This is a genomic window from Siminovitchia sediminis (genome assembly GCF_042680885.1).
GTDB lineage: Bacteria > Bacillota > Bacilli > Bacillales > Bacillaceae_C > Siminovitchia > Siminovitchia sediminis.
The window spans coordinates 1-57,298 of sequence record NZ_JBHUEO010000003.1 but is presented as its reverse complement, the minus strand read 5'-3'; the positions used below and the strand labels follow the sequence as shown (position 1 = coordinate 57,298).

Here is a 57,298-nt window from a genome sequence, read left to right as displayed (position 1 = left end):
ACAGCGGGGAGCCGCTTATAAACCACATACAATGTAAACAATGGCAGAATCAACAGCAGCGGGTTGATGAGGAATTGCTCTTCAAGTCCTTGCATGATTTCCTCAATGTCCCGGCCTGTTGCCCCTCCACTGGTATAATTTAGACCGATCAGCCAATACAGTACAAGAGAAATGGCAAATGCAGGAACCGTATCCCATAACATATGGCGAATATGACTGAACAAATCCGTATCAGCCATCACCGGTGCAATATTGGTTGTATCTGATAACGGGGAAAGCTTATCCCCTAAAAATGCACCCGAAATCACCGCTCCCGCAACAATGGGGGCTGGAAATCCCAAGCCTGCTCCTATAGCCATCAAAGCCAGTCCGACTGTTGCTATGGAGGTGAACGAGCTTCCAAGCGTCAGGGAAACAATTCCGGTAATGACGGCAACAGCCGGTATAAAAATATCCGGGCTCAAAATAGCAAGTCCATAATAAATAATGGTCGGAATGACACCGCTTAAAATCCAGGTGCCGATAATCATTCCGATCAGAAAAAGAATAAATATGGCAGGTAATGCCCGGGCTATCCCATTGGCAATAAATTTTTCAAGCTCTGCCCACTTGTATCCGAACATCATTCCGGCAATGGCTGCTGCTATGATTCCCCCTAATAAGGGAATGAACATCCCTGAATCCCATTTAAAAATGGAGAGAGCTGCCAAAACGGTAAGGATAACAATTGGAGCCAAGGCAAAGTATAGATTTAACTGCTTTTCAGAATTCATGGGGACCTCCGTCATTCATCAAAAATTACAATGAGTCTATTATATCCTTTTTTGATCTTTTCTGTTTGAATGGCAGTCTCCATATTCTGTATTATGACTTCTCAATAATCATGACGGAAGAAACAGCATTTCCCACTTTTTTATCCTTTTGTATTAACTCCGCTGTCAGATAGGCAATTTGCCGGCCCATCCTTTCTACAGTTGCAGCCACTTCCACCGTTCCGGGGAAAACAGGTCTGTGAAACGTTGTATGCAAATCTATGGAGGCAAAGGTCTGGTTGTCCTGCAGTTTTGATGAAATAGCGTAAGCCATTATAATATCAGCGGCCGAAGCAAGGTAACCGCCCATGGTCACACCATTTCCATTCAGAAATTTTTCATCCACTTCCCAGACCCCTCTGGCCCTTCCGTCTCTTGCAAAGACAGGTCTGACTTGTAAAGTCAGATCACAATTAGGTGGAGTGGCGTTATGATTCGCCACCTCCATTAAATCTGTTGTTCTGTATGGATTCATGTGAAACCTCCTATTCCTTAATCATCCATTTTGGTCTGCGCCCCCTAGTGAAAAAACCGTTGCGGTTTCGCTGCTCTTCTATTCTCTGTTGGCATTTTCTGTTTGCAGCCTCAACAGTTGTCATGCAATCCAGTTCCGCCTGTTTAAAAATCTCCAGGAGCGACCGGTAAATTCCTTTTGTCTTCAGTAACACCCTGTCTTTATTGGGACCGTACAATTCATCTGCCACCTGTATCAAACCGCCTGCATTAACAATGTAATCAGGCGCATAAAGGATCCCTTTCTCACTCAATGCACGGGCGTGGTGAAGTTCTTTCAGCTGATTATTTGCTGAACCGGCAATAGCCTTCACCTTTAATTGCGGGATCGTTTCGTCGTTGATCACACCGCCCATCGCACATGGAACGAAAACATCGGCTTCCACCTGATAAATATCATCGCTTTTTACAATGGTCAGTGAGCCGCCCTGCTGAGCTGATTTATCCTTCATGGAATCCAGGATATCTTCATGAATGTCTGTCGCATATACCTCGGCTCCGGCTGCCAGAAGCTGTTCCGCAACTTTATAACCTACTTTACCCAGCCCTTGAATGGCATATGTTCTTCCCGAAATGGAGTCACTGCCGAACAAGTATTGATTGGTGGCCTGCAATGCATAAATTACTCCCTGGGCTGTAGGAATGGACGAGTCGCCGCTGCCTCCGTACTGCTCGGGAACGCCGTTGATAAAATGAGTCTCTTTAAGAGCGTGGACAAAGTCATCCATTGTAGTTCCCATATCGGTTCCGGTGTAAAACCGGCCGTTGAGCGACTGGACGTACTGGCCAAACGCCCGGAACAAGGCGGGAGACTTATCTTTCTTCGGATCCCCGATGATCACCGCCTTTCCGCCGCCAAAATCGATATCGGCAGCAGCACACTTATACGTCATGCCTTCAGAAAGACGAAGAACATCTTCCAATGCTTCATCCAGACTTTCATACGGGTACATGCGCGTCCCTCCCAATGCCGGACCCAGGGTTGTATCGTGAATTGCGATAATTGCCTTCAGTCCTGAAGCGGGATCGTTGCAGAAAATAACCTGTTCATGATGTGCTATTTTTTGAAAAAGATCATCGCTGCCAACGGATGATTTTTCAAGCTGTTTTGCCATTTTGCATCTCCTCCCATTCATTGCTATGCAAGCTCTAGAATCAGCCTTTTTGGATTTTCTATGAGTGATTTGAACCGGTTGGTAAAACGGATCGCTTCTCCCCCGTCAGCCACACGATGGTCGAACGTCATGGTTACATTCATGATCGAACGGATGACAATTTCATCATGCTCATTCACGACAGGCATCTTTTTTGTTTTATGGAATGCCATGAGACCGGTTTCAGGATAATTGATGATGGGGGTGGCCCCAATACTTCCCATCGGGCCTACATTGCTGATCGTAAACGTACTGCCTGTGATTTCGCGAATCGTCAGCTTATTCTCTTTGGCTTTTTGGGTCAACTCTTTCATTTCTTGGTGAATGGCACGCAGAGACTTTTTATCCACATCACGTACGACTGGGACAATCAGCCCTTCTTCTGTATCGGCAGCAATCCCCATATGCACCGCCTTTTCCAAACGGATGACTTCATTCTCCTCATCCAATTCGGCATTAAAAACCGGATACTCTTTCAGTGCAATGGCCAGTGCTTTCACAAAGAAAGCAGCGACTGATATATGTTCATCCATTTCATGCAGCTCTTTGCGGAATTGGATGAGGTCGGTCATATCAATTTCTTCATAGTGGCACACATGCGGGATGGTAAAGAATGACTGAGTCATTTTCTTGGAGATTTGCTTCCTGCGGCCTTTGAATGGAATGACATCCAATGGTTCCTGAGACTCCTGTACAGGGTTTGGTTCCAAAACAGCTATTTCCGCAGATTCTGTTTTTACCCGGCCTCGATCCCTTTCTTCAACATGCCTGAGAACATCTTCAACCGTTATCCGGCCGGCGCGGCCTGTTCCCTCCACAAGCGTAATATCCACATTGTGTTCCCTTGCCACTTTTCTCGTATACGGGGCCGCTTTCACCCTCTTGGAGAGCGGGCCGGTCTTCGGCCTTTCCATGTTCATCGGCTTTTGGGCCTGCGGTGCTTCTACAGTCGTGGCAACTTCTTCTTTTGTTTGTGAAGAGGAAACTCCTCCTTTGCTTTGCTCGGATGCAATGGTTAAGATGGTGGTGCCGACAGTAATGGTCCGGCCGGTATCAATCAGGATTTCTTTAATTGTTCCATTAGCAGGCGAAGTGAGTTCCGCAACCATTTTTTCAGTCTGTACTTCAACAAGCGGCTGGTCGACGGTGACTGGATCGCCTTCTTTTACCAAATAGGAAATGATTTCCCCTTCCGTCATTCCTTCGCCAATATCATGCAATCTCACTTCGATCATTCAATTTCCCTCCTTAAAAATGGATGGCTTTGTCAATTGCTTCCCTAATGCGTGCAGGAGTCGGCAAATAGTGTTCTTCCAACGCCCAAAATGGAACGTGGACATCTGCTCCGGTGACTCTTTCAATTGGAGCTTTCATGTATAAAAATGATGTATCATTGATGATCGAAACAATGTCGTTGCCCAGGCCTCCGGTGCCGTGAGCTTCATGAACAATGACACACCGCCCTGTTTTTTGGACCGATTCTGCGATGAGCTCTTTATCCAACGGATATAACGTCCTCAAATCAATCACGTCGCATGCCACTCCCGCTTCTTCCGCCTGTTCAGCGGCTTTCATCACTACAGGCATCATCGCCCCCCAAGCAATGACGGTCACATCCTCCCCTTCCTTTACCCGGGTTCCCTTCCCGATTTCCACGGTATACTTTCCTTCGGGAACCTCACCTCTTACGGAACGGTACAATCGAAGAGATTCCAGAAAAAGGACAGGGTCCGGATCTTCAATGGCTGATATGAGCAGTCCCTTGGCATCATACGGTGTCGACGGACAGACGACCTTGATTCCGGGCATATGGGTAAACAGCGACTCCGCACTGTCCGAATGAATTTCCGGAGCGCGGACTCCCGCACCATAAGGAGCGCGAATCACCATCGGTACTGTATACCTCCCCATTGACCGATAGCGCATCCGTGTCGCTTGGGACATGATCTGGTCATAGGCCGGATAAATAAAACCAAAAAATTGTATTTCGGCTACAGGTTTCATCCCGTACAGCGCCATTCCGACAGACGTGCCGATAATTCCTGATTCACTCAGCGGCGTATCCATCACCCGGTCTTCACCGAATTCCTCCTGAAGCCCCTCCGTGGCCCTGAACACGCCGCCGTTTTTTCCGACGTCTTCCCCCAGGACTACCATTTCATCGTATTCCCTCAGCATGGTCCGCAATCCATCTGTTACTGCCTGGATCAGCGTCATCTGTTTTGTATTAACAGCAACCATCTTATTGACCACCCCTCAAGTACTGCAAATATTGTTGTTTATGTTCCGCAATAGGCCAAGGCATTTCTTCAAACATATGGTCATAGAGGTCATTTACATCTGGTGGAGGCTTGCTTTCAAACTTTTGAACAGCTTCCTCAATTTCCTGGACCGCCTCTTCATCCAACCTTAGTGCCCAATCATCGTCCCAATAGCCGCTTTTCTTCATGAACAGCTCAAGGCGGATGAGCGGATCAAACTTTCTCCGTTCTTCGCTTTCATCCGGATTGCGGTATTTTTTTGGATCGTCTGCAGTTGAATGGGCTCCGTACCTCCATGTCACCGCTTCAATCAAGGTCGGACCTTTTCCAAGCCTCGCCCGTTCAAGTGCCTTTTTCGTTTCAAAGTAAACAATGAAAATATCATTACCGTCAATGCGGATTCCCGGAATATCATAAGCAACTGATTTTTGGGCAATGGTTTTGGAATTCATCTGCTTTTCGATGGGAACCGAGATGGCATATCCGTTATTTTGGTTAAAAAAGACTACAGGCGCTTTGAAGACGCTCGCAAAGTTCAGCCCTTCATGAAAGTCTCCTTCCGATGTGGCGCCATCGCCAAAATATACTAGAGAAGCTGTCGGGTCTCCCTTAAACTTTGATGCCATGGCAGCGCCTGCAGCTATCGGAAGCTGAGTGGCAATCGGGACGGAAGGCGGCAGGATATTTTTCCCGTGGGGCGGTACATTCCCTTCGATTCTTCCTTTCCAGTTTGCCAAAATATAATAAGACTGGGCGAAGGTAATAATCGCCGCATGGTCACGGTATGTCGGGAACATCCAGTCTCCCTCGTTTAACGCGAAAGCGCTTCCAACCTGTGCAGCCTCCTGCCCTTCAAAAGGCGGGTATGTGCCAATCCGTCCCTGCCGTTGAAGATTAATGGCTTTCCGGTCAAATAAACGCATCTTTTTCAACTGGCTATAGAACAATTGAGCGATTTCTTTCGTAATTTCACCCCTATGCGTGTCATCCGTTAGATTACCTTCCTGATCAATAATTTGCATCATGGGAAATTCTCGTTCTTGACCGAATGTTTCAGCCTCTATCATTCTCATTTTATTTCGCTCCTTTGCTTTTTTTAGAGCCTATAGGAAACATCAGATGGTGTTAATGTCAGATTAATATATATAAAAAACCCTTGCAAACACATGCTTCAACGCGTTTTGCCTTTAGAACACCAATCATTTAATACGTTAAAGCGGAATTTTCTAAATGTATCTTTTTTACTTAATATTTTTAAAAAAAGCGAAAGGTTTCTTCCTCCATTTATAGAATACTCATTTTTAGACTATGGAAGGGGTGGAAGCGATGTTGAGTAAAGTCGGACAAATTATGCTGTATGTTCATCATCAGAAGGAGGCAGTGGACTTTTGGACACAAAAAGTAGGCTTTTCCATTATTTCTGAAGAAAGTGATGGCCAAGGAATGAGATGGATTGAAGTGGCTCCAAGAAAGGATGCAGAAACAAGCATTGTTCTTCACGATAAGGAATTTGTTGCGAAAATGTCTCCCGGTATAAACCTTGACACACCTTCAATAATGTTTTTTACGGAAAACCTTGAGCAATTACACAGAGAGTTTTCCAGCAAACAAATTACAGTCGGTCAAATTGTCGACACGCCGTCCGGCAAAGTGTTTAACTTTGCCGACCCGGAGGAAAATTATTTTGCTGTTATGGAAAGAAAATCCTGAAGACGGCTGGCGGAGGATCCCTATCAAAAAAGGGGAAGAGGGAACCAAATGCATTTGGTTCCCTCTTAAAGTGATTCCTAATTAAAACCTGTCAAACGCAAAACCCGAAATATCCAATTCAGTCCTTCCATCCAAAGCCAGCTGGCTTAAAATCTCTCCGACCGCGCTTGCAAATTTAAATCCATGGCCGGAAAAACCGCAGGCAAAAAGTACGTTTGGCCATTCCGGGTATTGATCAATAATAAAATCACTGTCCGGTGAATTCGTATAAACGCAAGTTTTGCCATATTTTAATGGCATTTCTTCGGACATGAAACGCTCCGCAAAATGTTTCACATCTTGTTCGTCTTCGGGAAAGGCGCCAAAATCCGCCAGCGGTTCATTCGGCTCGACCGGCTGCCCCCCGTCATGCCGTCCAATTTTGACCCCGGCACCATGGATGCTCGGAAATCCGTAGTACATTTCATCGGAGTGAGCATATTGAATGCCGAAAGCGGGAAATTCACCTTCTCGATAGATTTCTTCATTGGAATCAAACCAGGAAAATGTTTTTCGGACAGGCTGAATGGGAACTTGCAGTCCCAGTTTGGAAAGCAGTGGGCCTGTCCCTCTGCCCGCAGTCACAATCAGTGTATTACCAGTAAATTCTCCATGGTTCGTTTGAACGGACACCTGGCCATGGTTTGCATTCATGCCGGTTACAGTTGTATGCGTTTTGACGACTGCCCCTATTTTCTCCGCCAGTTCGCGATATGCACGAACACACTCTTCCACCATCAGGACGCCGGAATTTTTTTCAAAGCAGCCCATATATTCGTTGGAAAAATGAAACCCTGGCCATTTCGCGTTCATTTGTTCTGCTGTCAGTACCTCAACCGGTAATGAATACATTTCTGAACTTTTCATCACATTTTTAATAAAAGGCGAGTCAGGCGTTCCCGCATTGACGACTCCTGTCTGCAAAAACAACTTCTTTCCTGACACTTTTTCCAGTTCCAGCCACAGTTCTTGTGCACGGAGTGCCATGGGGACATAGTTTTCCCCTTCTCCATAGGCATGGCGGATAATTCTAGTTTCTCCATGATGGGAACCTTCCGTATGCGGCGGATCATGCGCGTCAATGAGAAGTACCTTGTTCCCGCGCTTGGCTGCATAATACCCTGCAGCCATTCCCATGGATCCTGCACCAATGATGATGGTTTCAAATCTCATGTACCTTACAGCTCCTCTCCTCTATTATTATAGAGGATATCCCCCCTCTTTTATTTATAATAATAAGGCTATATTGAAAAAAGAGCCTGCAGAAAGGTTCTGCAAGCTCCAGTGATAGCTACCCGATAAAACGGTCTTGGAAGGCTTTATAAAATTTCATAATCCCTACAGCTTTTGCATGCTGACTGTGAAAAGGAATCGGCCTTAAATTTTCTTTTTTCAACGGATTGACGACATCTTCCGGGCGGGTGATGGTCTCTGCCAGTATTTTCCCTGCCATCACAGCCATGGATGCCCCGCGTCCGGCATAGCCAAAGGCAAAGTGAGATCCGTCCGCAAGCTGGCCGATATACGGATGCATATCTTGGGTAAACCCTACTTTTCCTCCCCAGCGGTACTCAATCTTTGCATCTTTCAACTGAGGAAAGACGTCTACCATTCCGTCTCGCAATGTATCAAACAAGCGAAGCGCATCCCGCTTGCTGAAAGAGCGGCCTGATCCCCCGAAAGCCATCCGATGATCGGCTGTTCTGCGGAAATAATATAATAGATTTTTAGAATCAGATGCCGCACGATTGGTCGGCATCAATTCTACCATCAGGTCCTCTGTCAAAGGTTCCGTCGCGATCATGATGCTCTCCACCGGAACAATCGACCCTTTGATTGTTCTGTTGAGATTTCCTGCATAAGCATTTGTTACAATAACCACTTCATCCGCAATCACTCTTCCCTGATCAGTGGTGACTGTAGCTTTGCCGCTTTTTTCAATCTTTAGTGCTTCGGAATGTTCATAGATCTCTGCGCCCATTTCTTCTACCAGGTCAGCCAAACCTCTTACGAATTTCACAGGATGAAAATGGGCGCCTCTTTCATTTGTCCGTCCTCCATGGTAAAAGTCGGTGTTCAGTTCTGACTTGATTTCATCCTTATCCAGCACATTCAGTTCATAGAATCCGAAGGTCTCAGCCATGTATTCCTGTTCCCTTTTAAAATAATCCAAATGGGAAAGTTTGTAAGCAGGGCGGATATCACCTTTTCTCACAAAATCACATGAGATGTTATGATCTTTAATCATATTTTCCACCAAATCAATGGCATCGAGTGACATCTCCCACATTTGCCTGGCTGTTTCCAACCCTTTCTTGGCAACCCAGCTCTCCATTGTTCCTTGAAAGCCCGTCAGCAATTCTCCGCCGTTTCTTCCACTAGCACCATAACCTACATGATATTTTTCAAGTACAATAGTTTTATGTCCTTTTTCCTGTAAATGATAAGCCGTAGAAAGCCCTGTATAGCCTGCCCCGATAACAACAACATCACAATATTGATCTCCTTGAAGGGCAGGGCGTTGTTTGCGTTCACCTGCTGTTGCTTCCCACATGGATAAAGAGTCCACTTTTCATTCCTCCATCCAGTACATTCTAATTTTTCCACTGTGTTCTTTTTCTAATTTGCAGGAGGTACATAGTCCGGATTTTTCCATACCATTAAAGCCGCGTATCCAAGGGATTCCTTATCCTTCGGAATGTAGTCTTTCATGACTCCCTCACATACAAAACCGTTTCTGGTCTGAAAAACGATGACAGGATCATAAATGTCCCCTTCCAAAACTTTGCTGACATATTCTTCCGCACTCATTTGATCCGCATATTTTTCATAATTAGGAATTCTTCCTCCAAAGATAATGCTTTCCAGGTTCAGGTCCTTTGCCAGTTTTCTTCGGGCTTCGTATAAACGTTTGCCGATTTGCATCCCGCGATAATCGGGATCCACTACTACATCAATCCCATACAAATTTTTTCCATTCGGATTGTGGTTTCGGATATATCCCCCTCCTGCCACCTCATCGAAAGTATGATTTTCACCATAATCTTCGATATTAATCAATACGCTGGAGCAAGACGCAATCAGTTTCCCATCATATTCGACGCAAAATTGCCCTTCCGGAAAGTGATCAATATGGCTTTCGTACTTTTCTTTTGTAGGTGCCATGTCCTCGTAGCCATATCCCTTGACCGCCATGGGGACCAGTTCGTCAATATCCTCTTTAGTTGTGTTTCTAACGATTATTTTTGATTCTGTTGCTGTCATACTGTTTCCTCCTTTACATGATGGAACCTTTGCGGAGAAAGGTGATCCAGCTCGAATACTGTTGTTCCGTCCAGAACAAGATCAGCAGCCACTTTTCCTATACCGGTTGCCATCTTAAACCCGTGGCCAGAAAACCCGCCGAGCAAAATCATCCGCTCCTGCCCATGAATCGTTCCCAGCAAAGCATGTTCATCTGGCGTAAAGCCATCCATATAAATACTTATTCTGACCGGGTCAGTATATAGATCCGGCAGATATTTCTCTACTGCTTTCCGCAAAAGCTGAAGTTCATCAGGCAACAACGTTCTCTTTAACTCATCAGGATGTTCCAAGATGCCATAATTGATATAAAAGGCGGTTTTGACCATACTTCCTTCAAAGGTCGGAGTTCCGTAAAATTTATCTTCTCCTGATTCCCTTATATACACAGGAAATCGATCTGCCTTAAATTTCTCGATGTCTTTGGCTGCAAACCATCCCATTGCCAGGCGTTTTACGGTAATATGCGGTTTGTACTCCGGCAGAAAAGTTCCGGTCCATGGTCCTGTCGCTATAACCACTTTACCGAAGTTGTATGTTCTTCCATTAGCGGTCACTTCTACTCCATTTGTGTTCGGCTCAATACTCTCCACACGGGAATGGCTATGTACTGCGGCCCCAAGCTTTTCCGCCTGCTTGACCGCAGATACAATTGCCAGTTCGGGACGCAGCCCGCCAGCTAATTTATCCAATACCATAATTTCGTTTGGAAGAAGGCGGTGCTGCGGAAATCTCTTTTCTGCTTGTTTCCGGTCTAAAATTTCGTGGTCCAGCCCAAATTTTTCAACGCTTCTCAGCACATTATTCATAAATGCCGTGCCGGTTTCCCCGATCATTAAGCCGCCAGTTAAATCAAGCAGCTGATTGCCGGATTCCCTCTCCAGTTCTCTCCACAACTTGTATGATTCCAGCATCAGCGGAACGTACTCGTATCCTTCTCCGTAGGCAGTACGAAAAATCCTGGACTCTCCTCCGGCAGCAGAATAATCATGGCCAATTCCAAATTGTTCAAACCCAACGGCTGATACGCCTCTTTTTGCAAGCTGCCACAGAGTCATGCTTCCCACCGTCCCTAAACCTATGACTCCTACATCTCCATCCATGTTAAGTCCCCCTATATGAAAAGGAGTGCCTGATCTGCCCCTTTGGTAAAGTCAGGCACATTTGCCAAAGCCACATATTATAATAGCTGCCTTTCTATTGCTTTAAATGCCATTCCTGCAATCTTTGGCTAATCTCTTCATAGTTTTCAGCCCAATACATCGGATCCATGATGACTTGAGATTCAGCCAATTCAGGAGACTGTCCAAGTCTTGCCTGTACTTCTTCCGGCAGTAATTCAATTGCTTTTTCATTTACAGGTGAATAATCAATTGTTTCAGAGAATGCTGCCTGAACTTCTGCACTTGTTGCAAAATTGATGAATTCCATCGCTAACTCTTTATTTTTGCTTCCTTTTGGAACCGCCCATGATTCACTGGATAATGTAGCTTGGTTATAATGAAGCTCAACTGGTGCACCCTCTTTCTTGGCCTCGGTAATCCTTCCATTCCAGGCAGTAGATACCGTTACAGTTCCTGAGGATAAAAGTTCAACAGGCTGCGCTCCTGCATCCCACCAGACGATTTCTGTTTTGGCTGCAAGTTTGTCAAGGCTTTCAAATGCACGGTCTACATCAAGCGGATATAACTCTTCAGGTTTTACTCCATCAGCAAGTAAAGCAATTTCCAGCGTTTCGAGCGGGTCGTTGTACAGTCCACGGGCTCCAGGGAATTTTTCGGTATCCCAAAATTCTTCCCATGTTTGCGGGTGTTCACCTTCGGCAAATTTATCTGTGTTGTATGCAATAACAGATGAATACATCTCTGCTCCCACAGAGTATTCATTTAACATCTCCGGAACAATATTTTCCTTGCTTACAATTTCATAATCAATTGGTTCCAAGAGACCCTGCTCCCCTGCCTGCTCTCCCCAAAATGTATCAATGTTCACCACATCCCAAGTGACATTTCCGCCTTCAACCATGGCTTTTAATTTTCCATAGTCTGTCGGGGATTCCACCTGAATTTTCACATCAAACTTTTCTTCAAATGGCTTAAAAATTGTATCCTGTCTCGCTTCAGTTACAGCGCCGCCCCAGTCAACGACAACGAGCGTATCACTTTTTCCTCCGCCAGAGCTCGTTTCTTCAGAGCCCCCGCCTCCACAAGCTGCGGCAAATAGTGTTGCAGCGGAGATTATCCCTGCTAAAAGTACTTTCTTAAACATAAGTTTTCCCCCTGAATATTTTAATTTTATTGACTGCCTTTGGCTTTAGCCGCCCTCTCGGACAGCCAACCCTGGAGCAGGTATACAAACACAATGCCGATAATTAAGATGGATGAAATCGACGCAATTGTCGGATCCACCTGCGTACGAAGATCTTCCCACATTTTTACAGGCAGCGTTTTTGTTGTCGGTCCTGCAAGGAAAATCGTGATAACCAATTCATCAAACGATGTCAGGAAGGCAAATAATGCCCCTGAAAAAACGGCTGGCCTGATGAATGGAAAGGTTACTTTAAAGAAAGCCTCGATTGGAGTGGAACCGAGCCCCATTGCAGCCAATTCCAGATTCCGATCCATCCCTTTAAGACTGGCCAGTACAGTAACAAACACCATCGGGATGGACAATATGGAGTGCGACAGCACCATTCCTGTCATTGTTCCGGTCAGCTGCAGCGGAGCGAAAAAGCGGTAAAGTGCAATACCCACAATAATGACCGGAATAATCATTGGTGCCACCATCAGTCCCATAAAGAGCTGCTTTCCCGGGAAATCCAAGCGTACAACTGCATTTGCTGCAATTGTACCGATTACAACCGCCAAGATCGTTGTGAAAAAGGAGATTTGGAGGCTTCTAAACAAACTTTCCATCCATGAAGCATCCTCAAGAAATGCCTGATACCATCTCGTCGAATAGCCGGGAGGCGGAAATTGAAAATAGGATACAGATGTAAATGACATGATAAAAATGATGATAATCGGTGCGGTCAAAGCTGTGAGTATAAGAGCAACCGTTCCTTTTAACCACATTTTTATGTCACATCCTTCAGTACTGCATTGTTACGCAACGCCAGGAATGCCAGGCCAAGGATCACAATCGTTACGACAAACAATACGAGAGATAAGGCCGAAGCCAAGTGCCAGTTCAGTGTCTTGTTAATATAGTTTTCTATCACCATTGAAATCATCATTTCACCGGAACCGCCCAACAGCGCGGGCGTTACAAAAAATCCTAGGCTCATAACGAAAACCAGCAGGGATCCTGCTAAAACCCCCGGAAGGGAAAGAGGAAAATTAATTTGGAAAAATGCTGCCAACGGACGTGCTCCCAATCCTTCTGCTGCCTGGTACAAGCGCTGATCGATCCCTTTCATCACCGAGTAAAGGCTGAAGAACATAAATGGATACAGCACATGCACCATCCCGATAACAACACCTGTAGTCGTATATAAGAGCTTGATCGGTTCATCAATGATACCTAATGCCATCAATAATTGATTAATGACCCCTTGATCCTGCAGCATAACAATCCATGAAAAGGTACGAACAAGCAGGCTGATCCAAAATGGGATCATGGCCATTGCCAAAATGATGTTTTTCCACGTATTAGATTCAATCCGAATGAGCAAATAAGCGATCGGATAAGAAATCAGCAGGGAAATGAATGTGACAAGGAATGAGATCTTTAAGGTAATCCAGATCACATCCAAATAAATTTTATTTGTAAAAATATGCTTGAGATGTTCAAGAGTAAAGCCGCTGTCGTCGGCAACCCCGAGTTTAAACAATTCAATCATGGGGTAAATCAGCAGCACAACGACATAAGCCAACGGTATGATGACCAGCAGCCACTTTAGCCCGGGGAGTTTTGCAAACAGACCCGGTGCCGGGACACTGTAACCGGTGACCGGCTGCCTTTCTTGTTTTGCATTGATCACTGACTATCACTTCCTTCTTCAAAAATTTCCGCGGTCAGGAAGATACCGCTTCCATCGAAGCGTTTACATGTGTATTCTCATCCTCTAAAATTGTAGCGTCTTGCGGATTCCAGCCAAACTCTATTTCCTCTCCCACGGTAATGGCGTGAGCCAATAAAGAAGGGATTTTGATCTTGAGTTCTTCTTCCTCTTTTGTCTTGACAAGAACAATCAGAGCCTCTCCCACATAAATAACAGACGTCACTCTCGCTTTCAGCCTGTTCCTTAATACCTTCCCCTCTTCTGCCAATTGGATGTTTTCCGGGCGAAGGGCAATCAGGACAGATTTTGTATTCAGCGACTGGCCTCTTGTCTTGTTTGCTACAACTTGTCCATTCGTTAATTGGATGCTGGCGGTGCCATCTTCCTTACCCAGTAATGTCCCTTTCAACAAGTTGATCTCACCTATAAACTCTGCAACAAATCTGTTTTTCGGATATTTATATAAGTTTTCCGGCGTATCAATCTGCTCAATTCCCCCGTTATTCATTACGCATATCCTGTCTGACATCGTCAGAGCTTCTTCCTGGTCATGAGTCACAGAAATGGTTGTGATGCCGAGATTTTCCTGAATGGTTTTAATTTCAATCTGCATACGCTGACGTAAGTTTTTATCCAACGCACTCAATGGCTCATCCAGCAAAAGAAGCGGCGGACTGAAAACAATTGCTCTCGCCAAGGCAACACGCTGCTGCTGTCCCCCACTCATTTGGGAAGGATAGTGGCCGGCATATTGTTCCAGATGAACAATCTTCAAGACATCCTCGACTTTTTGCTTGATTTCTTGTTTTTTCACCTTTCGCTTTTTTAGCGGATAAGCAATATTTTCAGCAACAGTCATATGAGGAAAAAGGGCATAGTTTTGAAAGACCATCCCTATATTTCGTTCGTAAGGTTTTTTTGAAGAAATATCCTCATTTCTCAGCAGAATGGAACCTGAACTGACTTCTTCAAAACCGGCAATCAGTTTAAGAAGAGTCGTCTTTCCTGAACCACTTGGACCAAGAATCGTAAAAAACTCTCCCTGCTCAACGGTTAAGTTTGCATTGTGTACTGCCCTAAACTTCTTGTAATATTTAGTGACATTTTGAACTTCTAAGTTGCTGACCATTGGGCTCCCCTCCTTTAAATGTAAAAAAACAGTTACTGTACAAGTTGATCGAATGACAGCTGTCAAAACGCTTACATTTTTTCTTTTATTCTGCAAAACCCGACAGAATTTCTAGTTCTTATTATAATATATTGAATTTATATAAATGTAAAATATATAATAAGGTTAAGAAATATATATAAAATATATAAAGGTGAGGGAATTGGAGCTGCAAAAATTAAAATATTTTATTGCTGTTGTTGATCACGGCACCGTGTCCGAGGCTGCAAAAGCCTTAAATATGACACAGCCGCCTTTAAGTATGCTACTAAAGAAGTTTGAGGAAGAAATTGGAATTAAGTTGTTTAGAAGAAAGGGCAAGCGGCTATTCCTGACAAACGCTGGCCAATTTGTATATCAACAAGGGAAGGAACTGCTGGCGAGCTCCGAAGCCATCCTTAAGGAAGCCCGTGAGGTTGAACGGGAATACCATGGGAGTGTTATGATAGGGTCTGCCACCGTTGCTAACTTTACATTAATTCCAGAAGTCATTCAGCGGTTAAACGACCAATCAATCAATATTTCAACTTATGTCCGGGAGGGCTCAACCCCCAATATTTTGGAACACCTTCGTTATCATAAATTGGATATAGGCATTGTTAGAAATGTTTACGATCGGGAAGATTTAATTACTACAAAATTATTAACAGAACCTCTGATGGTGGCCCTCCCACCAAATCATCCACTTGCAGGCCGTAAATATGTCAGCTTAAAAGAGTTAAAGGATGAAAGCTTTCTTTTACATCATTCCTCCTTTGAATATAATGTTTCTGAAAGCATCATTATGGAATGCAAAAAGAGAGGATTTTCACCAAAGGTCATGTACTGGGGAATTGAAACATTGCCCATGCTAGGAATGGTCAATGCCGGAATGGGTGTGGCATTTCCTCCGAAATCCATTATAAGAACCGTCGGGTTTGATCTTCCCCCTTTGGCAGAATTAACCGATCCATTCATCCCAACCACCTTAAATATGGTCACGGTGAAAAATAGTATTCAAAAGGATGCCGTAGACAAATTTTTGGAAGTTACGAAAGAGGTCATCGCGGAGATGGATGAGGAATATGGAATTTAACAGAAGACATAAAAAAGGGCAGACCGCGGGTATGTATTGTATTTCCAGTAGATAGCACATCATTCGCTGCTGTCATTTGACTGGTGAAATATAAACCGCCATTACAACGGGTTAACCTAATTTTCAGCTAAAAAGAAAGGCAGCCATAAAGGCCGCCTTTATTGTTTATATAATCGCTTTTAATTTTTTATCTCTCTCAGCTCTTTCTTCTTCTGAAGCCAAATCATATTTTTTCAGCAAATGAAAGACTTCATTCAGCGTTTCCTGCTCCTGATCGCTTTGCAAAAATTGCTTCAGCTCTGCTGCAAGGTTTTCCGGCAGAAACTCCTGCTGGCTTTTGAGTTTCGCCATAACATCATTTTTGGAGTGGTCAATATTGCAAGTACCCATGTTTGATCACCTTTCCTTTATTTTTTTAATAAATCTTCCAGCTGTGCCAATTTTTCATTTCTTTCTTTCCGCGCTGCAGCTGCCTGATCGAGCGTAATGGCTGTAAACCGGGAAGTGGACATCGGACGTGATTGGGCAATAAGATCCAAATCCTGGCTGATGACCGTTCCGATAGTGACAAACCCTCCCCCTGTTGTGGCATCGTTATGCAATACAATCAGTTCTTCTTCATTTGTAAACATGACACCGCCAATGGGGTAGGCAAAATCCACGACATTCGTCAGGCTGCTTCCCGCGCCGAAAGGCGGTTCTTCTTCTATAAAAGAGACTCTTGCACCTTTATAGCGGTAAGCAACCCGGTTGGATTCGGGAGAGACGGTCCATTCCGAATTGAGGAATGCTTTAAGCCCCCCGTCACTGATCATCTGTCCTTTGATTCCCATTACAACCCGAATGTCCTGCGATCTTTTAAACGCTGGAATAAAGACGTCCGGAACAAATTTACCTATCTGTTTTTGCACGCCCGGAAGGGGTTCGTGAATATCTACCCGATCACCCGTTTGTAGCTTTCGACCTTTATATCCCCCAATTTTGCTTAAGTCATAAGTTGATTTACTTCCCAGGACTTCGGGTACATCGATTCCGCCTGAAACACATAAAAATGCCTTCACCCCTTCCCTGCATGCATTCAAAGTAAGCGTATCGCCTTCTTTTACTGCAATGGCCTGCCAAAAGGGAATGATTTGGCCGTTCAGATTCGCCTGCATGGGAGCTCCGGTCAAAGCGATTACTGTGTTCTTTTCAAACATCATTTTCCCGCCGAATAACGTCAGTTCCAGTCCCGGAAAATCAACCGGATTCCCGACAAGCAAATTACCGGCAATGAATGAAAACTTGTCGGCAGCTCCTGAAGGCGGCACTCCTAAATGATAGTTTCCCAGCCGGCCCAAGTCCTGAACCGTAGTCCATAATCCGGGCTCTATAATATGAATCATGTTAAAAGTCTCCTGTCAGTTCACGAATATAGTCGTTCCCTTTTTCCACGTACTCCAAAGGGGAAAGTTCAATCTGTTTAATCCGGTAGGTGAACGTTTCTGCTTCAACATCCGCTCGGATCTGCTTATATTCGGACTCGTCAATCGGGCGGTATTTCCATATATCTCCGGGCCTGGCCAAAAAATGCGAATCGACCTGAGGCAAAAGATTTTCAATATCTGTTACGGGGACGGCGGACATACCGATGAGCTGATAGCTTCCGGACCCGTTCACTGGGTATATGACATTAAATGCTCCTCCGATCCCTATGCTCCGGGCGGGTGTCTGGGTTCGCGGGCTGGCATACTTGGGTGCCTGGATCATATCGCTCTTTTCTACACCCAGCGGAAAATGCCAGGCCGTTCCGGGAAGAAACCCTACCATAGTAATCAAATAGGGGGTACTGGAATGCTTTTCTATGAATGCTTCTTTATCATGAAAGCCATTATAGCGCATCACATACTCAAAGTTCGTCAGTTCCGGAGACTCATGGCGGTTTTTAAAACGCCGGGAATACTCCCGTGTAATCGGATCGTCATACCAGACTGGAATTTCGACCATCCTTACAGATAGATTCAGTTCTTTTGGATCACTTTTCGTTAAATCGATTTCACGCAAATAATCCAGCAAGTCTCTTGCAGAAATCATATCAGGATTATAGCGGACAAGATAAGAAGCATTCGAGGAGGCGATATCAATAATGCCTGGTATATTTCTTTTTCTCAGCTCGGCAGTAACGGCCAAGGCCTTAAAATTACTCTCAACTCTCATATCGCTTGAAATTTCAGCATAAATGTACTCGTCGCCGCCAAAGTGGAAGTTTGTCTCAGGCAATGTAAACAAAGGACCACCTCTTATTTCTTGATCTTCTTCATTCTTCTGCTGATTGTAGCGGGGCTGACTCCTAATATTTCCGACACTTTTGCGGCCGTCCCATATTTCTTCATGCCAAGTTCAATCAATTGCATTTCCAATTCGGCCACCGCCTCTTTCATTGGCATGAGTTCCAGAACGAGCGGTGGCTTTTTCACTTTATCGCTGTCCCCATAAAGCACTTTCAAGACGATATCCCGGTCAATCCATTCTTCACTGCTTAATACAATCAACCGTTCTACAATATTTTCCAATTCCCTGACATTTCCCGGCCACCCATACGTCTCCAACACGGAAATAGCATCAGGAGTGTAACTTTTATTGATATGATATTTCCGCTTGAAGCTCTCCAAAAAATAGACGGCCAGCGGAAAGATATCTTCTTTTCTTTCACGCAAAGGAGGGATTTGGAACGGAATAACATTCAGCCGGTAAAATAGATCTTCACGAAACTTACCATCGGCCACCATGGCTTTCAAATCTTTATTCGTAGCGGCGATGATCCGTACATCAACAGGAATGGTAGAAGTCCCGCCAATGCGGACAATTTCCCGTTCCTGGATGACTCTGAGCAATTTCACCTGCATATTTAGCGGCAGATCCCCGATTTCATCCAAGAAAATCGTTCCCGTATGGGCAAGCTCAAACAAACCGGCTTTTCCTTTATGATCTGCTCCTGTAAAAGCTCCTTTTTCATAACCGAAAAGTTCGCTCTCTATTAATTGTTCCGGAATGGCGCCACAGTTTACTCTGATAAATGGATGGTCTTGTCTAGGACTGGCCGTATGAATTTCACGAGCAAAAACCTCTTTGCCCACTCCTGACTCCCCTTCAAGCAGGATCGTAGAGCTCATCTTGGCTGCTCTGTGCAAATTTTCAAGCAGAGAGGCAATTTTATCTGACCGGTAAATTAACTCTCTTTTTTCTGTTTTGGATGCCTGAGAATCTTCCTTTCGATCCCTCTCTTTATTAGCATATACCGATTCGGTCGGAGTGATATCCCTTGAAAGGATCACCACTTTCTCCAGCTTTCCTTCATGGTAGACTGGCGTCGCCACAGACCATATTCGGGTGCGATGATGGGACTCTTGTATGGAGGTTACTTTTTTCTTCTGAGTTACACATAAATCAAATATATTGGGCTGAAACTCTTTCGAAAACTCGCCGATGTGCTTTCCAATAATGTTCTCCGCTTGCCCCGTTTCCCAAAAATCATTTAAAAACTTACCGGCAACCCTCAAAATGATCCCTTTTTCATCAATAACCAAGATCTGTTCATTGGAAGAATCATAGACAGCCTGAAGGTCAGAATACAAATGGCGGACAAAGTCCAGCTCTTGAACCGCTTCCTCAAAGTCTTCCCGAAGATAAAACATATGTACAAATCCCGTTATTTTCCCATCCGTGCTCAACGGATAAAAGTCGCCGCTCAATTGCTTAAAGTTGATTTGGCTGTTGACACTGACAAGTGTTTCTCCTTCAAGAACTCTATGCAAGTCTTTTTCCGTCGTCATTAGCTTCTTGTAATTTCGGGACATGAGAAAGGACCTTGGCATCCCCAGTATGCTTTCTGCAGTTTCATTCATGAATTCGATTTCAAACTTGTTGTTTACCCTGACCATTCCAACGCCGGCCCCATGTATCATCTCATTTAATTGAATCAGTTCCAACTCGTTGATGCGGTTGCGGGCGTGCTGAATCGTACTATATCCGGAGATTCCGCCTTGACTGTCAACACCTATCACCATGGAGACATTATGGAAAAATTCGACTGGGATCGTGTCGGGAACTTTTAATATATCATTCTTATATCGGATAGGCTCTTCTATGCTTTGTCCTACATCAATCTGTTCAAGTAAACAGTGAGTCGTTACATATCCGATCAGAGATCCCTGATTTTCTATAAAAGCAATGTCTGTATTCTGACTGGTTAGGCACTGTATAGCAGCTTTGATCGAATGACCATGATTCACCACTGCAGTAATCGGTTTAAGAACATCTTTCCAACGAATCAAGAGACCACTCCTGTTCAAGGCCAACGGTATTTCTATATATAAAGGAATGACTATCCGGATATTTTTGTATCGTAAATCGAAAACAACACTTTTGTGCTACAACAAAAACGGGATGGGAGAAAGTCATGCCATTGGCTCATCTAGCCGGTCTCGGCATCAAATGCCCGTCTTTTTCTTTATATTATAACTCTTATATCAAGATTTTTCGAACGATTTCAATGCCCTTTTATAGGCTTCAGGCGTATCGATATCAAACAAAATGCCTCGGTCCTCCATCGGCAGCCTCTTCTTAACCTTGAATTTGCTCATGATCGCTTTTGCTCCCTGATCCCCTTGAACTTCCTCGAACCATTTAGAATTCATTTTTCCAAAAAAGACAGGGTGGCCTGCTGTACCTTGATAGCTCGGCTGTACAACAAAAGGCTCTCCATGGTCTTTCAGCATGGATTTCCCCAGCTCATAAATTCCGTGGATCGTTTGTCGGGAAATAAACGGGAGATCACCTAGAAATACCATTGCGCTTGAATGGTGTTTGCTGATTTGGCTCATTCCCTGCTTCAAGGAGGTTCCCTGTCCCATAGGATAGTTTTCGTTGATTACCCAGCGAAAACGCACATCCGGTACAGGAATTGTTTCTTGGATTTTATTTGCTTCATGTCCGATTACAGCGATAACCTCAGAAAAATTTTCTGTCAAGACTAAATCAATGACACGTGCCAGCATAGGCTTTTCTCCCAGGTTCAGCAGTTGCTTGGCTGTTCCCATTCTGGATGCTGTACCTGCAGCAAGAATAATTGCCCCTATATTCTCGTCCTTCATAGCCTTACCCACCTTTTAATCGGCAGTTTTCGAAACGGAGTGGATCGTATGTGACCCATCTAAAAAGCCGCCTTCATGTCCTTTTTGAATAGCAATGATTTCAGCCACAATACTAATGGCAATTTCCTCAGGAGATTCTGAACCGATGTCCAGACCGATCGGGCTGTGCATTCTTTCAAGCAGCTCTTCTGTAAACTTGATTCCTTCTTCTTGAATGGCTTCCATCATCCTATTGCGCCGTTTGCGCGGACCCAGTACACCGATATACGGAGCAGCTGAAGGCACAACAAACTTAAGTGTTTCCCTGTCTCTTTCGATATGATGGTTCATGACGATGACATAGGTATGCGGCTTAATCTGGACTTCACTTTCAAACTTGGAAGTGTCCACAAGGATTCTCTTCGTACCCGGAAACCTTTCCTCTGTATTGTAGTAGGGCCTGGGATCTACAACGGTTGTTTTCCATCCAAGGGATACGGCATACTTGGCCACTGGAATGGCATCATGTCCTGCACCAAATATGATCAGTTCAGCAGGTGGAACATATATATCAATAAATACATTGATCTCTTCCCCTGTATCTGCAGTAAAGGCCTGCGAAGACGACAATGGATTTTTCTCCTTCATCTTTTGCCGGGCCAATGTAATGGCCCGGTCCTGTACACCTAGCTCATGAAAGCTTCCAACTGGCGCTCCTGTTTGAGGAATAAATATCCGCTCAGCAACCCCTTCCTCTTTTAAAACGGTCGCAAGCGCGCAGGTTTGTTCTTCAGTAATGCTTGCCAGCCATTGATCAAACGCATCGTCTTGTTCTTGTGGAACCGGTTCAATATAAATATCGACTGTTCCCGGACAGCCAAGGCCGAGCCCCCACACAAGATCTTCATCCATGTCATAGGTTTTTAGCATGGGTACTCCTGAACTGATGACCTGCTTGGCTACTTCTCCGACATCCGCTTCCAGACAGCCGCCTGAGACCATTCCTGTCATTTGTTCATTTTCATCAATGAGCATTTTTGCCCCTTCCCGGCGGTAGGCAGATCCATATACGCGGACAACCGTTGCAAGGGCAGCCCGGACCCCTTTTGCCTTTGTATCGGCGACGGCTTGTATGATTTGTTCATTTTCAGCCATTTTTTTACCTCCTGATCTTCACTTTTTTTGCAAGTCTCATGAATGATTGTGCGTCAGATGCTTCGATAAAAAGGTCAATAAACGGCAATGCTGCCTTCATCCCCCGCGCAGTCGGTTCATAGCCTTCGATTGCCAAAAGCGGATTCAGCCATAAAACAGCTGCAGTTCTTTTGTGGATTTCCCTCATCGACCATGCCATGTGGCTAATATCCCCGGCATCGAGGCCGTCACTGGCGATCAACACCACCGTATCACGGTGAAGCATTTGCGGTCCATTATCCCGGACAAAGGAATAAATAGATTCCCCGATACATGTTCCGCCGCCCCATGAGTCTCCCAGCTGATTCAATACCGGAAGGTCTGCCCGTCGTTCCAGCAGCTGTTCCGTTACTCTTTTTATTTTCGTTGAAAACAGAAATACTTCAACATGTTTTGTACAGGTGGATAATGCATATGCAAACTGTAGGAACCGCTGTGCATATATAGACATGGAACGGCTGGCATCACAAAGTAAAACAAATTTGGCGCTGTGCCTCTTTCTGTTTTTCCAATACAAATGGACAGGATAACCGCCTGTCTGAAGACTGTCCCGCATCGTCTTGCGAATATCCGGTCTCGTCCCTTTTTTGGCTGTCTGGTACGTATGTCCCCGTGTCAGTGATATTTTTTTGACCAGCATTTTCGCGGCTTGCTTCATAACTTCCAACTCATCGTGCGGGATGAATGCTTGAAATTCATCTGCCTGCTTTAGGATTGTATTGGAAGCAAACCAAGAGACCTTGCGCTTCTCACCGCCGCCTGTCTCCCCGCCTGATGTGTTTTTCCCGGGAATGCTGGCGGCAAGAGGCTGTTTATTTTTATGTGATTTTTCCTTTTCCTTTTCTTCTTGCGGATTTCTCTGCTCTGTTGTTTCTTTTGTCGGCTTTGCCTTATTCCCTTCATCTGTTAAATAATGAAGGAGATTGTCACTTGTCCTATTTTCTTTCGTATTGGAAAAAACTTCCTTAAAAGCATAATCGAATATAGGCTGATCTTCCTTTCGGGAGCACAGAACAAGCCTTAAGGCCGTTTTAAACTGCTCTTTGTCAAAAATATGGACCGATTCAGCCGCACGGATGCTGTCCATTGTTTCCTGCGGGCCGATCAAGAAACCCCGTTCGCGCAAAAGTCTGCAAAGCTCAAGAATTTTGTTGGAAAGCGTTCTGGTTGGAATAAGCCATCCCTCCCTTATTCCTTAGCCAAAGAAAGCAGGTTCCCTTGCCTGATTTCTTTTTCAACGGCTTGCCAGTCTTCCTGATCTTTAATGAAACAACCCAGCGTTTGAAGAACCGCTTCCTTATCGAGTTCGCTTTGGTTCAATGCCATCAGCGCATATGCCCAATCAAGGCTTTCCGCTATACCGGGAATTTTGGAAAGCGGCATGTTTCGGATCGTTTGCATCATGCGGACAATCTGTTCCGTTAATTTTTTATTCATATCAGGTATACGTGCATGCAGGATGGCAGACTCTTTCTCAAAATCCGGATAGGACACCCATTGATACAGGCAGCGTCTGCGCAAGGCATCACTCAGTTCGCGTGTCCGGTTGGAAGTTAAGATGACATAGGGCGGATATTTTGCTTGAATCGTGCCCAACTCAGGAATGGTAACCTGAAATTCGGCAAGAGCTTCCAGCAGAAACGCTTCAAACTCCTCGTCCGCCCTGTCTACTTCATCAATGAGAAGAACCGGAGAGGCATGCTCATCTGTCATGGCATCCAGAATGGGGCGTGTGAGGAGGAAAGGTTCACTGAATATAGATGCTTCTTTTTCTTCAATGGAGTCTTCACTATTTTCAGTCAAACGGATATGGAGCATTTGTTTTGCGTAATTCCATTCATATAAAGCTGAACTCGCGTCCAATCCCTCATAACACTGCAGCCGGATGAGCCGAGTATTCAAGGATTTGGCCAGCACCTTCGCCAGTTCTGTCTTGCCTACACCTGCCGGGCCTTCGATCAGCAGCGGCTTATTCAGCGCTGTTACAAGGTGTAACGCTGTTAATGTTGGTTGATCAGTGATATACCCTTGTTGCTTAAATGCTTCTTCGATGGATTGTGCTTGGCGTCCGATAAAGATCACCCCATTTGGAGAATGTTGTTCAAAAACTGAGGGACCGCACCAATCAAGCGCAGGTCCCTGAGTATAAAAGTAAATAGCCTGCCGGCCCCGTGAGCATCCGGTGATTCCGCGGAAGTATGCCTCTGCAGGGAATCGGCCTCACCTTGGGGGCTCAAGCGGGGCAGCTGGCGAAAAACATATTACAATAATACAGATTTCAATGCGCGTGCTGTATATACTCTGCAGAGTTGTTCACGGTACTCTTCGGACGCGAATAAGTCGCTTCCCATGTCGCCGTCATCCGCAGCAAGGCCGGATGCCGAATCAATGACAGATTCTGAGGGAACCTGACCCATTAAGGCTTCTTCCACTGAAGTTGCCCTGAAAACTTTGTCTCCGGCCCCTGTAATTCCTACGCGAATGTAATCAATTTTTCCATCTTCATCCGTGCCGGCAACTGCGGCCACACCCACTACAGGATATCCGGATGCCGGATGGAAGTATTTCAGGTATGTTTGTTTCGTATGAGATGGCGGAATAGCAAACGATACTTTCGTCACTACACTGTTTTCCGGCATCATCGTGATCAGAGGCCCAAGAATGAAACTATCGAGATCCATTGTTTCCTCTCCATCTTCACCCTGAATCGTAATTTGGGCATCCAGAACAATGGCCGGGGCAGGAAGGTCAGCAGCAGGGTCCGCATGAGCGATGTTCCCGCCTACCGTTCCTCTGTTTCTGACTTGCATATCACCTATTTGACCTGCAGCAGAGGCCAGGGAAGGAATATACTCTTTAATCACCGGATCGTTTGCCGCATCGCGATGCGTCACCATCGCTCCGACAACGACACGGTCACCTTCTTTCTTAACACTTTTAAGCTCTGAAATCCGGCTGATATCAATTAAAGTTCCGGGCTCGGTCAGCCTGAATTTCATCAAAGGGAGCAGGCTGTGCCCGCCGGCAATCAGTTTTCCTTCTCCGTCACTCTCCTGGAGCAGTTGAATAGCATGATCAACGGATTCAGCACGAACATAATCAAAATTAGCAGGAATCATGCTTGTTCCCTCCCCTTCTGAATGATCTTCCAAACTCTTTCTGGTTTAAGCGGCATGTCGATATCTGTAACACCATATGGTGATAGGGCATCTACTGCAGCATTCATAACGGCTGCAATGGAAGCAGTTGTACCTGTTTCCCCTACACCTTTAGCTCCGATCGGGTTGACAGGCGACAATGTTTCAGTGAAGGCATTTTCTATTTCAGGGAAGAAACGGGCTTTTGGCATCGTGTAGTCCATGAAGGTACCGGACATCAGCTGGCCTTCCTCATTGTAGACAATGCCTTCCCACATGGCTTGTCCTGCCCCCTGTGCAATTCCGCCATGTACCTGTCCGGTGGCTGTAAGCGGGTTAATGACTCGTCCCACATCATCCACAGCAATATAACGCTTTAACTCCACGACTCCTGTTTCTTCATCGATCTCTACAACCGCCACGTGGGTACCAAACGGATAGACAAAGTTTTCAGGATTAAAGAATGCCTGGCACTCCAAAGACGGCTCTATTCCTTCAGGCAGGTTCCAGGCATAGTTGGCAGATTTTGCAATTTCCTGGAAGGTACGCTCGCGGCCCGGAACGCCTTTCACCTTAAATACACCATTTTCAAATTCAATGTCCTCTGTGGAAACTTCCAGTTCGTGGGCAGCTATCTTTGTCGCTTTATCAACTACGCGTTGAGCAGCAATGGCGACAGCTCCTCCCCCGACTGCAGTTGAACGGGATCCATACGTACCCCAGCCCTGGGAAACTTTTTCAGTATCATTGAAGACCAATTCGATGTCTTCCATCGGAACGCCCAGCTTATCTGCAACAATTTGGGCAAAAGTGGTCGCATGGCCTTGACCGTGAGGAGAAGTTCCGGCAAAAACCGTTACTTTCCCATGCGGGCTGACGCGAACTGTTGAGTTTTCCCAGATTCCGCCTTGGAACCCGATGGCACCGGCAACTTCGGACGGTCCAAATCCACACAATTCCACGTATGTACAGAACCCGATGCCCAGGAGTTTGCCTTCTTTCCGCTTTTCCTTTTGCTCTTGGCGGAGTTTTTCATAGTCAATCATTTCAAGCGCTTTCCTCAAAGGCTTTTCATAGTCCCCGCTGTCATATACCAGTGTCATGGCATTCGTATAGGGGAATGATTCTTTCGGCACGAAATTCTTTTTTCGGAGTTCAACCGGATCCATGCCAATTTCTCTGGCATACAAGTCTACGATTCTTTCAATCTGATAAGTCGCTTCAGGCTTCCCTGCGCCGCGATAAGCGTCTGTAGGAGTTGTATTGGTATAGACACCGTATGATTCAGCTGCAGCCTGAGGAATATCATAAGCCCCCGTAATCATGAGGCCGAAGTCGATCGTTGGCACTCCAGGACCCATTGTAGACAGGTATGCACCCATATTGGCGATATTCTTTACACGGATGGCCGAAAACTTTCCATCACGGCTTCCTGCCAATTCGACCGTAATGATTTCATCGCGCCCGTGGTTGGATGCCATGAAATGTTCACTGCGTGTCTCAATCCATTTAATCGGCTGCTGAAGATCACGCGCTGCATAGCCAATCAATGCTTCATCCGGGTAAACACCAATTTTCCCTCCAAAACCTCCGCCCATGTCCGGAACGATGACCCGGAGTTTCGCTTCCGAAATATCAAGCACTTCAGATAAAACCATTCGGTGAATATGAGGATTCTGTGATGAAATATACAGTGTCAACTCACCGGTAGCCGGATGATATTGACCGATGGATGCCCTTGTCTCCATCGCACTCGGCGCCACCCGCTGAACATGGAATGTTTCCTTTACAACCACTTCCGCCTGGTCAAACACCTCTTGGGGAACTTCTCCTGCTTTCCAATGGAGAGCGATATTCCCTTCCACATCATCGTGAACGAGCGGTGCCCCGTCTTCCATCGCTTTTTCCTGGTGAGCCACTGCAGGAAGCACTTCATAGTCTACCTCTATTAAATCCAGCGCATCCCTTGCAATATATCTGTCCTCAGCAATCAGCAGGGCAATTCCATCGCCAACGTAACGGGCACGATCGATTGCCAAAGGATATTGTGGAGCCTCTTTCAAATCGGCATCAGGAACCAGCCATGAAGAAGGGATTCTGCCAATCCTGCCTTGCAGATCTTTCCCGGTATAAATTTTTACTACTCCCGGAACTTCCAAAGCTTTTTCTACATTGACACTTTTGATCTTTGCATGTGCATGAGGGCTTCTTAAAATAGCGGCATGGAGCATGCCCGGCAATTGAATGTCATCAAAAAACGTACCTGACCCCGTAATCAGCTTGGGGTCTTCTTTCCTTATCAAACGCTCACCAACAACATTTGCCATTATGAGCGCACCTCCCCAGCAACTTGTTTTTCTGAAATAGGCTGACCGGATTCCTTGATAATTTCAACTGCTCTCTGAACGGCTTTAACGATGAATTGATAACCGGTACATCTGCAGATGACGCCTTCCAGGCCTTGCCGGATCTCTTCCTCTGTCGGATTTGGGTTTTCTTTTAATAGGCCCACCATGTCCATCATTACACCTGACGTGCAATAACCGCATTGAAGTCCGTGTTCTTCCCAAAATCCCTGCTGAATCGGGTGAAGGTTATCAGCAGTTCCCAGCCCTTCAACTGTTGTAATTTCTGATCCGTCCGCCTGTACGGCAAGTGTTGTGCATGATTTAACTGCTTGGCCGTCAACCAATACGGTACAGTTTCCGCATTGGGTCGTATCACAGCCGATATGTGTTCCGGTCAAGCCGAGCTGCTCACGCAAAAAGTGGACCAGGAGCGTTCTGGGCTCAGCATCCGCACTCCTTTCCCGGCCGTTCACGGTCATTGTCACCTTCATTTTATTGTCTGTCATGAACCGTTCCTCCTCCATATAAATGATCTGTTACAGGTTGGCGTGTGATTTTGTTGCTTTCTCAATATCTTTGAAGAACTGCCCCAGCAAAAGCTTGGCAACACCGCCCATGACCCGCTGACCTACAGAAGCAAGCATTCCCGTGACTTTTACATCAGCCACGCAGGTAAGTATGGCTCCTGCCTCTGATTCTTCTATGCTCATGTCAGCGGTTGCATCAATTTCACCAGGTTTTCCTTTACCATGGACAAGCAGCTTGTAAAATTCCGGTTCCCTTTTTTCCACCTGACGGACTTCAGCCGTGAATACCCCTTTGACAGGGCCGACACTAATTCCGAGCTCGGCATCATAGACATCCGGTTCCACTTCATCAAAAGTTTTGCATCCCGGCAAAGCCCCGCGCAACACCTCCTTATTTTGAAGGGTTTTCCAAAGTGTTTCGGCGGAAACACCTTTAAACGTATGAGAGTTTTCTAGTTTCACTGGTAGCACTCCTTTAGTAGTTTACATAGTGCCGGATGAACGGAAACGTACACACCGCCCATCCTGCGTGCCTTTGACTGTTGAGATTGTGTAACTTCCTAAATAATCTCCCTTATAGGGACAATTTGCACATCATTATCTTTCAGGGCCTGGACAATTGCTTTGGCAAGCGCTGGCGCCCCCGGCGTATCCCCGTGTATGCAGACAGTCTGAGCCTTCAGTGAAGCTTCTTTTCCATCATGCGTAGTTACTTTTCCTTCTTTAACCATACGTACAACCCGTTGAGCCATTTCATTATAATCCTGAATAGCAGAACCTTTCCTCGTCAGAACAATTGAACCATTTTCTGTGTGTTCCCGGTCTGAATATGTCTCCAACGCTACGGGAATTCCCATCTGATTCGCCTGTTCCCATACTTCAGAATTGTTCAGGGCGAAAACAATCGTGTCCGGGTTTATATCATGAATGGCTTCAAGGACAGCCCTCGCAATCTCTTTATCTTCCATCGCTTTCATAAATAATGCCCCGTGGGGCTTGCAGTGCTGGATTTCTGCATCCGCTGCGCGTGCAAACTCCCGTAATGCCCCAGTTTGATAGGTGATATAATCTTTTACTTCCCGGGCAGTACAAGTCATATATCTGCGTCCAAAACCGAGCAGGTCCGGAAATCCGGGGTGTGCTCCGATTGCAACCCCATGCTCTTTTGCCAATTCAATCGTCTTTCTCATGACTGATGGATCTCCAGCGTGAAATCCGCAGGCAATATTGGCGGAAGTAATATATTTCATCATTTCCTCGTCATTTCCCAGCTCGTAGAGGGCAAAGCTTTCACCCATATCACAGTTCAGATCGACTTTAACCACTTCTTCACCTACTTCCGTACTTTCTGAAATTCACCCAAAAATTTCGTAGTATATTGGCCTTTTTTGAAGCTGTCATTGTCCATGATATCGCTGAGCAGCTCACGGTTTGTTGTGATGCCTTCCACCTCAAGCCGGCTTAGGGCCTCCGCCATTTTATCAATGGCCTGGTCACGGGTGTTTGCGTGGACGATAATTTTTCCGATCATCGGATCATAGAAAGGAGTAACTTGGCTCCCTTCTTCAATGGCAAAATCGAGCCTGGCTTCTTTAGGCAAAACCAAACGCTGAATTGTTCCGGGTGATGGAAAATAAGTTTTAGGATCTTCGGCATATAAGCGGCATTCAATAGAGTGGCCGTTCTTTTGTATATCTTTCTGTTCAAACGGCATTTCTTCCCCGGCAGCGAGCTTCAGCTGCAGCTCTACCAAATCAAGCCCTGTAATTTCCTCCGTGACCGGGTGCTCAACCTGAAGGCGGGTATTCATTTCGAGAAAATAGAAATTTTTTTCCCCGTCGAAAATAAACTCCATCGTTCCGACGTTTTTGTATCCGATATGCCGGACTCCGCGAACAGCCGTTTCCAGCAGCTCTTCCCTCAGTTTTTCATCCAAATAAGGTGATGGGCTTTCTTCTACCACTTTTTGATTTCTCCGCTGCACAGAGCATTCCCTTTCAAATAAATGAACGACATGACCGTGTTTATCAGCTGCAATCTGCACTTCAATATGGCGCGGTTCTTCAATCCATTTTTCAAGAAACAGTGCTCCATCGCCGAAAAACGACTCCGCTTTTTGCCTTGTTGAACCATAGGCACTTTTTAGTTCGTCTGCATTGCTGACCAGCTGCATGCCGATTCCGCCACCGCCTGCACTCGCTTTCAACATCAGCGGATAGCCAATTTCTTCAGCAAGTTCGAGTGCTTCTTCAAGCGATTGCAACCGGCCGTCGGATCCCGGCACTACGGGAACTCCTGCCTCTTGCATTTTGGCTCTTGCCTCTATTTTGCTGCCCATTAATTCCATTGCTTTGGCAGACGGACCGATAAATGTAATCCCTTCTTCTTCACATCTGCGTACAAACGCAGGGTTTTCTGATAAAAACCCATAGCCCGGGTGAATGGCATCCGCTCCCGTTTCTTTAGCCGCCTGAATAATATTGTCAATATCCAAATAACTCTTCTTCGCCTGCGCAGGGCCAACACAGACAGCTGTTGTTGCTTCCTTTACAAACGGCATTCCAGCATCAGCCTCGGAATAAACGGCGACTGTCTCGATGCCCAGCCGCTCGCACGTACGAATCACTCTGCGTGCAATCTCTCCTCTGTTTGCAATTAAAACTTTTTTAAAAAGCACATTCATGTCCCCTTTTCAAAGGCTGTTTATTTCAAAGTTGCTATTTCTTGTCCGGCTTCTACAACCTGTTCATTTTCGGCTGTAAAACTGTCGATCACACCGTCTTCTTCTGCTTTAATTTCATAATAATTTTTCATTACTTCAACCAAGCCAATAATATCCCCTGCTTTTACGGCATCACCTTCATTCACATATACGTCTTTATCGGGGGATGGCCTGCGGTAAAACACTCCTGGAATCGGCGATACAATTTTTTTGTTTTCTGCCATGAATTAACCCTCCTGTTGAGATTGAATTTGTTTTCTGATTTGTTCCACTCGTTCTTTTTCAGCTTTTCTGGCTTCCAATGCTTCATCAATGTTAACGGAGACAAAACGTACCTTTTCATTCGTCTTCACTTGAGCCATCTTGTTTAGATCGGGACTGATGATCGTGGCTATGGTCGCATATCCTCCCCCGGTTACTGCATCATTCAACAGGGCAATCGGTTCGACGCCTCCGGGGACTTGGATGGAACCAATCGGATAACCCAAGTCAACAACGTTCGAAGGATCGCTTCCTGCACCAAATGGCTGCTCTCTATCGACAAATTCCAACTGTTCTCCTTTAAAGCGGTAACCCACACGGTTTGCCTCCGGAGTAACAGTCCATTCCGTGGATAAAAATGTGTTTTTCCCTTTGTCAGTCAGCCGGTAGCTGCATAAACCCATAATGACACGAATGTCATGCTGTTTGGAAAAAGTCGGGATTAATCCATCCGGAACCCGTGTACCGATCTTTACTCGCCCGTGATGATCATTGCCTATTTTCAGTTCATCATTTTCCTGAAGGGCACGGCCTTCCAACCCTCCTATACCGCATAACGTATAGGTTGCTCTTGATTCCATAATGACCGGAACATCGATTCCGCCCCGTACTGCAAGGTACACTCGTGCTCCCGTTTTTACGAAATCAAATGAAAGGGTATCACCGGCTTTTACTTCCAAGGTCTCCCACATGGGGACCGGATCTCCATTCACTTTTGGAGGGATCTCCCCTCCTGTCAGGGCAATGACAGCATCCTCTTCAAACTCAAGGACAGGCCCCATATATGTAATTTCGAGCGACGCAGCTCCTTCATGGTTTCCGACAAGAAGGTTGCCCACTTTATATGAATATTGATCCATTGCACCGGAAGGAGGCATGCCGACCTCATAATGTCCAATACGTCCAGTATCTTGAACTGTTGTTTGCAAACCGGGACTTTTCACTTTAATCATCCGTACAACCTCCTTAACACTTCTTCGGAAAACGCTTTCGGATTGTCCAGAACTTGTTTCGGTGTAAATGTGATTTCCTTAGTCAAGTAGCGGAACGTGCCATCTTCCACTTCCTTCCGGATCTTGTCATACTCTTCCCTTGTTACACTGCGGTATCTGAAGATATCTCCCTGTCTCGGGAACGTCATGGAATCCTTGAAGTCATACAGCTTGCTGTCCCTTTCAAAAATAGGTGCTGCAGCAATTCCAAACAGCTGATATCCCCCGGCACCGTCTACTGGATAGATCACTGTAAAAGCCCCTCCAAGCCCGAAAGCGCGTTCAGGTGTAAATGTTCGGGGACGTGCATACTTTGGAGCTTCAATCTGCTGCTCTCTGGGCACCATTTGATAACACCAAGGCAAGCCCGGAACAAAACCGATCATGCTGACCAGGTATGGGGATCCCGTGATGGCCTCGATAAAAGCTTCTTTGGAATCGTATCCATTTATACGTGCACAGTATTCCAGGTCTGTGGAATCCGGATCTTGGTGGCGGTCCCTAAAGCGCATGACTGTTTCGTGAGTCCATGGATCTTCAAACAGAACCGGAACATCGACCATTCTGGAAGATAGTTCGAAATCCTCAATAGTAATGGTTTCCTCAAGCTCTTTCAATTTTGAAATCAGCTTGTCCGGATGAATTTTCTCAGGTTCAAAACGAACCATATAGGAGGCATTGGATGGACAAATATCCAAGATCCCTGGTATGTTTTCCTCTTTTAATTGCTTTGTAATTGCCATTGCCTGAAAGTTGACTTCCAAGCTCATTTCTTCTGCCAATTCGACAAAAATAAACTCGTCTCCGCCATATTCGTAACGGGTCATTCACCTTTCACCTCTCATTTTCACTGTCTGGCAACAGTATTTTGCAAGTATCATGCCAACCATCAAAAAGCAGCGAACATCGCTATTCCCCTTCTTTTCAGGCCAGAAAAATTTCATGAGTGAAATTTGTTATTTCATTTTTGAAATTTAATCACGAAAAAGTTTTTTCAGGATACGGTCGAATTATGTCATGTACTGCTTTTTTATGAGAGGGATGAACAATAAGGGAGAGAAAAAATGGTTCCTTTTTACCCATGAATAAAAACCCCGACAGCTTAGCAGACGAGGGAAAACAAGAAGATTTCCGGGAGCGATTTGTGTAAACAGGGAAAAAGCTGCGATCGTTTTTCCCAAAAAGTCTTCGTGATTTTTTCTGCGTCAAGGAAGGCTGTCTCCATGTTGAATACATATCGGCTGGTTTCTTCCGTGCTTCATATGTGAGAGCGGGATCATTTCTTTCAGAAAACTGCGGATATTCCTGATTCCTACTGTTTGGAATGTCAGACAGAGTTTCAGCCTTATAATTATTCCGTTCCAGCTGCAAGCTTAATATGGACGGGATGTATTTCCCCTCTATGATGTGAACCGTTCAATTGGAATCCATTGTCAGCAGCTGTTTTTATTCTAACCTCCGTTTGGAGTCTCTTTACATTGAGGGTTGCTTATAAGATCACGGCAACTCGCTGTGATCCATTATGACATCTTATGATTTACTTAGACAAAAAGGCAAACTATAATGAGATATAATTAGAGAAAGCTAGAAAACCTGGCATAAAGCAACAGGTCTTATGGGGGAAAAAATGAAGAAATTAATTATGTTTATACTGACGGGAGCACTGTTATTTTTTGGAGGTTGCAGCAACAGCACCGCAGGCTCAGGTAAAAAGGTAGAAAAAACGCCGCTGACCATTTCCGCGGCAGCCAGTCTCACAGAAGCATTGGAGGAGATTAAAGATTTATATGAAGCGGACCATCCAGTGGATATAACGTTTAATTTTGGAGGGTCAGGAACATTGGCCCAACAGATCCAACAGGGAGCCCCAGCAGATATCTTTATTTCTGCCAATCAGGATTGGATGAATATGCTGGAAAAAGAAAACGCCATCATATCTGATACAAAAGTAAGTATTACAGGAAACACAATTGTTTTGGTTGCTGGTCCAGATACGAGCCTTACATATGAATCCGTCGGCCAAATCGATCCCCGTGACATCAGCCAAATAGCCATTGGAAATCCGGATAGCGTTCCTGCCGGACAATATACAAAACAAGTACTGCAATATGTAAATAAGTGGGATGAACTGGAAGACCAGGATGACAAGTTTGTTAGGGCCAAGGATGTACGGCAGGTATTAACCTATGTGGAAACGGGGAATGCCGAACTCGGGTTTGTTTATAAAAGCGATGCAATGACATCCGATTCCATTCGTATCCTGACAGAGGCGGATCGTTCTTTTCACGACCCCATCATTTATCCCGGTGCCGTTACATCCGGAACGAAACATGAAGAAGAGGCACAGGAGTTCCTGCAGTTTTTAAACAGCAAAGAAGCGCAAGACATTTTTGAGAAATACGGATTTAAGAAGTGATCATAATGGAGACGATGAACTATTCACCATTAATTCTCTCATTTAAAACAGCGGCGATTGCAACCATTTTCGTGTTTATTACGGGAGTTGCACTTGCGAGGATCATCGGAAGAAATACATTTTTTGGAAAAAGTGTAGTGGAAGCCATCATTATGCTCCCGCTCGTCCTTCCACCGACCGTAGTCGGGTTTGGCCTGCTCTTTCTCTTTGGAAAGAACGGCATGATCGGAAAACTTCTGCTGGACCTGTTTGATTTCCAGATTGTTTTTACCTGGTATGGAGTGGTACTTGCAGCCATCGTCGTTTCATTTCCGCTCATGTACCAAAGCGCTTCTGCCGCTTTTCAGCAATATAATCCGAATGTAGAAAATGCAGCCTATACCATGGGGGCCTCTAAGTGGAAAGTTTTTTGGACCATTTCCTTTCCGCTGGCTTGGCCCGGCCTCCTTGCAGGAACGGTCCTTTCCTTTGCACGCGCACTGGGAGAATTCGGCGCGACCCTGATGATTGCCGGCTACATCCCAAACGTGACAGATACCATTCCACTGGCCATCTACTTTGCTGTTGAATCAGGCAATATGGAGGTGGCTGCATTTTGGGTGGTCATCATTGTAGCCCTCGGCTTCAGTGCCATTGTATGGCTGAACTGGTGGAGTAAAAGGAGCATGATGAAACACTCGCAATCATAAATGGAGGTCAGCCATGCTAACTGTCGATATTCAAAAAAAACTGTCTCACTTTGATCTGAGTGTCCATTTTTCCGCAAAGAACGAAATTATTGTTCTTTTCGGCCCTTCCGGTTCAGGGAAAACAACGATCCTCAACTGCATTGCAGGCCTTACCCATCCTGATGCCGGAAAGATCCGATTAAATGACAAAACTTTCTTTGACGGAAAATCCTTGATACCTATTCAAAAAAGGAAAATTGGCTACTTATTTCAAGACTATGCTCTGTTTCCACACATGACCGTCTGGAAGAACATTGCCTACGGTATGAAACAAGAAGCATTTGCAAAAAACTTCATGAAGGAACTGAAAATTGAACATCTGGCCGACAAATACCCATCTGAAATTTCAGGCGGGGAAAAACAGCGGGTGGCCATTGTCAGGGCGCTCGCGACCGAACCGGACGCTCTATTGTTGGATGAACCATTTTCTGCCTTGGATGATGATACAAGATCCAAAAGCCATGAGGAGCTGCTTCGAATCCATAAATCCTGGCGGATTCCGATCATTCTTGTAACCCATCATCGTGAAGAAGCCAAAAAGCTGGGAGACCGGATTTTGTATATAAGAAGCGGGAGGCTCTCCACTGAAGAAAGAAAAAATACTGAGGAACCATTGCTTCAAACTTAAAATAGACTTTTGAGCCCTTGTGAACTCCCATAGGAATTTCCAAGGGCTCTGTGTAGTGTGGGGCTTTTGGATATCCTCCAGTAACTTTTGCGTGAGTAGCCCCATTCATATGCTTTCACCGGTGGAACACCGAGTCCAATGAGTTTCTCACCTTTGTCTTCGGTTTCTTCCAATTCTTCCATACACACATACGAAGCCTTCTTCTGATCCGCGAATCGAAGTTCCTGAACACGCTTGGCGTGTCCGCCAAGGCGAAGTAGCCGCACCACCAAATTGGATATTGATGCCAGTCTCTGCTCCACCATCTTGGAGTTCCCCATGGGATTCACCATTTCCTCCTCCTAGCATGCCTTTCGGTTATCTGTGGTTAACACAGATGACTGGAAGCCAAGGTTCTGTTCTCTCTTAATTGTTCAGCTCTTCCCACTTGTCTTAAGCCGGGTGGTACTATGGCGTCTGCTGACTTCTGACTGTTCAGCTGTCCATCACTGGACAGGTTACCAAGGGTACTTGGCGTACCGGCCAGACCTCCCCACGTAAGAACGCAGTCTTTCCCTCCATCTGTCCGCTTCATTTACTTAATATGACCTTCGGCAGAAGGGGCTTCGTTTTGTGTGGCAAACTCACCCGGTCATATCTAGCCTTGTATGAAGTTCGTGTTCCTCGGACCGGAGGTTTGCCGCCCGCTTTCTTCAGGGCTAAACGTTACTTCTGCCTTCACGGGCTCGGAACTTGCCTCCTATAGACTGCGCCCTTTCCGGGCGCACCACAATAAAAAACCCGGAGCTTCCGGGTTTTTATGTTTATAGAGCTTCCTTGTCTCCTGACAGCTTGATAAAGAAAGCGACCATAATCAGAACAACAAGTGTCATTAATATGGACACAGATGCCCCAAGCTGCCAGTTCATATTTACCTGAAAATCATCTCGGATAATATTTCCAATCATAATTGATTTGCTTCCACCCAATAAATCGGGAACAACGAATATTCCCAGTGCCGGAATAAATGTGATAAAACATCCTGCTACAATTCCAGGAAGCGTTAAAGGTACCGTTACGTTAAAAAACGTTTGCACCCGGTTTGCTCCCAAATCTTCGGATGCCTCCAAATACGTTTTGTCCAGTTTTTCAATAGATGTATAAAGAGGCAAAACCATAAACGGAAGGAAACCATAAATTAAGCCAATTAAAATAGCAAAGGGTGTATACAACATTGTGATCGGCCCTTCAATCAGACCAATAGCCATCAAAAAGGAATTAATCACACCATCGTTTTTTAATAAAATGATCCAGGCATACGTTCTGACAAGCAAGTTTGTCCAAAACGGAATAATGACGAAGAAAAGCAAAACATTTTTCCACTTTTTTGCGTGTGAAATAAAATAGGCAAATGGATATCCGACAAGTAAAGAAACAATTGTCACGATCAATGCCCAAATGATCGACCGGAAAAAGATGCTGGCATACAGTGATTGGAATGCCTGCTTGTAGGCTTCTAGTGTAAAAGTATACTCAATTCCTCCATATCCGTCGTTCGTTGTAAAACTTAAAATGATAATCATCACAATAGGTGCGATTAAAAAACATAAAAACAGTAATAAGCTCGGTGCCAACAGCAAATAAGCCACTCTCTTGTTTTGATTCACTTCTGTTCCCTCCTTTACGGCTAATCTCCGAGAGATCCTCTCCACTTTTCACCCAGAAATACAATCCCGACCGTAACAATAATCATGATAGTGGATAAAGCGTTGATTTCAGGCGTTATACCGGTTCGGACGATAGAATAGATCATCACCGGCAATGTATTGGATCCCGGACCAGTCGTAAAGAATGCGATGACAAATTCATCGATAGAGATAGTAAAACTTAGCAATCCACCGGCAATAATACTTGGAAAAATCAATGGAAATGTCACTTTCCAGAATGTCTGCCATCCATTTGCCCCCAGGTCTCTGGCCGCTTCCTCCAGAGAGCTGTCAAACCCATGCAGCCGGGCAAGGACAAGCAAAGTTACAAAAGATGTACTTAACACCACATGTCCCGGAATCACCGTCGACAGTCCCAAAGAAATATTAAGCCATGCATACAGCACCAGCATGGAAACCCCGATAATAATCGGAGGAATGACGATTGGAACGTAGAACAATAGATCAATATATTTTTTTCCGGGAAATTGGTATCGGTTCAATGCCAGCGCAGCGCAAGTCCCAATGATTAAGGAAATAACCGTGGATACGCCCGCTACGATCAAACTGTTGACAATCGAGGCTATGAGCGCTTCGTTTGATGCCAATTTTTCATACCAGCTGAAAGTAAAACCGTTCCAGGTTGTACTGATCTTTGAATCGTTGAAAGAATACACAATTAAGATAATAATTGGTATATAGAAAAACATATAAACCAAAACGGACCAGGCGCCCAGTATTTTTTTTGTTTTCGGTCTCAAGGCCAGTTCCTCCCCATTTGTTGGTTACAGGTAAAGCCTCTCACTGAGACGAGAGGCTTTACACAAGTCTATAGATGTGCTGGTCAGGGGCTCTCGAAGATCATGTACCTGCATCCGAAAATTCAACTGCATACAAATCGTTGCGGATATCTCTCAGCAGGGGGGCAGGACTATGCCTGCGAGATCTTCTCAACGAACTTATATCCAATGTTCCAGTCACAATCATTTCTTTATTGTTTATGCCTTTGGCTAACACGCCGTCCTCTGGAAAAAACGGATCGCAAGGGGAATAGATTCCCGCAAATCCGGCATTCGTTGAAAAGCCTTCCAGTTTCGGCAAGTCACTTAAGGTGGCTGTCTTGACGACAAACAATTGGTTTTCGATGGCACGAGCTTTCGCGCAGTGGTCCACACGATAAGCCCCATGCATCGTTTCTGTCCATGACGGACAAAAAATAACTTCGGCTCCCTCCGCTGCTGCTTTTCGTGACAGTTCGGGAAATTCAATATCATAGCAAGTAAGCAAAGCAACCTTGGTCCACTCTGTCTCAAAAACATTCAGCTTGCTTCCGGCATCCAGTTCAAACATGTTTTTCTCAAACTGGGTTAAATGAATTTTATCCTGGAACACAAATGTACCATCGGGATAAAAGAGACAGGACCGGTTAACGAACCGGCCATCTTCCGTTTGTACCACATGTGAACCTCCGACAATATGAACCTCATGGGTGACGCTTAGCCGCCTGAACAAATCCAGAACAAGATCTGTATATTGATGAAGATCTCTAATCATTTCATATTCAGAACGAAAGGAGATCAGACAAGCCAGCTGAGTTGTGAAAAATTCGGGAAAAACAATAAATTGGGGCTGATCCTTCATTGCCCGGTTTATCACCTGCTCCACCTGCGATACAAAATCCGCTTCGCTTTTAATATCCCTGATGTAATACTGTACCGCTGCCACGTTCAGCTCCATGCTGTCTTTCCTCCTTCGTTATTGTCCGATGACTTCTCTCCAGGCCTGGTCCATTTTTGTCAAGTCTTTACCCATATCTACGTACCAGTCAGCACGCTTTACATCTTCTTCAGGCGGGTAAGCTGCAGGGTTGTTCTTTTCTTCATCGCCCATCAGCTCTACTGCTGCGCTGTTCGGATTGCTGTATGGAATTTCATCTGTGATTTTTTTACTGACTTCAGCATCAAGAACATAGTTGATGAATACCTCAGCCGTATACTTGTTTTTGCTTACCTTGGGAATAGCCAGGTTGTCCATCCAAATGGTGCCGCCTTCTTTGGGTATCTTGAACATAAGGTTTTCATTATTTTTCATGGCCATTCCAACTGTTCCTGAATAAGCCGCTCCAATCCAGACATCGTTTCCGGAAAGAATATCGGAAGCTGTGCTTTCATAGGCGTATACATTTGGATGCAAAGCTTTCAAGTCTTTTTTAGCAGCTTCCAGAGCTTCATCACTTGCATCATTTTGGCTGTAGCCGTTCTTTTGGAGTGCAACGGTCAACGCTTCCCGGCCCACGTTTGAAAGCAGGACATGGCCGGCGTATTCAGGATTCCAGAGATCTTCCCAGCCCTCCGGATCTTTTACTTTTGTTTGGTCATAAACCATTCCGATATATCCATATAGATAAGGAACAGTATATTTATTGCCAGGATCATAGTCTCTTTCATGGAACAGCGGATTAATATTTTCAAAGTTAGGGATATTGTCCATATTCAATTCCTGAAGCATCTCTTTTTCTATCATGCGTCCAGCGATATAGTCGGTAGGAACAACGATATCGTAATCGACCGCACCGCTTTGAATTTTTGTCAGCATTTCAGCGTTGGAACCATACGGATCATAAATGACTTTTACACCGTACTCCTCTTCAAACCCCTTCAATACTTCTTCCGGCCAGTAATCACCAAAAGAGAACAGCTTTAATTCTTTTGCCAGTTCTTGTTCCCCGTCCTCTCCGCCGGATGAATCGGAAGAAGAATTTGAGGTGTCAGTGCTGCATGCCCCCAGTACAAGAATTAGCGCACAAGCGGCAAGTAAGGATGATAATTTTCTCAAGATGATCCCCCCCTATTAGGTTATAAAACTCTTGAAAACCCTTTCATTTAATGATGTAAGCTTTAGTATAGTTGATTTTTTTATTATTACAAATATATAATTAATATGAAACACATATATATTATAAATATTTTAACAACTGAGGGTGGAAAAATGGATCTTCATCGTTTGCGATGTTTTATAAAAATTGTAGAAGAGGGAAGCGTTTCTAAAGCGGCTGAGGCTTTGAGTATGACACAGCCGCCATTAAGCATTATGATGGGCAAGCTGGAAAAAGAGCTGGGGGTTTCCTTATTTGACCGTTCAGGAAGACGGCTAACTTTGACAAGGGACGGAGAGTTTTTATATCAGCGAGGCAAAGAATTGGTCGCATCAGCTGACAACATGGTAAAAGAACTGGTGGAGCACAAAAATGGCAGTCGTGGATCCGTATCGGTGGGCTGCATTACTTCAGCCAACTTGTTTTTCATACCGGAAGCTGTCAAAAAGCTCCGGGAGGAATCACCGAATATTGTCATGAAGGTAAAAGAAGGCAACTCCGCCTATGTATTGGAAGAGTTAAGGAATCATAGAATAGATATCGGGATTGTCCGTACGATTTTTGAAGCGGACGACCTTCAAACATCCACATTAATGACCGAGCCGCTATTGATCGCACTGCCCCCGGGCCATCCACTGGCGGAAAGCCCATCCATCAACATTTATGACCTGCGCGGGGAAGACTTTATTTTACCCATCTCTTCCCATGGGTCAGGGATTGCCGAAGAAATAATAAAAGCATGTCAGGACAGCGGTTTTACCCCAAATGTTGTATATTGGGGAACGGAAGTATTTCCTATGCTTTTCATGGTCATGAAAGGAGTAGGAATCAGTGTGATTCCATACAATTTTATACAATTTGATTGGCCGGGGCTCCCGCGTATGATTCCCCTCGCTGAGCCCAGACTCGAAACGAAGCTAAGTTTGGTAACACTGCAAAACCATTACCAGCCATCGATTGTTACGCGATTTTTGGATATTACAAGAAATGTGGCTAAAGGACTGAAAGTTGAGCATACAAACAGGGCAGGAACGTAACAATCCTGCCCGGCAAATTTTATTTTATTTCGCATCGCTTAATGTTTTCTTCATGTCTTCATAAGAATTGCTCCAGAAGTCCGGATTTTCACGGAATGCTTCTGCAACCTTTTTGATCATGACTTTAAATTTCTCATCGTAACCAGGATCCTCTTTGGGAGGCACGTCTTTTTTCAGTTCATTGACAAAGGCCTTTGTTGATTCTGTAATCGGTCCCCATTTGGCCGCCTGCTCACCATTTTCATCTATAAAGATAAAAATTGGAATGACACGTTTGCCATTGGTTAAATATTGATCCATGAGCTCCAGATGCTGATCCCGCGGCAAAATCCGGACACCCATATCTGTTTTTTCAGCTAATTTTAACAAAACGGGTACATTCAGCATACAGTGACCGCACCAAACTTCCGCTAAGGCAACAACACGCAAGTTTTTCTCTTTCAATTGATTAAAAAATTCATCATCCGCCGGCAGTTGGAAGTTTTCGTAAATATGTAAGAAGTTGTCTTTGTGATAGTCGAGCGAATCCATATACTGCTCGGGAGTTAATCCTTTCTCATACCATTCATTCAGATTCATGGCCACCACTCCTTCGGTATTCTTAAGAAGAGCTTATCGAATGTCACTATTTCTGTAAACTAAACTGCTTATAACAAATGAAAGGAGAATATGATTTGAATAAGGTTATTCACGCCATTCAAGATGATTACCCTGCCGAATTTGCACATTGCTTCGGTTGCGGCCGATTAAACGAAAAAGGCCATCACTTCCGGACAGGTTGGTTTGGAGATAAAACCCTCACCTTGTACGAACCGAAAGATGAGTATATGGCTGTTCCCGGCTTTGCGTACGGAGGGTTCCTGGCTTCCATGATTGATTGTCACGGTACAGGATCTGCAGCCCTTGCCCTCCATAGAAAAAATGGCTATGAACCCGGAAGCGGCCATATTCCGCCAAGATTTGTTACCGCCTCCTTACAAGTTGATTTCGTGAAACCGACACCGCTTCAATCCATTTTACAAGCGGTTGGAACCGTTGAAGAAATACATCCCAAAAAATGGAGAACCACCATTGAGGTGTTTGCAGGAGATACCCTATGCGCAAAAGGAGATGTGACAGCAGTAGTCATGCCGGATAGCTTTATCCAACGGTGAGCAGGGCTGGAATATCTATTTGAATAATGGGGGACCAGCCGCTGATTTTGGCAGCTGGTTTTCCAGGTTAAATACTGCGGTTTCCGGGATGGGCCAGACACGAGACCGGCATGTTTATGTTGACGGGTTTGCAAGGTACATTTTCTACAATTGAACATTATTCTTAACTCAATAAAAATACATACACGAACAAAAAACTAACGATATGCAAAAAACGGGAGTTCAGACCAGGTGGAATTTCACAGAAAAAACCTCCCTGGATCATTGAGGTTTTCTAAGTTTCAGTGAATATTCACCATCATAAGTTTCCCAATTTAAAATCAAACTTCTTCATCTATTGATCCATAGTTCATCTCTATATAAACCCTGAGATCATTAATTCCACCGTGAGAGCCTGAGCCTTTAAGTATGGATCATCTTTTTTTCTTCTTTCAACCCGCCCTTTTTTTCTCGATTTCCCCCCATAATGGAGGTACTGTGCAGCGGCTGAAGCCTGGCTTTCGGATCAATGTGTATTTTCGCATTGCTTACCGCAACGGGAGCTTCACCGAAACCTGTTGCGATCAGTTTCACCTTTCCATCGTATGTACAGATATCACCAACAGCGAAAATGCCTTTAATATTTGTTTCAAGATTGTGATTAACTGCAATTGAATTTTTTTCAAGAGTTAAGCCCCAATTTTTTATAGGTCCAAGAGAAGTAACAAAACCATAATTAACAATCACCTCGTCAACCTCGACCACTTCCTTGACACTGCTCTCCATTTTTTGAAGAACCACCTGCTCCACCCTGTTTTCTCCAACCAATGCTGCCGGTACATATGGAGTCAGTATCTTGACCTGTGACCGTCGCAACTGTTCCACGCTGTGCTCATGAGCCCTGAATTTATCCCTCCTATGCACTATAGTCACACTCTCGGCAATAGGCTCCAGCATTAAAGACCAGTCCACTGCAGAGTCGCCTCCCCCGAACACAAGGACCCTTTTCCCTGCAAATTGTTTAATATCTTTTATAAAATAATGTACATTTGCCCCTTCATACCTTTCAGCTTCTTGCAGCTGCAATTTTCTGGGCTGGAATGCGCCGTTTCCTGCCGTAATAATAATGGTTTTGGATTGATGGATCTCACTGCTAGTGGTACTCTTAAATGTCCCATCGGCCTGCTTTTCCACCTGTTCAACAGATTGTTCCAGGCACACAACAGGATCGAACTGATACATTTGCTGACATAGATTCTCAACCAAATCCTGTGCACTCACTTTTGGAAATCCCGCAACATCATAAATGTATTTTTCCGGATACAACGCTGCAAGCTGCCCTCCAAGCTGTGGTAAACTTTCAATGATTTTTACAGACATCTGCCTCATCCCTGCATAAAAAGCAGTAAATAAGCCCGCCGGCCCCCCACCGATAATGGTCAGATCAAACACCTCTTCATCGCGGCTCATGCATGTCACTCCTTTGAAAAATTTAATCCTTTAACTCTCCTAAAATTTCTATTTCTACTGTTGCCCCTCCAGTTAATGAAGACAGACCTACGGCCACACGGGCATCCTTTTTTTCTCCTCCAAAGATATCCTTTAACAATATTGAAGCAGCCTGAATTACTTTCGAATGTTCTGTAGAATCGTTGGTCGAAGCTATATAACCATTAATCTTTTCAATCCTTTCCACATGTTGAAGATCTCCCATCAACTCTTTCAAAGCTTCTAACAAATTCATAATGCAAATCCACGCTGCCTCTTTTGCTTCGTCTGTATGAATAACTGGAGCACCAAATACACCGATGTGTTGGTGTTCCCCTTTATCCCCTTGTTCCTGCCCGGGCCTCATGACTGCATTTCCCCAAATAACGCCTAAAGCATAAGGATTCTCGTCATCTTTCAAATCGGGCCATGTGCTGCTTAAATCTTTCATTCCTTTTTCAAATAACATTACTATGTCCCCCGCTTTTTAACTCATCCTTACATGCAGAACTCTCCTTCCATCAAACCGGAAACTTCTGCTTCCGGAAATCAGCTCCTGATGAACCAAAAATCCTGCCCAAAAGTAACTGACCACGTTCGGGGAGCTGTTTTTTAATATAGAACAAAGGAACGCTCGAGCAAGGGAGGACAGCCTATACACCTGCATAACCGGCAAACAAGAATTTTTCTATGCAGGCGCTATACCATAACGATGTCCACGCCAGAATGATCTGCTCCCTGAACTCCTTCCAGTCCATCTATATTCCAGGAAAAAAGCAATGTCCTGGCCAAACGCTCCCCTACGTAGTAACCTTATCGAATTTGTCCGGGTCACCTTCAAAAGATTCATCAGCGATACGGATAGAGCCGGATGGGCACTCCTCAAATGCATCCTGGACATCTTCTGCAAACTCCTCTTCAATTGGGACAGAACCTTGATTATCATCTACCATCACATAAGCCAGCCCTTCTTCATCATAGTCGTAAATATCAGGTGCCAAGTCTCCGCATGAACCGCAGCTAATGCAAGTATCCCTATTAACGATCGTAAATATAGGCATCTTGAATCACCTCGCATATCATTGTATTTTTCCCCCGGTACGAAATAAGGGTCCTTTTATTGATTGAAATGAATCAATGACTCCTGGTATATTCCGCCAACTTATTCCACATATGCTTTTCTGCTTACTTGATATTGAAGCGTCACAGTTTCATCAAACAATTTTACAATGGCATCTTTCTCACAAAGGGAACATCTCATACGGCATCGGGGCTTAATGAGATAAGGAGCTTTGGCAGAATTTACTGCTTCCTTTAAATGATCAATACAAACCCACATTGCGCTCCCTCCAAGGTTATTTTAAACAGCCGGAAGTCATTTTACTGCAGAAGGTGATTTTTTTAGCTTATCCGGCTTTCTTCTCTTAACCTGTTTTGTGATTTCCAAATCCCAGGCAACGGATACATCTCCATCTTTTACGAACGTCTGGCACCCCAGGCGGTATCCCTTTTCAAGCCATTCTTCTCCCAGCTTCCTCTGTTCTTGTCTTTTAGTATCATCTAGATGTTCTGCACCCTCCACCGGTTTAAACACGCATGTTCCACAAATTCCGCCTCCGCAAAGATTGGGAAGTTCTCCATCATAACGGAGTGACATTCTAAGGATATTGGAGTTTTCCGGGACATCGAAAGTTTTGTTGCTATTGACAAAGTGAATTTTAGGCATATCGTTGCTCCTCCCTGGTATATGGTATACCAAAATAAAGTTTTGAAAACATAGGGCCGGGACAGAAGAGTTTGAACAAAAATCCGAACACATTTTGCTGAATGAATATCATCGCGGCCGGAAATACACTTCGCTTTCTGCGGGCGGCTGAGCCTTCACAGACTTTCCTCCAATGGGAGTCAGCGTTTATTTCTTCCGCCAATGTATTCTTGTATATGTCAGTTATGTCCCGGCCTCTTAATAATGAATGCTGCCTTTATTTTTTGATGTCTGCCTGTGTTTCTACTTTCCAGCCGTCTTTTTCCACATGGTTCTTCAATGCCTCTAATGCTGCAGTTCCAACAGCCGTGTCCTGTTCTCCGTTTCCGCCGCTAATTCCGATTCCTCCGACTACTTCACCGTCCACAACAATCGGGAAACCGCCGACAAAGACAGCAAACTTGCCCGGCATCATATGCTGTATACCAAATGCTTCATTTCCCGGAAGTGCTGGTCCCGATGGCTCTGTATTAAACAAGTGAGTGGAACGCTTATGGCCTGCAGCCGTGTAGGCTTTGGCAATTGCAATTTCCGGCCCTGTAATCCGTGCATCATTCATTCTTTCCAAAGCAATTAAATTTCCTCCATCATCTACAATCGCGATGGTCTCCGCCACATTAATTTCTTCCGATTTCTTTTTTGCCGCTTCAATCATAAGTTTGGCTGCTTCCAATTCAAGTTTAATAGCTGTTTTAAAAACTTTCTTCTCTGCAACTGACATCCTTATATTCCCCTTTCCTGTCTAATAACCTACATAGACTGTTTTCACTTGTGTAAAGAATTCCAACCCGGCTCTTCCGGACTCGCGGAAGGTAGCTGTACTGGATTTTTTGAATCCGCCAAACGGTGCATTCATCAAGTTACCCGTAGTGGTTCTGTTCACCTTCACAGTGCCTGCTTGAATTTGCCTTGTGAAATCATTGGCGATCTTCAGGTTATTGGTCACGATCGATGCGGAAAGGCCGTAATCTACTCCGTTTGCCACTTTTATAGCTTCTTCGTAAGTAGACACCTCGATCACTGCAATCACCGGACCAAAAATTTCTTCCTGAGCTATTCGCATGTCAGGCCTTACGTCCGTAAAGATAACAGGCTCCACATAATAACCTTTTGCATGCTCGCCCTCGGTAATTTGCTTACCCCCGTAAAGGAGATTTGCCCCTTCCCGAACGCCGATATCAATATAGTTTAGGATGTTTTTGATTTGGCGATGGTTCGCGACAGGTCCAATTTTAACTCCCTCTTCGAAACCATTGCCGATCTTCAAGCTCCTTGTTTTTTCAATCAGCTTATGGATGTACGCATCTTTAATACTTTTCAGAACGATTGCCCGACTTGTTCCTGTACATGCCTGACCTGTCAGAGAAAAACCTCCATTGACGGTCAGCGCTGCAGCCAGGTCCAAATCTGCATCATCCATAATAATAATAGGGTTTTTCCCGCCGAGCTCCATTTGTGTCCTCGTGGTGAAAGAAGCTTTATTGTGAATGTCTTCTCCGGCTGCTGTAGACCCTGTAAAAGTAATAGCCTTGATCGCTTTGTGGGTCACTAAACTATCACCGATTTCAGAAGACTTTCCGGTAACAAAATTGATCACTCCATCGGGTATCCCTGCCTTTTGCAATGCTTCCACCAGCCTGAAGGCAATGAGTGGTGTATCTGACGAAGGTTTAAATACGACTGTATTGCCAGTGATCAAAGCCGGCCCAATCTTCCTGGTCGGAATGGAGATTGGAAAATTCCAAGGAGTAATAACGGAAACTACCCCAAGCGGCTCCCGCTCAGTGGTAACTTTCATGTTTGGATCATCATGCGGAAATGTCTCTCCTGTAAAACTCTGGCCTTCCACTGCATAAAAACGAAGCGTCTGGGCAGATCTCAGTACTTCATTCCTCGCGTCATTGACATGCTTTCCTTCTTCCCTTGTCAATTCTTGAGCTAAAGTATCAGCGCTTTGCTCCAATATGTCAGCCGCATTGTTTAAAATGGAAGCCCTCTTGGATGGCGCCGTGGAAGCCCATGGAGGAAAAGCGACGGAAGCGGCTTCGATAGCCTGGCGGACATCTTCTTCATTGGAGGCTTGGAAATACCCTACAATTTCTTCCTTATTGGCAGGGTTGATACTTGCGAATGTTTGGCCGCTTTGAGAATCACTCCACCTGCCTCCAATTAAATTTTTGAAAGTCTCGACCTTAGTAGTAGTCAGCAATATGGATCACCTTTTCTCGTATATTTCCTTTGAACCAAACCGCCATTGCTTCATCCATATGAAGTAACGGCGGTCTGTCCGGCAGGCAAGTATACTATAGAAGTTTTACGCCTGTTCAATGCGTTATCAACTTGCTAAATCTGGGGAATGTAACGCTTTTTAAGATTTGATCAGATCCCCAAGATCCTGCTCAATGTACTCTCTCCATAAACCGTCCATATACATGCGGCGCATTTTCGCTGCCGTCCGCACAATCTCCAGGCAGCGCTGCTGTAACTCAGGAGTGTCTGCATGCTCCAGTACAATTTTATATCCGCGTTCACCATGGATTTCGTCCGATACGATGTGAAGGTCGAAGAATTCAATTTCTTCATCGGTAAAGCCATATTTTTCCCTCAAGGCGGGTGTCTGTTTTCTATAGATATCAGGTACTTGGGATTCAAGTCCGACAACAAGCGCAGCAGTAGCTACTACAAAGTTTTCACGGGCTGCCACTGCATAGCACCAGCTTTGAAGTCCAAGTGTTGTGATGGCCATGTTATTGGGATCTACAACTCTCTCTGCTGATGATCCGCAAGCCTCAGCAAAACGAATTAGCAAGTCCGTATGACGGTCACCTGCAATTTCTTCTTCATACATATTTTGCAGAGTAAAGTCCTTTGCACTTACGTACTTCTCATCCATCGGAGTATTATGATAAATATAGGAAAGGTAGTCTGCAAACGGTCCAACGTAGTGATAATGATTTTCTGCCCATCTCGCAAAGTGTTTTCTTTCAAGCTTTCCTTCTGCCCACGCTACTGTGAATGGAGCTTTCTGGCTGTGATTTCCCGCGATTGCAATCTCCAATTCCTTACGAAATTCCTCTTTTGATAATAGTTCTGTCATTGTAAAACTCCTCCTTATTTTTTGTATTTGATATTTTGTATACCATTTAAGTTAAAAATAAAGCGGCATTACCTTTTTTAACTTAATGGGGATTCATAAATTCATAACTTCCAACTTAGCATGTTAAGAGTATATATTAGCGGTTTGAGCGTATAATGGAATCTTCTTCTATCTTTAATACTTTTATCAGTTCACTTGAAAGAGTATCCAATGCTTCCTCAACGATCTGCCTGCCCTTCTCATAATTAGCCAGCTGAGCATCTCCGATACAGCCGTTCGCGGTCATTTCTTCATAGTGATAAAACCCTTGCAGCGCACATCCAGGTCTTAACTGCCTCCACCTTCCCGCTTCTTGTATATCACCTTTTTGAAGTTTCTCTATCCGAATCAGTTCAGGCGCCAGATAAAATGCTTCTGACACTTCCCTTTCGCAGCTATGGCCAAACAGCGTTGACTTAACATTTTTATTTATCGCCTTTTTTGCTGAAGATGTTGTTTTTGCATAAAATAGTTCGACATCCATTTCTTCTTTTATCATGTTGACGGCAACATCCAATGTTGATTGGTTGCCTCCGTGTGAATTAAGAAATAAAAACTGCCGGATGCCATGATGATATAGAGATGATACCATGTCCTTCAGCAGAGCGATCAGCGTGGTGGGCTTTAAGGAAATGGTTCCTGGAAAATTCATATGATGTAATGAGACACCCATGTTGACCGTCGGTGCAATAAGTACGTATGGAAATAGTCGTTCTCCAAGTTTGACTGCCATTTTTTCTGCCAAAACAGCATCGCAGCTCTCCACCATATGTGGACCATGCTGCTCGTGCGCTCCGACAGGAATGATTGCCAGCCTCACTTTTTCCAGAGAAGCCTCGACTTCTTCCCATGTCATCTTAGCCAGTTCAAAACAATTCATCCGCATCACCTTCCGGACCTTGTCTCCGCTTTCAATTCACCCTGGCGATTGTAGTTTTTCTTTTCTTAGGAGGCTTGATCTTTATATTCTCCTGAGAAATTTCCACGTCCTGCTGGATGTACAACTGACATGTCAGCCGATACCCCTCCTGAAGTTTGTCCCCCAGCATATTCTTTTCTTTCCAATTGGGCGGGTCAAGTCCTTCAGCCCCATTAATTACGCGGCAAGTGCACCTTGTACACTTCCCCATTCCACACCCAAATTTTAATTTCGGAAACTCTTTAATACCAGCCAAGACTACCAGATTGGCATTCTTATCTACTTCCTGCTCAACGATTGTCCCATCCACATGAAGAATTACCTTCGGCATATGAAGCACCCCCTTTTCGTAAATATCTTAACTTGTGTATATTGTATACCAGTGTTTTGGGGAAAGCAACTATTTTTTTTAATAAAATAGAACTTTTCAAATTATCTATCCGAGGGGAGATTGGTAAATAGCTTACCGATCACTAATTGCCATGTCAATTGTTCAACCTTTTCACCTAAATTTTCTAAATATACTGTTGAATATTTACAACTCTTGTTATAAACTATTAGTCATACTAATGGTATACAATATTCCAAAGGGAGGTGTCCAACCTTTTTCTCGCTGTCAGGGTCCTCTGATAAACAATATAGGAACATTAAAGGAGTGGTTAAAATGGGCAAGTATATTTTATTGACGAACAAGGAAGCTTTTCAGACCAATTTAAATAATGAGGGTTTGAAGATAGTGGAAACGTACAACTATTACTTTTTTGATAAGCTTCGTGCAAAGTATACGATTGCTAAAGTATTGGATGAGACAGCTAAAATAAAATTGTCAGAGGAGTATCAGGGAAAAGAATATGTGAACTATATCAGGGTCAAGTTCTTTGAACATTTCGAAACTGTTGAAGAGGTTCGGGAAGAGTTATATGAAATCGTTGACCGGGAAGAATCGGATGATTCAGCTCACTCTAAACTAGTAAAATTGGAAAAGGTATCTGTTTAATAACAAAAAGCGATCCACTGCCATATTTGGAGGTGGATCGTTTTACTTTTACTTTTTAAAATTTGATCATTTTTCTTAAACGGGCCCACTTTTTGCCGGCCTTCTCCTGTATTTTCCGGGATCCAAACAAATATTTCATCATATGGCAGCTCTCCTTCGTTTTACTTATTTATTATTATAATATCAGAAGGAATAAAATTTTGGTATACCAAATACCAAAACTGGTGTATAATTAGTGTAATGTAACTGATACCATTAGTTATACCTGACGTACTTTGCTTCATATCTTACTCTTAAAGGAGGCTGCTCATGATGCTAAATTCTTTGTTTTTGATCGTTTTGATATTATATTTTCTATCTATCGTCTCCCCATGGTCAGGGCTGACTGTCATGATATCCGCCCTGTCCATGATCATTGTCATTTGCACCTTTTTTAAAGTATCCAGGTTTGTGAAATTGTTAGGAAGTATATTTTTAGCATCAGGGCTGTTTCTTCTTTTGCATAGCGGAGTACGCTGGCCGCATTATATTTTATCCTTCGGTCCAATGCTAGACCTGTTAATGATGTTCACTTTAATTCCAATATTGGGCATACCCATCACTCTTGGAAAATACAGTTCAGATATTCAGGTCATTTTACATAGTAAGATAAAAACAAACAGGCATCTATACATGCTGACTTCAGGAATTTCCTATTTTTTTAGTATTTTTATGAATCTCGCTACTTTGCCGATGACCTACTATTCTATTAAGCCTGCTTTAGATGGATTTCCGGTTCAGCATTCTGAGCGTTTTATGAGCCGGGCCATTACAAGGGGATTTGCCATGCCGCTCATTTGGGCTCCCGTAACTCCCATCGTTGGAATTGTCATCGGAGTAACGGGGGTAAGCTGGATATCTATTTTACCCTACGTGATTCCGCTCAGTATATTTGGACTGGTACTGGACTGGTATTTGAGTTCACGAACCTCCGGGAAGCATCAGCAAAATTCTCTTGCAGCAAAAGAAATGGCTGCCGCTGCTTCCACTACGGAAAAAAAAGAACCGGGCAACCCCAAAAGAATTCTTCACATATTGGCGGCCATCATTATTTTTATAGTGATTGTTTCCATTGCTGAGTTATTGCTCACTTATTCGTTCTTGACACTTGTTTCGTTATTGGTCATTCCTTTCTCATTTACATGGGCTCTTTTCTTAAAAAAGGGAAGAGAATTTGGAGAAGCTTTTCAAAAGCATTTTCAATCCTTCTCCAGTAAGATGAAAGATCAATTTTTCTTATTTTTATCGGCGGGTTTTTTTATATCCACGATAAAAACATCACATAGTATCGAAGTGGTAAATGTATGGATCGTTGATTTAATAGGTGCAATCGGAGCAGATTTTTTCTTAATGATGCTGCCCATTATTCCATTAGTCTTTGCATTCCTCGGGTTCCATCCTGCGGTTACGCTGGCGCTGATCGCTGAAACATTGAACCCGGACATTACGCACATATCCGCTCATATATTGACAGTCGCTATGCTATCAGGAGCTGCTGCGGCATTTTTAATCGGTCCTTATAACGCAACCATCGGTCTCATGTCCAGTATTATTAAACAAAGCTCATACAAAGTGTCTAATTGGAACATGCCATTCACTTTAATATATATAGGCTGTACGATCATCTATTTGCTCACGTTGCAGTGGCTGGCTTAACAAATTGAGCAGCGGAAGTTCCTAATGAAGGAACTTCTTTTTTTAATGTTTCCCCATATCCCCGGGTATAGAAATCTGAAACACTTGAAAACTCCTTCAGATAAGGTAAAGATTGCTCCTCTTTTCTCTTGGCAGGTATTGAAAAAATAAACGCTTAATCATTCACGCAACTCTTTTATAAGGTACGAAAGTACAGAGTTTATTGCAGGAAGCTGCATACAATCCCAAGTATCAAAAAAAAGATGCCTCCCATCTAAAACGGAATCAGGCATCCATAACGGTACCAATGATTTTTTTACCATATTAAAATTGCGACGGTGGTAGCAATCAATAAGCTGACTATGACGGGCAAAAAGTTTCGGCGCGCCAATTCGATCGGCGATATTTTTAAGAAACCAGCGATAGCCACTAATGAGGACCAGGCAATGATTGTTCCGCCTCCTGTCCAAATAGCCCCCATCTGGCCGATAGCCGCCATAGTGGATGCTTCGATGTCAGCACCCGAAGACAATGCAGCTGATAATGCACCTGTTAATGGAAGTCCTGAGAAGCCTGATCCGTCTAATCCTGTGATGATTCCAGTTAACAAGATTCCGTACCCCGCAAAGAGTGAGTTTTGCGGTATGTAGATTTGTCCGGCCTGTATGGCATCAAACAAGAATGCAGGTGCTGCAGTATCCTCTCCCAATGACAATATAGCCGGAGTAAAGTCGCTGCTCCCCATAAAGAAAAATCCTGCAATCGGAATGACGGGAGCCATCGCCTTAAAAGCAAAGACAAATCCATCAGTTAAATGTTCACTTATTTGGTCAAGGGCATGGATACGGTTTAATGCGATTGTCGCCAGAACCAAAAGAATGGTTGCCACACCTCCTACAAAAGCAGCACCATCTGTTCCCTCAAAACCTGTTCCTCCTGTTATTTTGAATTGGAACATGTAGATCATGACGGCAAGCATAGATAAAGGCACAGCCACTGCAAAAACTTTTCCCCACGTTTCTCTCCTTTGAACAATCTTTGAATCTTCTTCCACTGTTGCAGCCAACTCTTCAGCCTCTTCAAAAAGACTTTCCTGCATCCTCATATCTTCTTCGGATATCGTAGTTTTCTTCGAGATTACTTTCCTTACCGATAAGTAAACAATCGAAAGTGCGCTGAATCCTGTAATGAGGGAAAGAACCATTAGTTTATCGGTTATCAATGCCTTATCTATACCTGCAGCGGCTGCACTTATGACGGGTGCCACCTGAATAATATAATCCGAAGATAATGCCATTCCCTGGCCTGATATGACAACAACCATGGCAGCAGCCATGACTGGAACACCCGCACGTACTGCTGCTGGCACTAACAAGGCGCAAATAAGGGGAACTGCAGGAGTCGGCCAGAAAAATAGCGATATAATATAGGTGGTTGCGAACAATATAACAAAGGATACATGCCCGTTCACCATTATTTTTTGGATCGGCATAATGATCCTTTGATCTGCTCCCAGCCCTTTTAACGCATTGAGCAAAGCAATCATAAGGGAAATGATGAGAAAAATACTAAACAGTTCCTTCGCCGCAACGAGATTGGCATTAAATACGGCTTGGAATCCACCAACGATATTACCCTTATATACGGCAGCTACCAAAAAAGTTCCAATAATGATCGGCAGTACAATCCCCCGCCGGAAAAGCATGATTCCAATGACTGCGACTGTAACAAGCAAATAGAGCCAATGGGCTAATGTCATATCCATTAAATTTACCCCTCCATTTTGGTTTTGAATTTGGACTCTACGGTTGTTTGTCAGCTGCTCATCTTCATTCGGACGACCACCCCCTTATTTGAAAGCGCTTCAATATATAAGTTAAAAAAATACCTTTCGTATTTTATATATAATATTTTGTATACCACTTTAAACAATTTGAAATATTCGCTATAATAGTTATCAATATAACACCCTATTGTTTTTGAGTCAAATGATTTCGAAAATTCTTTTTTCAAAAAAGGAGAGATGCGTCATGTTAAAGGCGGGGTTGATCGGTTATGGATCCATCGGAAAAGAAATCGAATCTCTTATTTCAAAAGGTAAAGCAGGTCATGTGAAGTTACTGACAGTTCTTACAAGAAGCGAGCAGCATGAAACTTCGTCCGATAGCTTAATAACTACCAAGCCGGAAACTTTCTTTGAGCAGGACTTGGACATAGTTATTGAAGCTGCCGGCCATAAGGCTCTGCATACATATGGGGCAAAAGTGCTATCCTCAGGTGCGGACCTGCTTATTCTATCCACCGGGGCGCTGGCTGATATTGAACTTTATGACTCTCTGCATCAAACTGCCAAAGAGCATGCCTGTAAAATTTATATTCCATCTGGAGCCATTGCCGGATTAGATAGAATTGCGGCTGGTTCTTTAGGGATGATTGATGAAGTAAAGCTCATCACAAGTAAGCCTGTAAAAAGCTGGTATGGTACGATTGCAGAGAAGCAAGTCGATTTGGAAACAATCACCGAACCTCATTGCCTCTTTGAAGGGAGTGCCAGAGAAGCTGCCGGATTGTTCCCTGAAAGTGTCAATGCTGCCGCCACGTTGAGCATATCCGGGATTGGCGTTGAACATACCAAAGTATTGGTTTACATCGATCCGACCATCCATAGCAATGTACATAAAATTATAGCGGTTGGGGATTTTGGAAAGTTAGAAGTATCTATAGAAAATCACCCCTCAAAAATCAATCCTAAATCAAGCCCGGTCGTTGCCATGAGCGTTGCCAAGGTTCTCAGAAACTTAACGCAAGAAATTGTTGTAGGGGTTTGACGATGACAGTCCTGCCCCTCACTTTAAAAAATAAAGGAGTCAGGATCCTTTAGAGAGGTCTGACACCTAATTTTTACATGTTTGTGGAAGCTTCTTCTTTACCCGCGATCGCTTCAATATAAGCATTTTTAGAATTTTCGATGTGGATTTTCGTTAAATACTCAGCCATCTCCACTTCTCTGTTACAGATCGCTCTCATGATGGCCAAATGCTCTTCCATCGATTGTTTTGGCCATCCTTCCTTTTTAAAGCCCGTCTTTGCAAAGGCACGAATGTAATCCGTCAGTCCTCCTAAAATTTCATACAGCTTAGAATTTTTTGCAGCACTGTACAGTAAATAATTTAATTCACTATGCAGCTCAGCGTAGTCAATATCAGAACTTTCCAGCTGTTTTTCCACTCTTTCAATACATTCTGTAAATTTCTTTTCAGTCTCTTCGTCCAGCTTTTGAGCTGCAAGTTTGGCCGCTAATGATTCCAAAGAAGAAAGGATAGTGAACGTTTCTAATATCTCTTTTTCAGATATATCTGCTACCATTACCCCTTTCCTCGGAATGGTTTTAACAAATCCTTGGGATTCCAGTCGAAACAGTGCTTCGCGGATCGGCGTCCGGCTTATCTTCAATTTATCAGCAAGCTCACGCTCTATCAGGCGGTCACCTGTTTTCAATTCCCCTTCTAAAATCAGGTTTTTAAGATGCCTGTATGCTCTCTCGCGAATAGAAAGCAGATTTTCCTCTGTCCAGTTGGTCAAGATGGATCCCCCTTTCAGTATCCGGCTTCACGTTCCATCTCGGTATACTTTATACAAAATTATACTTGATTTTTTTGTAAATATCAAATAGCAGAATTTTTCACTTTACTGCTTTAACCCGGCTTAGAACCTCTGTAATGACCGCTGCAAGCTTTTCTACATCCTCTGCTTTGGAATCATTTAAGGATTTCGCCGGCAGCAATGGATCCAATGCATTGACAACAGCTCTTAGATGATAATCTCCGATTGGCTCAAGAGTTATATTGGAGGCGCTCCCGGGGATAAGCGGTCCTTTGATTAAATAAATTTTGCCCACCTGAGAAATATCTCCCAGGCTTGCATCAATCGGGAAAATGAGCGGGGAAGGAATTTCGTTTTGTATTTTATTGAGGATTTCAGTTACATTCAGTGCATGGACAGGATCATCCAGTGTACCAATTACCTGAAAAGGAATGTCCTTTTCTTTGAGTAAAGTTCCTACCGCAGGACCCAAAGAGTCCCCTATTGAGCGGCGGGATCCGACACAAAGGAAGATGACGTTTTCCCGGTCGGACGTACTGAGGATTTCACTGATCATATCTGCCAATGTATCTATGCCGTCCCCCTTGAGAGATATCGAGAACAACTTGTTTGAAGCCTTCTTTTTTCCACGTCCCAATCTGAACACGTATAAGACCCCTCCCACCTCTAAAAGTATTATACCCAAGATCTATGGCAGTTCTCACCTTTAAGGATTTCAGGGAAAAAAACTAAATGTAAGACCGGCTTATCAGCCGGTCTTCAGGCTGTCGAGAAACCCTCGACAGCCTTTTTAATTATTTATAATATTTGTTCTTTCATCGTTTTAATTTGTTAAAATAAAAATAACAAAATATGGCGGTGATAAAGTTGCTCCATACAAAATC

At 44.3% G+C, this 57,298-nt stretch carries 60 protein-coding genes and 1 pseudogene (1 of these 61 cut by a window edge); 10 read left to right on the top strand and 51 right to left on the bottom strand.

The genetic code is table 11. The annotated features are described in order from the left end of the window. From nhaC to pdhA, 6 genes are all read right to left on the bottom strand, one after another. Positions 1-773 carry the 5' portion of a Na+/H+ antiporter NhaC gene (gene nhaC, locus ACFSCZ_RS01275; RefSeq protein WP_380771751.1) on the bottom strand. The gene continues 622 nt to the left of window position 1, outside the view, so only the first 773 of its 1,395 coding nucleotides appear in the window; the start codon lies at positions 771-773; the stop codon falls past the left edge of the window. A 91-nt stretch (positions 774-864) separates the two neighbouring features. Then, positions 865-1,287 (bottom strand): PaaI family thioesterase, encoded by a 423-nt coding sequence (locus ACFSCZ_RS01270; protein WP_380771749.1) that lies wholly within the window; start codon positions 1,285-1,287, stop codon positions 865-867. A 10-nt stretch (positions 1,288-1,297) separates the two neighbouring features. Beyond that, positions 1,298-2,440, bottom strand: a complete 1,143-nt coding sequence (locus ACFSCZ_RS01265; RefSeq protein ID WP_380771747.1) for a Leu/Phe/Val dehydrogenase — start codon at positions 2,438-2,440, stop codon at positions 1,298-1,300. Between the two features lie 23 nt (positions 2,441-2,463). Beyond that, positions 2,464-3,714 (bottom strand): dihydrolipoamide acetyltransferase family protein, encoded by a 1,251-nt coding sequence (locus ACFSCZ_RS01260; protein ID WP_380771745.1) that lies wholly within the window; start codon positions 3,712-3,714, stop codon positions 2,464-2,466. A gap of 13 nt (positions 3,715-3,727) precedes the next feature. After that, positions 3,728-4,720 carry an alpha-ketoacid dehydrogenase subunit beta gene (locus tag ACFSCZ_RS01255; RefSeq protein ID WP_380771743.1) on the bottom strand — a complete coding sequence of 331 codons (993 nt, stop codon included), beginning with the start codon at positions 4,718-4,720 and terminating at the stop codon, positions 3,728-3,730. Between the two features lies 1 nt (position 4,721). Then, positions 4,722-5,813, bottom strand: a complete 1,092-nt coding sequence (gene pdhA / locus ACFSCZ_RS01250; RefSeq protein ID WP_380771741.1) for a pyruvate dehydrogenase (acetyl-transferring) E1 component subunit alpha — start codon at positions 5,811-5,813, stop codon at positions 4,722-4,724. 253 nt (positions 5,814-6,066) lie between these two features. Between pdhA and ACFSCZ_RS01245 the strand changes: the two genes are divergently transcribed. Beyond that, positions 6,067-6,450, top strand: coding sequence for a VOC family protein (locus tag ACFSCZ_RS01245; protein WP_380771740.1), 384 nt, complete (start codon positions 6,067-6,069; stop codon positions 6,448-6,450). 81 nt (positions 6,451-6,531) lie between these two features. Here ACFSCZ_RS01245 and solA (ACFSCZ_RS01240) read toward each other — a convergent pair whose 3' ends face one another. The 8 genes from solA (ACFSCZ_RS01240) to ACFSCZ_RS01205 form a co-directional block, all read right to left on the bottom strand. Then, on the bottom strand, positions 6,532-7,662 hold the full coding sequence (solA, locus tag ACFSCZ_RS01240) for an N-methyl-L-tryptophan oxidase (protein ID WP_380771738.1): 1,131 nt from the start codon (positions 7,660-7,662) through the stop codon (positions 6,532-6,534). Between the two features lie 118 nt (positions 7,663-7,780). Then, positions 7,781-9,058, bottom strand: coding sequence for an NAD(P)/FAD-dependent oxidoreductase (locus ACFSCZ_RS01235; RefSeq protein WP_380771737.1), 1,278 nt, complete (start codon positions 9,056-9,058; stop codon positions 7,781-7,783). A gap of 50 nt (positions 9,059-9,108) precedes the next feature. Then, on the bottom strand, positions 9,109-9,753 hold the full coding sequence (locus ACFSCZ_RS01230) for a GNAT family N-acetyltransferase (protein ID WP_380771735.1): 645 nt from the start codon (positions 9,751-9,753) through the stop codon (positions 9,109-9,111). Further along, positions 9,750-10,895 carry an N-methyl-L-tryptophan oxidase gene (gene solA, locus ACFSCZ_RS01225; protein ID WP_380771733.1) on the bottom strand — a complete coding sequence of 382 codons (1,146 nt, stop codon included), beginning with the start codon at positions 10,893-10,895 and terminating at the stop codon, positions 9,750-9,752. The genes ACFSCZ_RS01230 and solA (ACFSCZ_RS01225) overlap by 4 nt, the downstream gene beginning before the upstream one ends. A gap of 94 nt (positions 10,896-10,989) precedes the next feature. Beyond that, entirely contained in the window at positions 10,990-12,060 is a 1,071-nt protein-coding gene (locus ACFSCZ_RS01220) for an ABC transporter substrate-binding protein (protein ID WP_380771731.1), read from the bottom strand. A gap of 26 nt (positions 12,061-12,086) precedes the next feature. Next, positions 12,087-12,866: an ABC transporter permease gene (locus ACFSCZ_RS01215; RefSeq protein ID WP_380771729.1), complete on the bottom strand. Its 780-nt coding sequence runs from the start codon at positions 12,864-12,866 to the stop codon at positions 12,087-12,089. Positions 12,867-12,868: 2 nt separating this feature from the next. Next, a complete protein-coding gene (locus ACFSCZ_RS01210; protein WP_380771727.1) occupies positions 12,869-13,774 on the bottom strand; it encodes an ABC transporter permease in 906 nt (301 codons plus the stop codon). Between the two features lie 34 nt (positions 13,775-13,808). Beyond that, positions 13,809-14,924, bottom strand: a complete 1,116-nt coding sequence (locus ACFSCZ_RS01205) for an ABC transporter ATP-binding protein (RefSeq protein WP_380771725.1) — start codon at positions 14,922-14,924, stop codon at positions 13,809-13,811. A gap of 202 nt (positions 14,925-15,126) precedes the next feature. On the opposite strand from ACFSCZ_RS01205, the gene ACFSCZ_RS01200 reads away from it, so the two are divergent. Further along, on the top strand, positions 15,127-16,038 hold the full coding sequence (locus tag ACFSCZ_RS01200) for a LysR family transcriptional regulator (protein WP_380771723.1): 912 nt from the start codon (positions 15,127-15,129) through the stop codon (positions 16,036-16,038). Between the two features lie 165 nt (positions 16,039-16,203). On the opposite strand, the gene ACFSCZ_RS01195 is transcribed toward ACFSCZ_RS01200, so the two are convergent. The 17 genes from ACFSCZ_RS01195 to ACFSCZ_RS01115 all read right to left on the bottom strand — a co-directional run bounded on the left by ACFSCZ_RS01195 (position 16,204) and on the right by ACFSCZ_RS01115 (position 33,157). Continuing rightward, a complete protein-coding gene (locus tag ACFSCZ_RS01195; RefSeq protein ID WP_380771721.1) occupies positions 16,204-16,428 on the bottom strand; it encodes a hypothetical protein in 225 nt (74 codons plus the stop codon). Between the two features lie 17 nt (positions 16,429-16,445). Beyond that, entirely contained in the window at positions 16,446-17,423 is a 978-nt protein-coding gene (locus tag ACFSCZ_RS01190) for a 5-oxoprolinase subunit C family protein (protein ID WP_380771719.1), read from the bottom strand. A gap of 1 nt (position 17,424) precedes the next feature. Further along, on the bottom strand, positions 17,425-18,306 hold the full coding sequence (locus ACFSCZ_RS01185; protein ID WP_380771717.1) for a 5-oxoprolinase subunit B family protein: 882 nt from the start codon (positions 18,304-18,306) through the stop codon (positions 17,425-17,427). Positions 18,307-18,317: 11 nt separating this feature from the next. After that, positions 18,318-20,351, bottom strand: coding sequence for a sigma 54-interacting transcriptional regulator (locus ACFSCZ_RS01180; protein ID WP_380771715.1), 2,034 nt, complete (start codon positions 20,349-20,351; stop codon positions 18,318-18,320). 195 nt (positions 20,352-20,546) lie between these two features. Next, positions 20,547-21,170: a nucleotidyltransferase family protein gene (locus tag ACFSCZ_RS01175; protein WP_380771713.1), complete on the bottom strand. Its 624-nt coding sequence runs from the start codon at positions 21,168-21,170 to the stop codon at positions 20,547-20,549. Positions 21,171-21,185: 15 nt separating this feature from the next. Continuing rightward, positions 21,186-22,304 (bottom strand): XdhC family protein, encoded by a 1,119-nt coding sequence (locus tag ACFSCZ_RS01170; RefSeq protein ID WP_380771711.1) that lies wholly within the window; start codon positions 22,302-22,304, stop codon positions 21,186-21,188. 4 nt (positions 22,305-22,308) lie between these two features. Next, positions 22,309-23,451 (bottom strand): vWA domain-containing protein, encoded by a 1,143-nt coding sequence (locus ACFSCZ_RS01165; protein ID WP_380771709.1) that lies wholly within the window; start codon positions 23,449-23,451, stop codon positions 22,309-22,311. Between the two features lie 80 nt (positions 23,452-23,531). Next, a complete protein-coding gene (locus ACFSCZ_RS01160; protein WP_380771707.1) occupies positions 23,532-24,425 on the bottom strand; it encodes an AAA family ATPase in 894 nt (297 codons plus the stop codon). Positions 24,426-24,604: 179 nt separating this feature from the next. After that, positions 24,605-25,462, bottom strand: coding sequence for an FAD binding domain-containing protein (locus tag ACFSCZ_RS01155; protein ID WP_380771705.1), 858 nt, complete (start codon positions 25,460-25,462; stop codon positions 24,605-24,607). Next, a complete protein-coding gene (locus tag ACFSCZ_RS01150; protein WP_380771703.1) occupies positions 25,459-27,807 on the bottom strand; it encodes a xanthine dehydrogenase family protein molybdopterin-binding subunit in 2,349 nt (782 codons plus the stop codon). The genes ACFSCZ_RS01155 and ACFSCZ_RS01150 overlap by 4 nt, the downstream gene beginning before the upstream one ends. Then, positions 27,807-28,334, bottom strand: a complete 528-nt coding sequence (locus tag ACFSCZ_RS01145; RefSeq protein WP_380771702.1) for a (2Fe-2S)-binding protein — start codon at positions 28,332-28,334, stop codon at positions 27,807-27,809. The genes ACFSCZ_RS01150 and ACFSCZ_RS01145 overlap by 1 nt, the downstream gene beginning before the upstream one ends. A gap of 30 nt (positions 28,335-28,364) precedes the next feature. After that, positions 28,365-28,817, bottom strand: coding sequence for a CoxG family protein (locus ACFSCZ_RS01140; RefSeq protein ID WP_380771700.1), 453 nt, complete (start codon positions 28,815-28,817; stop codon positions 28,365-28,367). Positions 28,818-28,915: 98 nt separating this feature from the next. Next, positions 28,916-29,680 (bottom strand): LamB/YcsF family protein, encoded by a 765-nt coding sequence (locus ACFSCZ_RS01135; protein WP_380771698.1) that lies wholly within the window; start codon positions 29,678-29,680, stop codon positions 28,916-28,918. A gap of 8 nt (positions 29,681-29,688) precedes the next feature. Continuing rightward, entirely contained in the window at positions 29,689-31,038 is a 1,350-nt protein-coding gene (locus ACFSCZ_RS01130) for an acetyl-CoA carboxylase biotin carboxylase subunit (protein WP_380771696.1), read from the bottom strand. 20 nt (positions 31,039-31,058) lie between these two features. After that, positions 31,059-31,301 (bottom strand): acetyl-CoA carboxylase, encoded by a 243-nt coding sequence (locus ACFSCZ_RS01125; protein ID WP_380771694.1) that lies wholly within the window; start codon positions 31,299-31,301, stop codon positions 31,059-31,061. A gap of 3 nt (positions 31,302-31,304) precedes the next feature. After that, on the bottom strand, positions 31,305-32,291 hold the full coding sequence (locus ACFSCZ_RS01120; RefSeq protein WP_380771692.1) for a 5-oxoprolinase subunit C family protein: 987 nt from the start codon (positions 32,289-32,291) through the stop codon (positions 31,305-31,307). Further along, positions 32,288-33,157 (bottom strand): 5-oxoprolinase subunit B family protein, encoded by an 870-nt coding sequence (locus tag ACFSCZ_RS01115; RefSeq protein ID WP_380771690.1) that lies wholly within the window; start codon positions 33,155-33,157, stop codon positions 32,288-32,290. The genes ACFSCZ_RS01120 and ACFSCZ_RS01115 overlap by 4 nt, the downstream gene beginning before the upstream one ends. A gap of 800 nt (positions 33,158-33,957) precedes the next feature. Here ACFSCZ_RS01115 and modA point away from each other — a divergent pair. Genes modA through ACFSCZ_RS01100 form a run of 3 tightly spaced genes read left to right on the top strand, consistent with a single transcriptional unit; the run spans position 33,958 to position 36,102 of the window. Next, positions 33,958-34,746, top strand: coding sequence for a molybdate ABC transporter substrate-binding protein (modA, locus tag ACFSCZ_RS01110; RefSeq protein WP_380771688.1), 789 nt, complete (start codon positions 33,958-33,960; stop codon positions 34,744-34,746). A gap of 14 nt (positions 34,747-34,760) precedes the next feature. Next, complete coding sequence (modB, locus tag ACFSCZ_RS01105) at positions 34,761-35,435, top strand: molybdate ABC transporter permease subunit (protein ID WP_380771758.1); 675 nt, start codon at positions 34,761-34,763, stop codon at positions 35,433-35,435. Positions 35,436-35,448: 13 nt separating this feature from the next. Further along, on the top strand, positions 35,449-36,102 hold the full coding sequence (locus ACFSCZ_RS01100; protein ID WP_380771686.1) for an ATP-binding cassette domain-containing protein: 654 nt from the start codon (positions 35,449-35,451) through the stop codon (positions 36,100-36,102). Here ACFSCZ_RS01100 and ACFSCZ_RS01095 read toward each other — a convergent pair. From ACFSCZ_RS01095 to ACFSCZ_RS01070, 6 genes and pseudogenes are all read right to left on the bottom strand, one after another. Continuing rightward, positions 36,099-36,388, bottom strand: a pseudogene (locus tag ACFSCZ_RS01095) (group II intron maturase-specific domain-containing protein); the annotation flags it as partial. The gene ACFSCZ_RS01100 and the pseudogene ACFSCZ_RS01095 sit on opposite strands and share 4 nt — an antisense overlap. Positions 36,389-36,469: 81 nt before the next feature. Further along, complete coding sequence (locus ACFSCZ_RS01090) at positions 36,470-36,676, bottom strand: hypothetical protein (protein ID WP_380771685.1); 207 nt, start codon at positions 36,674-36,676, stop codon at positions 36,470-36,472. Positions 36,677-36,905: 229 nt separating this feature from the next. Beyond that, the gene (locus ACFSCZ_RS01085) at positions 36,906-37,748 is read right to left on the bottom strand and encodes an ABC transporter permease (RefSeq protein WP_380771684.1); all 843 of its coding nucleotides are present in this window, start codon (positions 37,746-37,748) and stop codon (positions 36,906-36,908) included. A 20-nt stretch (positions 37,749-37,768) separates the two neighbouring features. Further along, entirely contained in the window at positions 37,769-38,548 is a 780-nt protein-coding gene (locus ACFSCZ_RS01080; protein ID WP_380771682.1) for an ABC transporter permease, read from the bottom strand. 100 nt (positions 38,549-38,648) lie between these two features. Then, positions 38,649-39,524: a carbon-nitrogen hydrolase family protein gene (locus tag ACFSCZ_RS01075; RefSeq protein WP_380771680.1), complete on the bottom strand. Its 876-nt coding sequence runs from the start codon at positions 39,522-39,524 to the stop codon at positions 38,649-38,651. An 18-nt stretch (positions 39,525-39,542) separates the two neighbouring features. Beyond that, positions 39,543-40,622, bottom strand: coding sequence for an ABC transporter substrate-binding protein (locus tag ACFSCZ_RS01070; protein ID WP_380771678.1), 1,080 nt, complete (start codon positions 40,620-40,622; stop codon positions 39,543-39,545). Between the two features lie 153 nt (positions 40,623-40,775). Between ACFSCZ_RS01070 and ACFSCZ_RS01065 the strand changes: the two genes are divergently transcribed. Next, entirely contained in the window at positions 40,776-41,699 is a 924-nt protein-coding gene (locus tag ACFSCZ_RS01065) for a LysR family transcriptional regulator (protein WP_380771676.1), read from the top strand. 24 nt (positions 41,700-41,723) lie between these two features. Here the strand turns inward: ACFSCZ_RS01065 and ACFSCZ_RS01060 are convergent, their stop codons facing one another. Beyond that, entirely contained in the window at positions 41,724-42,278 is a 555-nt protein-coding gene (locus ACFSCZ_RS01060) for a thioredoxin family protein (protein WP_380771674.1), read from the bottom strand. A gap of 95 nt (positions 42,279-42,373) precedes the next feature. On the opposite strand from ACFSCZ_RS01060, the gene ACFSCZ_RS01055 reads away from it, so the two are divergent. Then, on the top strand, positions 42,374-42,853 hold the full coding sequence (locus ACFSCZ_RS01055) for a PaaI family thioesterase (protein WP_380771672.1): 480 nt from the start codon (positions 42,374-42,376) through the stop codon (positions 42,851-42,853). A 402-nt stretch (positions 42,854-43,255) separates the two neighbouring features. Here ACFSCZ_RS01055 and ACFSCZ_RS01050 read toward each other — a convergent pair whose 3' ends face one another. From ACFSCZ_RS01050 to ACFSCZ_RS01005, 10 genes are all read right to left on the bottom strand, one after another. After that, a complete protein-coding gene (locus tag ACFSCZ_RS01050) occupies positions 43,256-44,302 on the bottom strand; it encodes an NAD(P)/FAD-dependent oxidoreductase (protein ID WP_380771669.1) in 1,047 nt (348 codons plus the stop codon). 22 nt (positions 44,303-44,324) lie between these two features. Beyond that, positions 44,325-44,789, bottom strand: a complete 465-nt coding sequence (locus tag ACFSCZ_RS01045) for a RidA family protein (protein ID WP_380771667.1) — start codon at positions 44,787-44,789, stop codon at positions 44,325-44,327. Positions 44,790-45,120: 331 nt separating this feature from the next. Continuing rightward, complete coding sequence (locus ACFSCZ_RS01040) at positions 45,121-45,381, bottom strand: ferredoxin (RefSeq protein ID WP_380771665.1); 261 nt, start codon at positions 45,379-45,381, stop codon at positions 45,121-45,123. A 101-nt stretch (positions 45,382-45,482) separates the two neighbouring features. Continuing rightward, positions 45,483-45,659, bottom strand: coding sequence for a hypothetical protein (locus ACFSCZ_RS01035; RefSeq protein WP_380771663.1), 177 nt, complete (start codon positions 45,657-45,659; stop codon positions 45,483-45,485). A 36-nt stretch (positions 45,660-45,695) separates the two neighbouring features. Further along, entirely contained in the window at positions 45,696-46,046 is a 351-nt protein-coding gene (locus tag ACFSCZ_RS01030; RefSeq protein WP_380771661.1) for a 2Fe-2S iron-sulfur cluster-binding protein, read from the bottom strand. A 256-nt stretch (positions 46,047-46,302) separates the two neighbouring features. Beyond that, on the bottom strand, positions 46,303-46,806 hold the full coding sequence (locus ACFSCZ_RS01025; protein ID WP_380771660.1) for a GlcG/HbpS family heme-binding protein: 504 nt from the start codon (positions 46,804-46,806) through the stop codon (positions 46,303-46,305). A 21-nt stretch (positions 46,807-46,827) separates the two neighbouring features. Beyond that, positions 46,828-48,294, bottom strand: a complete 1,467-nt coding sequence (locus ACFSCZ_RS01020) for an aldehyde dehydrogenase family protein (RefSeq protein ID WP_380771658.1) — start codon at positions 48,292-48,294, stop codon at positions 46,828-46,830. 159 nt (positions 48,295-48,453) lie between these two features. Continuing rightward, a complete protein-coding gene (locus ACFSCZ_RS01015; protein WP_380771656.1) occupies positions 48,454-49,182 on the bottom strand; it encodes a TenA family transcriptional regulator in 729 nt (242 codons plus the stop codon). 136 nt (positions 49,183-49,318) lie between these two features. Continuing rightward, positions 49,319-50,101 (bottom strand): creatininase family protein, encoded by a 783-nt coding sequence (locus ACFSCZ_RS01010; RefSeq protein WP_380771655.1) that lies wholly within the window; start codon positions 50,099-50,101, stop codon positions 49,319-49,321. Positions 50,102-50,132: 31 nt separating this feature from the next. Next, positions 50,133-50,471 carry a 2Fe-2S iron-sulfur cluster-binding protein gene (locus ACFSCZ_RS01005; RefSeq protein WP_380771653.1) on the bottom strand — a complete coding sequence of 113 codons (339 nt, stop codon included), beginning with the start codon at positions 50,469-50,471 and terminating at the stop codon, positions 50,133-50,135. Between the two features lie 333 nt (positions 50,472-50,804). Between ACFSCZ_RS01005 and ACFSCZ_RS01000 the strand changes: the two genes are divergently transcribed. Both ACFSCZ_RS01000 and ACFSCZ_RS00995 read left to right on the top strand, forming a co-directional pair. Continuing rightward, complete coding sequence (locus ACFSCZ_RS01000; protein WP_380771651.1) at positions 50,805-51,137, top strand: hypothetical protein; 333 nt, start codon at positions 50,805-50,807, stop codon at positions 51,135-51,137. A 309-nt stretch (positions 51,138-51,446) separates the two neighbouring features. Further along, positions 51,447-52,832: a hypothetical protein gene (locus tag ACFSCZ_RS00995; protein ID WP_380771649.1), complete on the top strand. Its 1,386-nt coding sequence runs from the start codon at positions 51,447-51,449 to the stop codon at positions 52,830-52,832. A gap of 295 nt (positions 52,833-53,127) precedes the next feature. Here ACFSCZ_RS00995 and ACFSCZ_RS00990 read toward each other — a convergent pair whose 3' ends face one another. Then, positions 53,128-54,576: a hypothetical protein gene (locus tag ACFSCZ_RS00990; RefSeq protein WP_380771647.1), complete on the bottom strand. Its 1,449-nt coding sequence runs from the start codon at positions 54,574-54,576 to the stop codon at positions 53,128-53,130. Between the two features lie 265 nt (positions 54,577-54,841). On the opposite strand from ACFSCZ_RS00990, the gene nadX reads away from it, so the two are divergent. Then, positions 54,842-55,639, top strand: a complete 798-nt coding sequence (gene nadX, locus ACFSCZ_RS00985; protein ID WP_380771646.1) for an aspartate dehydrogenase — start codon at positions 54,842-54,844, stop codon at positions 55,637-55,639. A 73-nt stretch (positions 55,640-55,712) separates the two neighbouring features. On the opposite strand, the gene ACFSCZ_RS00980 is transcribed toward nadX, so the two are convergent. Both ACFSCZ_RS00980 and yyaC read right to left on the bottom strand, forming a co-directional pair. Beyond that, positions 55,713-56,393 (bottom strand): GntR family transcriptional regulator, encoded by a 681-nt coding sequence (locus ACFSCZ_RS00980; RefSeq protein ID WP_380771644.1) that lies wholly within the window; start codon positions 56,391-56,393, stop codon positions 55,713-55,715. Positions 56,394-56,493: 100 nt separating this feature from the next. Continuing rightward, on the bottom strand, positions 56,494-57,060 hold the full coding sequence (yyaC, locus tag ACFSCZ_RS00975) for a spore protease YyaC (RefSeq protein ID WP_380771643.1): 567 nt from the start codon (positions 57,058-57,060) through the stop codon (positions 56,494-56,496). Between the last annotated feature and the right edge of the window lie 238 nt (positions 57,061-57,298).

What these genes read in the sequence shown, in the direction of transcription:
- ACFSCZ_RS01015 (WP_380771656.1), bottom strand. Translation starts at nt 49,182, where the DNA reads ATGACAGAACTATTATCAAAAGAGGAATTTCGTAAGGAATTGGAGATT.
- ACFSCZ_RS01030 (WP_380771661.1), bottom strand. Translation starts at nt 46,046, where the DNA reads ATGCCTAAAATTCACTTTGTCAATAGCAACAAAACTTTCGATGTCCCG.
- ACFSCZ_RS00990 (WP_380771647.1), bottom strand. Translation starts at nt 54,576, where the DNA reads ATGGATATGACATTAGCCCATTGGCTCTATTTGCTTGTTACAGTCGCA.
- ACFSCZ_RS01100 (WP_380771686.1), top strand. Translation starts at nt 35,449, where the DNA reads ATGCTAACTGTCGATATTCAAAAAAAACTGTCTCACTTTGATCTGAGT.
- ACFSCZ_RS01255 (WP_380771743.1), bottom strand. Translation starts at nt 4,720, where the DNA reads ATGGTTGCTGTTAATACAAAACAGATGACGCTGATCCAGGCAGTAACA.
- ACFSCZ_RS01060 (WP_380771674.1), bottom strand. Translation starts at nt 42,278, where the DNA reads ATGAATCTGAATGAATGGTATGAGAAAGGATTAACTCCCGAGCAGTAT.
- ACFSCZ_RS01175 (WP_380771713.1), bottom strand. Translation starts at nt 21,170, where the DNA reads ATGAAGGACGAGAATATAGGGGCAATTATTCTTGCTGCAGGTACAGCA.
- ACFSCZ_RS01220 (WP_380771731.1), bottom strand. Translation starts at nt 12,060, where the DNA reads ATGTTTAAGAAAGTACTTTTAGCAGGGATAATCTCCGCTGCAACACTA.
- ACFSCZ_RS01010 (WP_380771655.1), bottom strand. Translation starts at nt 50,101, where the DNA reads ATGAATTGTTTTGAACTGGCTAAGATGACATGGGAAGAAGTCGAGGCT.
- ACFSCZ_RS01115 (WP_380771690.1), bottom strand. Translation starts at nt 33,157, where the DNA reads ATGACCCGTTACGAATATGGCGGAGACGAGTTTATTTTTGTCGAATTG.
- solA (WP_380771733.1), bottom strand. Translation starts at nt 10,895, where the DNA reads ATGGATGGAGATGTAGGAGTCATAGGTTTAGGGACGGTGGGAAGCATG.
- nadX (WP_380771646.1), top strand. Translation starts at nt 54,842, where the DNA reads ATGTTAAAGGCGGGGTTGATCGGTTATGGATCCATCGGAAAAGAAATC.
- ACFSCZ_RS01025 (WP_380771660.1), bottom strand. Translation starts at nt 46,806, where the DNA reads ATGTCAGTTGCAGAGAAGAAAGTTTTTAAAACAGCTATTAAACTTGAA.
- ACFSCZ_RS01120 (WP_380771692.1), bottom strand. Translation starts at nt 32,291, where the DNA reads ATGATTAAAGTGAAAAGTCCCGGTTTGCAAACAACAGTTCAAGATACT.
- ACFSCZ_RS01040 (WP_380771665.1), bottom strand. Translation starts at nt 45,381, where the DNA reads ATGCCTATATTTACGATCGTTAATAGGGATACTTGCATTAGCTGCGGT.
- ACFSCZ_RS01130 (WP_380771696.1), bottom strand. Translation starts at nt 31,038, where the DNA reads ATGAATGTGCTTTTTAAAAAAGTTTTAATTGCAAACAGAGGAGAGATT.
- modB (WP_380771758.1), top strand. Translation starts at nt 34,761, where the DNA reads ATGAACTATTCACCATTAATTCTCTCATTTAAAACAGCGGCGATTGCA.
- ACFSCZ_RS01075 (WP_380771680.1), bottom strand. Translation starts at nt 39,524, where the DNA reads ATGGAGCTGAACGTGGCAGCGGTACAGTATTACATCAGGGATATTAAA.
- ACFSCZ_RS01000 (WP_380771651.1), top strand. Translation starts at nt 50,805, where the DNA reads ATGGGCAAGTATATTTTATTGACGAACAAGGAAGCTTTTCAGACCAAT.
- ACFSCZ_RS01145 (WP_380771702.1), bottom strand. Translation starts at nt 28,334, where the DNA reads ATGACAGACAATAAAATGAAGGTGACAATGACCGTGAACGGCCGGGAA.
- ACFSCZ_RS01230 (WP_380771735.1), bottom strand. Translation starts at nt 9,753, where the DNA reads ATGACAGCAACAGAATCAAAAATAATCGTTAGAAACACAACTAAAGAG.
- solA (WP_380771738.1), bottom strand. Translation starts at nt 7,662, where the DNA reads ATGAGATTTGAAACCATCATCATTGGTGCAGGATCCATGGGAATGGCT.
- ACFSCZ_RS01270 (WP_380771749.1), bottom strand. Translation starts at nt 1,287, where the DNA reads ATGAATCCATACAGAACAACAGATTTAATGGAGGTGGCGAATCATAAC.
- ACFSCZ_RS01205 (WP_380771725.1), bottom strand. Translation starts at nt 14,924, where the DNA reads ATGGTCAGCAACTTAGAAGTTCAAAATGTCACTAAATATTACAAGAAG.
- modA (WP_380771688.1), top strand. Translation starts at nt 33,958, where the DNA reads ATGAAGAAATTAATTATGTTTATACTGACGGGAGCACTGTTATTTTTT.
- ACFSCZ_RS01050 (WP_380771669.1), bottom strand. Translation starts at nt 44,302, where the DNA reads ATGAGCCGCGATGAAGAGGTGTTTGATCTGACCATTATCGGTGGGGGG.
- pdhA (WP_380771741.1), bottom strand. Translation starts at nt 5,813, where the DNA reads ATGAGAATGATAGAGGCTGAAACATTCGGTCAAGAACGAGAATTTCCC.
- ACFSCZ_RS01265 (WP_380771747.1), bottom strand. Translation starts at nt 2,440, where the DNA reads ATGGCAAAACAGCTTGAAAAATCATCCGTTGGCAGCGATGATCTTTTT.
- ACFSCZ_RS01090 (WP_380771685.1), bottom strand. Translation starts at nt 36,676, where the DNA reads ATGAAGCGGACAGATGGAGGGAAAGACTGCGTTCTTACGTGGGGAGGT.
- ACFSCZ_RS01035 (WP_380771663.1), bottom strand. Translation starts at nt 45,659, where the DNA reads ATGTGGGTTTGTATTGATCATTTAAAGGAAGCAGTAAATTCTGCCAAA.
- ACFSCZ_RS01215 (WP_380771729.1), bottom strand. Translation starts at nt 12,866, where the DNA reads ATGTGGTTAAAAGGAACGGTTGCTCTTATACTCACAGCTTTGACCGCA.
- ACFSCZ_RS01260 (WP_380771745.1), bottom strand. Translation starts at nt 3,714, where the DNA reads ATGATCGAAGTGAGATTGCATGATATTGGCGAAGGAATGACGGAAGGG.
- ACFSCZ_RS01125 (WP_380771694.1), bottom strand. Translation starts at nt 31,301, where the DNA reads ATGGCAGAAAACAAAAAAATTGTATCGCCGATTCCAGGAGTGTTTTAC.
- ACFSCZ_RS01155 (WP_380771705.1), bottom strand. Translation starts at nt 25,462, where the DNA reads ATGATTCCTGCTAATTTTGATTATGTTCGTGCTGAATCCGTTGATCAT.
- ACFSCZ_RS01245 (WP_380771740.1), top strand. Translation starts at nt 6,067, where the DNA reads ATGTTGAGTAAAGTCGGACAAATTATGCTGTATGTTCATCATCAGAAG.
- ACFSCZ_RS01190 (WP_380771719.1), bottom strand. Translation starts at nt 17,423, where the DNA reads ATGATTCATATTATAGAGCCCGGATTATGGACTACGGTTCAGGACTTG.
- ACFSCZ_RS01065 (WP_380771676.1), top strand. Translation starts at nt 40,776, where the DNA reads ATGGATCTTCATCGTTTGCGATGTTTTATAAAAATTGTAGAAGAGGGA.
- ACFSCZ_RS01045 (WP_380771667.1), bottom strand. Translation starts at nt 44,789, where the DNA reads ATGTTATTTGAAAAAGGAATGAAAGATTTAAGCAGCACATGGCCCGAT.
- ACFSCZ_RS00995 (WP_380771649.1), top strand. Translation starts at nt 51,447, where the DNA reads ATGATGCTAAATTCTTTGTTTTTGATCGTTTTGATATTATATTTTCTA.
- ACFSCZ_RS01150 (WP_380771703.1), bottom strand. Translation starts at nt 27,807, where the DNA reads ATGGCAAATGTTGTTGGTGAGCGTTTGATAAGGAAAGAAGACCCCAAG.
- ACFSCZ_RS01005 (WP_380771653.1), bottom strand. Translation starts at nt 50,471, where the DNA reads ATGCCGAAGGTAATTCTTCATGTGGATGGGACAATCGTTGAGCAGGAA.
- ACFSCZ_RS01170 (WP_380771711.1), bottom strand. Translation starts at nt 22,304, where the DNA reads ATGGCTGAAAATGAACAAATCATACAAGCCGTCGCCGATACAAAGGCA.
- ACFSCZ_RS01195 (WP_380771721.1), bottom strand. Translation starts at nt 16,428, where the DNA reads ATGGGTACTTGCAATATTGACCACTCCAAAAATGATGTTATGGCGAAA.